The organism is Acholeplasma equifetale ATCC 29724, from assembly GCF_000687735.1.
GTDB lineage: Bacteria > Bacillota_I > Bacilli_A > Acholeplasmatales > Acholeplasmataceae > Acholeplasma > Acholeplasma equifetale.
Genome location: NZ_JHXL01000006.1, coordinates 1 through 57671 on the forward strand (window position 1 = coordinate 1; position 57671 = coordinate 57671).

Below are 57671 nucleotides of genomic sequence, written 5' to 3' on the forward strand. Positions count from 1 at the left end.
ATTTGTTTTAAACGGTAACTATGAAACTTCATTTGATCTTGACATATTAAACATTGAATATGATCTTTTTTTAATCTGATGTCAATAATCAATTTTCCATCTTTTCTATGAGTTTCAAGATGTTCAATTCTATTTTTGATTGATTCTAAGAATAATAGTTGTATAATATTATCATGCATGGGGCCTCCTTATAATTTACGTTACAGCTAACTACAATTATAAGACAGCTCCTTTATTTTTAAACAATAAAATCCACCTATAACATATATGGAGGTAGACCTCCCAATAAGTTATTGGGTATCGTAAACCTCCATATATGTTATATACCTAAAATAAAAAGTAGACTGTTCATTTAGAATAAAGTCTACTTTTTATTTTGTTATTCTTCATCATTATCATCTGAATCAATGATGATTGTTTTACTTTTAACTTTAATTGATTTCATTTTATCTGCTGGATTTGGCGCAGTTAAGATTTGGAATACAGGAATTGTTAAGAAGATAATCCATCCTGGATGCCATAAATCCCATGCTAATCCCATGATGAGATATGCAATGATGACAACCAATGGATAAGTTAATCTTAATTTTTTTAATCCAACGATAAATGGCATAATTGGAATTGCTAAAAATGCAATCCACCCTGGGTGCCATAAATTCCAACCAAAACCTAATGTTAAGAAAACAATTAAAGAAATCATTGGTGTTGCTGCAACAACTCTACGTTGCCAATTGTAGTTAAACATAGGTGTATTCTCCTTTATTGAAATTACTATATTATAATAACTCCATTTTGTGAATGATTTCATCTAATATCGATAAAATCATCCCATTTTTATAATACATCAAAAATGCATCACTATTTGAATCTACATAATCAATACGATATATAATTGTTAGAAACGTCAATAAATCATCAATTGATTGATCTTTAATACATACCTTATTAGCTTCACAAGTTAAAAATATTGGATATTTTTTTAAGTATGCTTTATCTAATAAAAATGATTCTTCTAAATATAAGCATAAATCTAAAATGATTTTTCTTATTGTAAAATCATCTTGAGAATTAATAAGTTTGTGATATGTTGACTTAAAAACATTTAAATGTTTTTTAATTGATGGTGTCATACATCCTCTGTGAAATAGAAAATATCAAGTTGTTGTCCACCACGTCGTTTTCTTTCATCAATTCTTTGCCATTTCGATGAACGTCCCTTACCAAGTGGTTGAATTAATCCTTCATCTTTTAAACGTTTTAATGTTCTATCAATTGTGATTTTTGCGACCGTTGGATGTGCTAATCGAATATCTTCTTTTGTAAATATTTCTTTTCCATTTCTAATTGTTGATTCAATACTATCACCTTTATTCAGTTTCTTTTCAAAACTATATGATCTTACAAAATCATTCATTTTTTCATAGGATGACCATAAAATATCAACAATTAATCTTTGTAATAAATCCACATTTGGATATCCCGTTGAGTAATAATAATTCGCTTGATTTAAAGCTTGTATATAACTGTCAAAGACGTTATAAAATGATTCAAAAAATGAAACATATTTAAATACTGCAAAATCTTTAACTAAAAATGCATACAATATGATATATGAAATAATGTCATTATAAAGTGTAAATGGTTCAAGATGAATATAATCAACATAGAAGTTTGCTATTAATTGAATGAGTTCATATTGCTTAGTTTTTTCTTGTTTTAAATAAAGTTTTACAAGTTCTTCTAACTCGTTTCTTCCGTTTATCTTATTTCCATTTGAAAATAATGTACCATCTTTTTTTTGATCGATAGTTTTAAATTTTGCAGATTCAACATCTTTACCCAAAAGTTTTGCCAAATCATCAAATTCGTTTGCTAATACTTCAAATTCTTTTGGGTAATTTTGAATATTATGTAATGCTTTTTTGATATTCAAAAACAAGGCTTCTTGTTTATTTTTAGGCACTAATTTTTTCCTTGATAAATGCTTAAGCCTTGGTTCTGTGAAATCAAATTTTAAAATCTTACCGAGATAAAAAGCATTTGTTTCAATAACCTTGTTTTTAAATATGTCTTTATCTCTTTGAAATAAATCATCATAATAAAACTCCTTACCTTTGGCTTCATAAACCTTAATAAGTAAGAGTAAATAATCAGATGATACTTGAAGTCTTGACATGTTAGATAAAGCTTTCATATAAACTCCTAACTAATTAATCGTGGAATGGAGATCCCCCGATAAACTCTAATAATAATGAATTAGAAGGTATTAATTTTTCATCAATATCTTTAAAGTATTTTAAGAATTTCATTAAACGATTTGCAGCTATAAAGTGTTTATCATTACGTGGTATTTGGCTTAGATGAGGCATTGCATATTTTTTAAGAACTAATAACTCATAAGTCAATTCAGAATTAAATACGTAGTTAGCACCTTCTTGGTGTGGATAAATCCATTTAAACTCTCCACGTCTTACACTTGGCCACATATCAAGTGTTTGTGTAACACTTGTATTACGATATCTTTGGTCACGGACCATACGACGTAATAATCTTAAATCTGTTAAAGAAATTGGGTTATGTTCATCAATATGGATTTGTGTTTGAGGTGCAATAAATATTTTGAATTTTTGATGACTTGGAATAAGTGATGTTAAGCGATCATTTAATGCGTGGATACCTTCAATTAAAATAGGTGATCCCTTTTCTAATTTCATTAAGTGCCCTTCAACACGTTTACCAGCCTTAAAATCAAATTTAGGTAAACGTACTTCTTTTCCTTGAACTAAATCGGCCATATCTCTATTAAAGCGATCAATATCTAACGCTTCAACATGTTCTAAATCTGGTTTCCCATCAGCATCAAGTGGAGCTTCGCTTTTTGGTTTATAGTAATCGTCCATTGAAATCATGCGAGGTTTAATACCATGTGCCATTAATTCGATACGTAAACGGTTGGTAAATGTAGTTTTACCACTTGATGATGGACCAGCAACTGCAATTAACTTAATATCGTCAATTTGGCTTGCAATCATTAATCCTAATTCTGCTAATTGGTCATTATGTCTTGTTTCACAAAGGTTAACGAAGTCAACTTGTTTATCGCGTGTTTCTGTGTGTTGGTTAATATTGGCAATTGTGTCACCACCAATAATCTTACCCCACTTATAAGCGCCTTTTAAGACTTTCCCAAATGTTTTTTGATCTGTAAATTCAGGTAATTTTCCACCAAGCTCTGCTCTTGGGAAGAAAATTAAGAATCCAGGTGTATAGAATTTTGTATCAAACAATGTTAAATAACCTGTACGAGGTAACATATATGAAAACATATAGTTGACATAATTACCTGCTTGATAAAGGTTTACATTATTCTCTTCTCTAAATTCTAATGTTTTAATTTTGTCGGTATAACCAAAATTTGTATAAATTTTAACCGCTTCTTCTTTAGAAACTGATAAACGATGAATTTCAATGTTTTCTTTGATAATGTTTTTTACTTCATTTAGAATACTTTCATATGTATCATATGTCATATCGCCTTCTTGAAGTGTAGCTAAAATTGAACGTGAAATAGAATATGAGAATCGTAATTTGATTTTTGGATCTATACGATATGCAGCCATAGCGAATACATAACGTAATGTTGCTTCATAAATACGCATACCATCATGCACTTCAGTTCCAAAAAATTCAACTTCTGCATTATCTGTTAATACATATGATAATTCACGAATTCTGCCATCTATAGCAGCAGATACAATATCTTTTAATCCTAATTTATCTTTAATTGATTCTAGTGTTGTTGGTCCTTCAAATTTATATTTTTGACCTTTTACAATAACTTCCATAACTTATCTCCTATAAAATATTATTCTTCGTCATCAAATAAATCGAGTCTTGATAAACGAATTTGTTGATTTGTTTTTGTAATAACTTGTTCTTCTTTAAGCTTAATTGGTTTAGTTTCTTTTTTTGGTGGTTCTTTCTTGATGATTTCTTCTTCAATATCTTCTTTCGCATCATCAATTGAGATATAAAATCCATCATCAAGCATTTTCTTACCAAATTTATTATTTGAATATTTAAGTTCTGAAACTAAAACCTTTAAACTTTCTTTACTTGATACTAATAATGTATTTACATCTTCTTTTGCTTGTGCTTTTGAAAAGCGTGAAGCAGAAACAATTAGATGTGGATTAGTTTTTAGTCGTTCGATAACTATAATACCTCGTCGATTTCGACCATATTTTGGTAACTCCATAACAGAGTCTTTAATGACATGTCCACGGTTCGTGAGCATGTAAAATTCATCTGAATCATATGCATAAAATGCGCTAACTAACTCATCCCCCTCATTTAGTGACATTGAATTGACACCACCTGCTTGTAGTCCGTAATTTGGTAATTCATCAGTATTAAATCTTAATGCATAACCTAATTTAGATAATGCAATGATATTTGGTTTTCTATTAATATCTACTGAAACTAATTCATCTGTCTTAGATAACTTCATTGCACGAAGTGGTCGATGGTATCTTGTAACATCTAAATCAATTAATTGAATTTGTTTCATTTGACCTTCTTTAGTTGCTAATAATAGTTGAATATCGCGATTAAAGTTATTAAAACTAAATACTTTAATAATGCGTTCGTTTTTATCAATAGGAACAATATTATTGATATAAATTCCTAAATCTTTCCATTTTTGATCTTCTATTTTAAAGACTGGTAAATAAATATAGTTACCTAAGTTTGTAAAAAGAATTAAAGTGTCTAAGTTATTTAATTCTTTTTCATAAACTAATGCATCATTTTCTTTTAATCCAACGTCTTTACTTGCATTAAAACTTCTTAAAGAGGCACGTTTAATATAACCATCTTTAGTTACACCAATCATGACATTTTCATCACTAATTAAATCTCTATGATCAATTTTAATGTTTTCAATTTCATCTTCAATAACTGTTTTTCTTGGTTTACCAATTTCTTTTAATACTTCTTGAAGTTCTTTTTTAATTGTACGCATTAAAATTCGTTCATTAGATAACATTTCATTTAGTTCATTAATGAGTTGATTTAAATCTTCTTGTTCTTTCATTAAGGCTTCAATATCAGTTGAAGATAATCTATATAATTGAAGCATAACAATAGCTTCAGCTTGTAATTCAGTGAATCCAAATCGATTCATAATATTTATTTTTGAATCAGCTTTGTTTTTAGATTGACGAATAATTTTTATAACTTCTTCAACAACTGAAGTCATCTTAATTAAACCTTCAACGATATGATTTCTCTTCATTGAACGTTCTAATTCATAGTTTGCTCTATTAGTTACAACTTCTTTTTGGTGTTCAATATAGGCCAATAATAATTCTTTTACACCACATAATACAGGTCGATTATTTAATATAGCCACCATATTATAGTTAAAAGTAATTTGTAAATCTGAATTTTTCAATAAATAATTGATATAAAATTGTGCATCAGCACCTTTTTTAAGATCGATTGCAATTCTTAATCCTTCTTGGTCAGTTTCATCACGAACTTCTATAATATCATCAATATTGTTATTTACGCGTAAATTATCGATGCTTCTTACTAAATCTGCTTTATTAACTTCGTATGGTATTTCTGTAACAACAATTCGATCTTGTGCCTTAGAAATTTCTTCAACTTCAATTTTAGAGCGAATAATTACACGACCAACACCCTTTTTCATGGCTTCTAAGATACCATCTTTACCTTGGACAATACCACCTGTTGGAAAATCTGGTCCTTTAATATATTGCATTAAGTCTTCTGCTTCTAAATTTGGATGATCAATAAGTGCAATCGTTGCTTCAATAACTTCTGCTAAGTTATGTGGTGGAATTTTTGTTGCATAACCAGCACTAATCCCCATAGCACCATTAACTAAAAGATTAGGAAATCTTGCAGGTAAAACAGTTGGTTCTTCTTCTTCGTCATCAAAGTTTGGTACAAAAGGTACTGTTCGTTTATCAATATCTTTTAATAAATATTCCGCTTCTTTTGATAATCTTGCTTCAGTATAACGCATCGCTGCAGCTTTATCACCATCAATTGATCCGTTATTTCCATGCATGTCAACTAAAGGTACAAGCATTTTAAAATCTTGGCTCATACGAACTAAAGCCTCATAAATAGATGAGTCACCGTGTGGATGGTATTTCCCCATAACATCACCAGCAATTCTGGCTGATTTTTTATATGGTTTATTACTTAATAGTCCCATTTCACCCATTGCATACAAAATACGACGTTGAACAGGCTTTAATCCATCTCTTGCGTCTGGTAATGCTCTATCTTGAATAATATATTTTGAATATCTTGCAAAACGAGAGGAGACAATATCTTCAAGTAATGTTTTTTGAATTCGTTCATTTACGAATTGATTGATTTTTTCTTTTACTGATTTCATTCTCTATGTTTCCCCTCTATATCAAAATCATCTCGAATTTCAAAATCAACATTACGTTCTATCCATTCTCTTCTTGGTAATACATCATCACCCATAAGTATGCTAATATATTTATCACTTTCACTAAAATCATCTATGCTTACTTGAATTAATGTGCGTGTTTCAGGATTCATGGTTGTTTCCCATAACTGGTTATAGTTCATTTCACCTAATCCTTTATAACGCTGAATATTAAATGAAGCATTTAAGTTTTCAATGATATCTTTTAATTCTTCATCGCTCCAAGCATAAATTATCTCATCTTTTCTGCCTTTTTTAGTTGTAATTTTATATAAAGGTGGTTGAGCGATAAATAATCTTCCATCTTCAATTAATGGTCTCATATATCTAAAGAAGAATGTGAGTAATAATACTTGAATATGTGCTCCATCATCGTCAGCATCGGTCATAATAATGACTTTAGCATAATTACATTTTTTAATGTCAAAGTCAGCACCAAAATCTGCACCAATTGTATGAATAATTGTTGAAATTTCTTCATTTTTTAAAATTGCTTCTGTGGTAGCTTTTTCCGTATTAATAACCTTACCACGTAGTGGTAGAATTGCCTGGAATCTTCTATTTCTTCCTTGTTTGGCTGATCCTCCTGCAGAATCACCTTCAACTAAGAATAATTCATTTATATTCTTATCTTTACCTTGAGCAGGTGTTAATTTACCACTTAACAATACTTCCTTTTTATTTTTCTTTTTTATATCTCTGGCTTCTTCTCTAGCTTTTCTTGCAGCTTCTCTAGCTTTTGAAGCTAAAACAGCCTTTTGAATAATTTTATTTGCTGTTTCTCTATTTTCTTCAAGATACGTATTAAATCTTTCATAAACAGTTGTTTCAGTTGCAATTCTTGCATCTGGGGTTCCAAGTTTAGATTTTGTTTGTCCTTCAAACTCTAAGATATTTTCAGGAATTCTTAACGAAATAATAGCAGTTAATCCTTCTCTTATATCTACACCATCTAAGTTATTATCTTTTTCTTTTAATATGCCATATTTTCTTGCATAATCATTGATAACTTTTGTTAGGCCTGATTTAAAGCCAACTTCATGGCTACCACCATCTTTAGTTCGAACGTTATTAACAAAACTGATAATATTTTCTTGATAACCATCTGTATATTGTAAAGCAACCTCGATTTCAATTTCATCTTTTTTTTGGGTCTTATAAATATAATTGATATCAACTACTTCTTGAAGTGCTTCTTTGCCATGGTTTAATTGCTTAACATAAGCTTTAATACCTTCATCATATTTAAATGTTTCTTTGATATTTTTTCTTTCATCGTGTAAAACAATTTTTAAACCACGAATTAAAAACGCTGATTCTTTTAAGCGTTCTTTGATTGTGTCATAATTATAAATCGTTGTAGAAAATATTTTAGGATCCGGTTTAAACCATACGGTAGTCCCTGTCTTTTTTGAATCTCCAATACGTTCTAGTGGAAAAATCTTTTTTCCACCATCTTCAAATCTTTGTCTAAAGATACCGCCATCTTTGTAAACAGTAACTTCTAATAAAGTAGATAATGCATTAACAACAGATGAACCAACACCGTGTAAACCACCAGCTACTTTATATCCACCTTCAGTACCAAATTTACCCCCTGCATGTAATACAGTAAAAATGACTTGTGTCGTAGGTACACCCGATGGATGCATTTTATAAGGCATGCCTCGACCATTATCAATGACTTCAATTGAATTATCTTTTTTAATTGTGACTTGAATTTCATCACCAAAACCAGCTAGTACTTCATCCATTGCGTTATCAACAATTTCCCAAACCAAGTGATGAAGACCACGACCATCGGTAGAACCAATATACATACCAGGTCTTTTTCGTACTGCTTCAAGTCCTTCTAGTATTTGTATTGAGGATTCGTCATATTTTTTTTCTGCCATAATTTACCTCAGCATTCATATAATGTATGTTTATTATACATGAAAAAAGATAATCATTCAAATAGAATTGATTATCTTTAATACTTAATTTTTACTCTGTAAATGGATTATTATCTGGATCGGTATAAACATTTTGTCCACGATTTAATGCATTAATTTTAATTAAATCTTCATCGCTTAATTCAATGTTTAGTGCATTAAAATTTTCAATTAATCGTTCTTCATGAACAGTCTTTGGGATCATAACTATCCCACGCTTTAAGCCCCATGCAATAATAATTTGAGAAATTGTTGCATCATACTTTTTGGCTATTTCGGTTAATGCCTCACTTGTTGGTGCTTCAAACACTCTTCCTTTTGCAAAAGGTCCATAGGAAGTCATATTGATATTTAATTTTTTTAAATGATTAAGCAGTGGTTCTTGACTTAATAATGGATGACATTCAACCTGATTCATCGCTGGTTTAATTTTAGCATATTTAACTAAATAATCGATATGATGAATTCTAAAATTAGAAACACCAATCGCCTTAATCAATCCTTTTTCATAAAACTTTTCTAAAACTTGCCATGCTTTAAGGTTAATTTCAGGATCTGGACTTGGCCAATGAATTAACATTAAATCAATATAACCTAGATTAATTTTTTCTAGACTATCTAAAATATCTTTTTCAATTTTTGATTGATCGCCGTGATATAGTTTATATATTTTAGATGTTACAAAAATTTCACTTCTATCAATCTTTGAATCTCTAATCGCACGACCAATATCAGATTCATTATGATACATTTTTGCTGTATCAAACATACGATAACCAACCTTCAAAGCCGCTAAGACTGTTTCATATGCACTTTCACCGGCTTCAACTTTATATGTTCCCAAACCAAATTGTGGCATACGAACACCGTTATTTAAAGTTATAAATCTCATATAGATACCTCCTTTAATCGTTTTATTTTATCAGCATCTAAATCATCAATTAATGCAAATAACATCCTGCGAGCTTGTTCTAAATCAAACTTATCTGCAAGTGCTGCTGTTGAATGTATATAACGCGCTGGTAGACCAATAGTTGTTGAAGGTATTCCTTGATGCATATCTAATGCTTTTGCTGCATCAGTTCCTCCCATTGAGAAATATGGTTGGTAAGTAATATGATTTTTCTCTGCAACTTCAACAAAATAATGTCTTAGGTTTGCAAGCATAATATTGTTTGGATCAAAAACTCTTAATAAGAATCCATTACCAAGTTTTACATCACTATCTTTTTCATTTATATCATTTACAGGTGAACAATCAAGTGCGATAAATAAATCCGGCTCAAACATATTTACACTTGTTTCGGCCCCTCTTAATCCAACTTCTTCTTGAACGGTTGATCCAATAACTAAATTAAAATCAAATGATTTTTGACTGGCATACTCTATGGCTTCTAATGCTAATCCACAACCAAAACGGTTGTCAATTGCCTTTGCAATCCAACGATTACCATTAAATGTTTCAATGTATGGTGTATCAAATAACACCATATCACCAACCGCTACGCCATAATTTAAAGTTTCTTCTTTTGATTTTGAACCAATATCAACTAAAAGATGTGCAATATCAATTTGATTTCTTGTTTTTAAATGTGGCGGAATAGATCCGATGACACCAGGAATTTTATGTCCATTTTTTGTATAAACATATACAATTTGAGAAATAAAAACATCTCCTGATAGGCCCCCAATTGGAATTACTCTTAATGCTCCATTTGGTTCAATGCTTTTAACCATAAGACCGACTTCATCCATATGACCAGCAATCATAACAGTTAATGCATTTGGATTTTTTGATTTTTTATATGCAAAAATGCTTCCTAATTTGTCTTTTTTTATTTCAAAATCAGAAAACTTTTTCATATTTTCTTCCATGTACTCACGTACTAATTTTTCATGTGAAGAAATAGCTGGTATTAAACTTAAATTTTTATAATGATTCATATTCTGTCATCTCCGCGCTAAATTCAAATATTGGTCCCGCTATTCTTTTTTTCACTTCATATTCAGTCATATATTTCGATGGTGCTAAATCCAAGTTAATGTAATTAATTGAAAAATTAGATTGATTGAAATAATCAAGTGAATCTAAGAAAAAATCACGATGGTCAGTTCTTACTATAATTTTACCATGTGGTTTTAATAACTTTTTATATAATATGAGTTTGTCATTATAGGTTAATCTACGTTTATGGTGTCTTGCTTTTGGCCAAGGATCAGAAAAATTAAGTTGTATTGTATCTACTTTTGACTCACCTAAATAATCGAGTAAATACATTGCATCATCCATAATCATTATTAGATTATCAATATTTAGCTCTTGCTTTTTTTGTGCTAATCGATAGATGACATCTTTATTACGTTCAACACCAATAAATATGTCATTTGGATGATCCATAGCCATTGATGAAATAAATTGTCCTTTGCCAGAACCAATTTCTAAAAAAACTTTTTTTTCTTGATTTAAATTTATAAGTTTTCTGTCCATTATGATTCCTAACGATAAAAGGTTAGGAATTGTCGCATTTTTAATTCGTTTCTGTCTCATATGCTTCCTTCTTGTTAAATTGTCTAGCAACCCATATGCCTAGTGGTAATATTATTAATCCAATTAGCCACATATACCAATGTTCACTAAAATTAAAAATATTTATGGGAGATATTTCATCACTTGATAATTCTTGATGAAGTGAAACAATAATATTAATTGGCGATGCTAACATAATACCTAATACAAATTGATAAAATGTGTTTGGATAATGTTTTAAAATTAAGTTAAGTAGTTTTCCAATTATAATAAATGTTAAAAGTACACCTAATCCAACAAACACTAAATTAATGGATTGATTAAAAAACGTTTGATAATTACCATCAACAAAATTTGTAAGAAGTGCTTTTGGTAAATTTAATAACGGTGTATAAAAACCGAGCATCATCAAAATCATAGTTCCAGATAAACCTGGAATTATTAAGGATATTGCTAATAAAATACCTACAATGGTCCAAATAAAATAATTCATTGTGTTAGAATCAGCTACTGAAGTCGGGTTTATAAATGCAACAGAAACCAAAATTATTGTAGTTACTAAAGTCACTATAATGCTTTTAACTGTAATCTTTGATTCTCTTGCAAGTAAATAAATATCAGGAACACCACCTAAAATAAGCCCGATAAATAATAATGTCGATGGAATAGGAACAAAACTAAATATGAATAACACAATAATAAACCCAATCAAAATACCCAATCCTATGCCTAATAAATATTCCCAAATGGATAGAATTGCTCGGATTGGTTTTTTTGTTAAAAGGTCTAATGCTTCAATTAATTTAGCGTATATATTGAAAGCGGCGGCAATCATGCCACCACTAACACCTGGTAATATCGAACCAATTCCTACTAATGTTCCTTGTAGAATTTTTTTAATCATCAACAACTTGTCCTAATCCTTCATTAATAATGAATTGAGTAATACCTTCAATAGCTTCTTTAGCATCAGGTCCTTCAGCATGGACTTCAATGATTTCACCACGATAAATACCTAAACTCATGACACCCATAATACTTTTTAAGTTCACTGAACTTCCAAATGCAGTTAAGTTTAACTCAGATTTATATCCCATTGCCTCATTAACAAGTCGTGTAGCAGGTCTTGCGTGCAGACCATATTCAGCAATAACTTTAAACTTTTGCTTCATGAATTTACCCCATTTCTAATTTTATCAAGACTATCTTTAAGTACTTTTGGATTTTCTTTGACTAATAACTTAATTTCTTTTCCTGTCATAAATCCGGATATATTCATACTTTTAAGTGTTTCTTGAGAAACCAATTTTGGATCAAATAAAGTTATTTTTAAACGTTTATTATCGAGTTTGGTTGATAAAATGTTTTCTACACCACCAAGTGCAGTTACTATTTTATTAACATCAAATAATTCTTTATTACTTTTAGACTTTTTTTGTTTAGCATAGTAGATACTTAAGTAAATACAGCCAATTAGAGCTACAACTAAACATGCTATAAGTACCCATGTCCATACTGCAATTTTTTCCATTGAATCTCACATCCTTAAATTTATTATATGTTGTTTTATATAAAAATACAATCTATATATTTTAATGCTATGTTATAATGATTTTAATAATATCAAGGAAGGTAATTGAAATGGATTATATCATCGAACTTATCAAATATATTCTCCTAGGAATTATCCAAGGCATTGCTGAAGTTTTCCCAGTATCCTCTTCGGGACATTTGTTATTATTCAATCATTTATTAATGCCTGGAAAAGACTTAGATACAGAACTAAATCTATTATTAACTTTAACCAATATGGGTTCATTTTTAGCCATTTTTATCTTTTTCTTTAAAGAAGTGAAAATATTAATTATTGACTTTTTCTTATTTATCTTTAAATCTAATGAGCGTAAAAACCCTTCTAGATTTAATAATTTCAATTATGTTGTTAAATTATTAATTGCTGTTATTCCAGTTGGAATAACAGGATTAATTGCTAACCATTTCTTACAAAAAACACTATTAGTAACGGGTATTTCTTTACTAGCAACTTCAATATTATTATTAATTGCTTTCACATTAAGAAATAAAAGTTTAGTTCAAGAAATTAGTTATAAAAATGCACTTATTATTGGTTTATTCCAAGGAATTTCACCTGTCCCAGGTTTATCACGATCAGGTATTACCATTGTTGGTGGTTCTACTCAAAAACTAGATATGAAAGAACTACTTAAATTTTCATTTTTATGTTACCTAATAATTAGTGTTCCTGTATCATTATTAGGTATATATGATGCTATAAAAACTCCAGGATATATTGATATATTAGGTGTTAGTTTAGCATTTTTATTTAGTTTTATTTTCTCATTAATTACAATACGTTTTTTATACAAAATTGTAACTTATAAAAATTTAATATGGTTCTCAATATATACTTTCATTATTGGAACCATATCAATTATTTTATATTTAATTTAATTATTTTAAGAACATACTATCGCCAAATGAGAAAAATCTATATTTCTCATTTATAGCTTCTTTATATATTTCTAATACTTTCTTTCTATCATAAAAAGCTGATACTAGCATAATCAATGTTGATTTTGGTAAATGAAAGTTTGTTATTAAACTATTTACAACTTTAAATTGATATCCTGGATAAATAAATATGTTTGTATCGAATCTTCCTTCATGAAATAGGCCATCAAAATTAGATTCTAATGTGCGAATCGTTGTAGTACCTACTGCAACGATATTTTTTTTATCTTTAACAGCTTTATTTAAGGCTTCACAAGCCACTTTACTAATTTCATATGTTTCTGAATGCATATGATGTTTAAATATGTCATCAACTGCAACCGGTCTAAATGTACCAAGTCCTACATGAAGTGTTATTTCAATAATTTCTATACCTTTGGCTTTAATTTTATCTAATAATTCTTTTGTAAAATGTAGTCCTGCAGTTGGTGCTGCTGCAGAACCTGGAATTTCCGCATAAACGGTTTGATAACGAGACTTATCTTTTAACTGTTCATGGATATAAGGGGGAAGTGGCATCGTACCTAACTTATCAAGCACTTCTAAAAAAATACCTTCATAGTATGCTCTAAAAATACGTATACCTTCATCTTTAACATCAATACATTCTAACGTTAATAATCCATCACCAAAGTTAATTTTCGTACCAACTTTAACTCTTTTAGCAGGTTTGGTTAATGCTTCCCATACACCATAATCAATTTCTTTTAGTAACAATACTTCAATTAAAGCTTTTGTATCTTCTTTAATTCCCATTAATCTTGCTGGAATGACTTTTGTATTATTCATGACTAAAACATCATTTTCGTTTAAATAATCAATAATATCATAAAAATGTAGGTGCTTTTTCTCACCTGATTTTCTATCAATATAAAACAATCTTGAATGATCACGTTTTTCGATTGGATGTTGAGCTATTAATTCTTTAGGTAAATCAAAATCAAATAAATCTATTTTCACAAGTCTAAAAGTCCTTTATAATATTTTTTTCCAAGTAATTCAAATGCTAATTCGGTAGCGACTCTACCACGTGGTGTACGTTTAATGTAACCTTCTTGAAGTAAATACGGCTCAAAAACATCCTCGATTGTACCTGGTTCTTCTCCAATTGTTGATGCAATAGACTCTAATCCAACTGGTCCCCCATTAAATCGCTCAATGATACCACGAAGATATAAATAATCAGAATCGTCTAAACCACGTTCATCAATACCTAATTTGCCTAATGCAAGTTTAGTAATTTCTAAAGTAATTTTTCCATCATTCATGATATCTGCAAAGTCTCTTACACGACGGAAAAGACGATTAGCTATACGAGGCGTTCCACGGCTACGTTTTGCTAATTCCATTACAGCATCTTCTTCAATCTCATGTTCATAAACTTTCGCAGTGCGTCTAACGATTTGAGCTATTTCATCCACTCTGTAATAACTTAATCTAAATGTTACACCAAAACGTTCTCTTAATGGATGAGAAAGATCCCCAAATCTTGTTGTAGCTCCAACTAATGTAAATGGAGGTAACTCAATGCGTAAACTTCTTGAATCACGTTCTTTATCTAAAATAATATCAATTACGTAGTCTTCCATTGCTGAATATAATACTTCTTCAACAAATCTAGGTAGACGATGAATTTCATCAATAAATAAAACATCTCCTGCATTTAATGTTGTAAGTATAGCTGCTAAATCACCCGTTTTTTCAATTGCGGGACCGGATGTTATTTTTATTTGAGTTCCAAGTTCGTTAGCGATAATTTGAGCTAAAGTTGTTTTACCTAAACCTGGTGCACCATAAAGTAAAATATGATCAAGTGATTCTTGTCTTTTAAGTGTTGCTTTAATATAGACATCTAACATTTCTTTAATATTATCTTGACCAATATATTGATTTAATTTTTGAGGTCTTAATAGTAATTCATCCTCTTCTTTAATATCTAGTTCTCTAATTATAGATTTTTGCATGCTCCCACCCTACTATTTAAGTAAATATGCCAATGCTTCTTTTAACGCTTGGTCAGCACTTTGATCGACATTAATATGTTTCATTACACGCTTAATATCTGCCTTATTATATCCTAAAGATACCAATGCAGCTTCGACATCTTTTCCAGCATCAGAAATAAGTTTAATTTCAACTTCATCATCAATAAGTTTCCCTTTTAAATCTAGAATAATTTGTTGAGCACTTTTTGTACCAACACCAGGAAATTTTGTTAAATATTTTACATCGCCAAGTTCAATTGCTTGTACAATACGATCTGTATCATCGAATGCCACAATACCTAATGCACTTTTAGGTCCAATTCCAGATACACTTATTAATTTTAAGAAAAGATTTAAGATTTTTTCAGACTTAAAACCATATAATGAAAAAACATCTTCTCTTACATGTAAATATGTATAAAAAATCGCTTCATCGTCAAGTTTATACTCATATGGATTCGGACTAATAATTAAGTAACCAATACCATTATTTTCTACAATAACATGGCTTGGATATACTTTTTTTACAACACCTTTGATATAACCGTACATAAAATCACCTTTTATATTATCATTCTTAATTATTATATCATTTTTTATGTACTTTATTATGTTATAATAAACATGAAAGGGGTTTTCGAATTGTTCGACTTCATCGAAGATGCCTTAAATAGGCTCAAAGAGTTAAGTTCAATTGACTCAAAACATCAAGAAATTATTGCACCATTAGAGACTCTTCTATTAAATTTAAATGAAGAGTTTTTGTCATTTGAAAAATCCCATAATGAAATAATTAAACACCTAAATTCTGAAGAACTTAAAGAACAAAAAATTATTGGAAGCAAAATTCAAACTCTTATTCAAGAAAACTTACAAAAGAAACAAAATTTAGTATCAAAACTTGAAAATTATGAAAAAGATTATCAAGAAGAATTATCTCAATTAACGAATCAAACTCAAAAAGACATAGATCTTTTGCAACAAGAATTAGATGAGTATACCGAAGAGTTAAATCGTTCAAATGATGAAAGCGAAAAAACTAAAGATAAAGAATTAGCTTCTATAGAAGTTTTAATTTCAAAAGTTAGAAAAGATCATGCTCAAGCAATTACAAGATTAGAAAAAGTATTTAATGATCGTGTCAAAGAAATTGAAGAAACATTTAAACATGAAGAACAACGCATCCAAAACGAATCAATTGAATATGAAGAAAAAATTAAAGATCGTATTGAACAAATACATGTAGCTAAAAATGCCTATCGTGAACAAAGCGATGAAAAATATCTATCAATAAAAAATGAACAACAGGTTGCTTCTGTTGCTTTTAACCGTAAAGTTGACCAAATAAATAAAATTACACAAGAAAAAATTAAAACATTAGACGAAAAACTTAAAAATGATATTACACCATTTGAAGAACAATTAAAGATTGTAGAAAATACTTATATAAATCAAAAAGAACTATTAGAAGCTGAATTTGAATCACTTAAAAACTCACATAAGGTACTACATCAACAAATTATTAATAATTTTAATGAAAAGAAAGATCTTTTAATTAAAAAGATATCTGACGAAAATTCAATTCTTAACTCAAAATTAAGTTTATATAAAGAAACCATTCAACAAGAACGTCAAGAACGTTTAAAAGAACTAAATGATGCTGTGAAAAACGCTTCTTCTGCTGATGAAGAAAAACAACTTAAAAAATCTTATAAACGTTTTGTTAACGATCAAGATAATGAATTAAAACGTCAAATTTCTCGTACTGAACGTCAATTGCATGAAAATCAAAAAAATCATTATTTAAAACTTTACGAAGCTGAAGTAAAATACTTAGAACAAATTAAACAATGGACAATTGAAGATAAATTTATCTTTATTAATCATCGTTTAAAAACTTTTGATCTCAATTTACAATATGAATTTAACAAAAAATCACTAGAAACAGAAATTAAGAAATTAAAACTAAAACATGATCATGATGTTGAACTTACAAAACTAGAGACAACAGAATCTATTAAACCATTAGAAATCGATTTATCTATCGCTGGTGCTATCGCAGAAAGAGATATCAATTTATTGTCAAATGAGACAAGTTATCATTTATCTCATTATGAGTTTAAAGAATATCAACTACAATATGATTTGGAACTCTTTAAACTTGCACAACAAGAACGTTATGAGAAAGCTAAATTACATTTAGAATATGAAAAAAATAAACTCTCAATGATAACACAGCTATCAATTGAAAAAGAAAATACCATTCGAGATAAAGAATTAAGAACATTAAATTTGAGAAAAGATTTAATAATGAAATCTTATGAGCTTCAAAATTTAATTTTTGATTTAGATTACACGTTGAAAAAATCAGAAATTGAAGCTAAAATAGACTATATAATAAAACGACGACAAGAACGCAAATCACATCTACAATATATACTTACACTGAATAATGAGCTTACTCAAATGACCATTGATTTTGATAACCTTCAGCAAAATTTTGAAATCAATCAATTAAACTATATCCTAAAAGAAAACGCACATACAAAAGACTTAAATATTGTTCATTCAAGAATTCATTTTTTATTCAATCAAATTTATGTAATTTACAATATTTATCATCGATTCATGGTTGAAATGATTAGATTATATCAGTTACCAGCTGATGCTAATACAATCAAGATTTATATCCAATTATATTCAGAAATATTTAAAAATTTAAGTCGAATTCAAGAAAAAGCTAAAGATAACTTCATGTTAGACATGATTGAATTCCATGAGTCAAAGATTAATGATTTAACTAGTCAAAAAATGACTCAACATCAAAAAATGTTGAAACATGAATTTGATTTAAAAGTTGCTGATTTAGATACTGAAAAAGAAAAAATCCAATTAAAAATATCAGATATTCAAAAAAACATCGACGAATTAGGTAAAGAAGTTGACCTTATTCAATCTGAAATTAATAAATTAGAACTTCAAAGTCAACACACTCAAAATAAAAAAGAAGCTAAAATTTATCAAACTCAAATTGATCATTTAACTCGTAAAATTAATACAATTGAAAATGAAATGAGTGCTTTAGAAGAGGAAATTGAAAAAAATCAAAAACCAATTTCTAAGCTAAATCTTACAGAATCTCAATTAAAGAAAAAATTAGATCAAAGTATCAAAACACACCATATTGAACAATCACGTGATGCAAAAGCATATATTAAACAAGTTCAATTTTATAAACAAGTGATGAAAAGTTTAAGTCATCTCATTGATACTTATGAAATTAAGATATTATCTATTACAGATAAATTAAACCAGCCAATTTACTTAACCAATCAAATTATTAAAGAATATGAGAAAAACTTCTATAAGTTAGGTGATTATTTTGAAAAGAATAGTCATCTCTTATATCAAGAACTTCTAAAAGGAAGTATGAATCTTTTTAATCAACTTTCTTTAGAACAAAAAGATCAACTCTCATTTATAACTAAAGATTTAAATCAACATAAAGAACGCTTTGAAAGAGAATCAACACGTATCAAAAATCAAATTAGAATTCATAATGAACGTCATTTAGAACATATCAATGAAATCAATGATGATGAGGTTTACTTTATCGATTTAAAACAAAATCAAATTAAAAAAGATAAACATATTCAAATTGAAACTTTACGACAACAAATAAAAAATCTTGAACAGCAACTTCTTTTATCTGATGATAAACTCAAAAATGAATTGGCACTCATTGATGCAAACTTAGAAAGTGTTATTTTAGAGTTATCCAATGATTATACCCGAAATCTTACACGATTAAATGATTCAATGAATAAACAACGTCAAAAACTTAAAGACAATTTTGATGCTAAAAATAAGTTTTTAAAATCCTTAGAACAATCTACATCATTAAAAAATTCAAATCTGTCTTTACGTTTCCAACAAACTGAAAATAAATTTAAACATCAGTTAAAAGAAAATTTAGATTTGATTAAACAACAAAAGGATAAAAACTCATTAATGCTTCAAAAACGTCATGAAACAGTTATTCAATCTCTTAAATCATTAAAAGTTCAACAAGAACGAATTCTTTCTAATGAAAAAACATTAAGTCAACAAATTGGACGAAAGGTTGAGCGTCAAGAAGAAAATAGATTCAAAAAGAATATTAAAGACTTAAAACGCAGTCATCAATATAAACTTAAGCAATTGAACTTATCCTAAAAAAAGATGCTGATTTGATTTCAGCATCTTTTTTATTCTATATATTCAAATTCATAAGAGAAAATGCGCACTGTATCACCAGGTTTAACCCCTGCTTCTTTTAATGCATCATCAATACCTAAACCTCTAAGTTGACGAGAAAAACGTTTAATTGCTGAATCACTGTTAAAATCAGTTCTATTAAAGAGTTGGAATAATTTATCTCCACTTAACTCTAACACACCATCATCAGCTTTTGTAATAATGAATGTAGATTCTTTTTCCTCTTTAAACTGATAAAGTTTAGCTTGATGTTTAGGTTCTTTTCTAGGTATACTTTTTAATAAATCTGCAATCGCGTATTTTAAAGGTTCTAAACCTTCTTTTTGAATTGCTGATATCGGATATACCTTGATATCCCCTAATTGCTTCTTAAATGATTTAAGTTTTTCATCTGCATTTTCAATATCCATTTTATTAGCTACAACAATTTGTGGCTTTTTAAGTAATTCTTCATCATACATCATTAATTCACGATTAATTGTTTGATAATCGTTAAACGGATCTTCACTATCCATAGATACGATATGAAGTAATACTCGACAGCGTTCAATATGTCTTAAAAACTGAATACCTAATCCAACACCTAAATGTGCATTTTCAATTAATCCTGGTAAATCAGCTATAACAAATTCACCTTCGTCAAAACGTACCATACCTAAATAAGGTGATAAAGTTGTAAAAGGATAGTCTGCTGTTTTAACTTTTGTATTCGAAACTGCATTAATAAATGTTGATTTACCAACAGATGGAAACCCTAATAATCCAACATCTGCTAATACTTGTAATTCAACTTTAACTTTAAAACTTTCACCTAAGTCGCCTTGTTCAGCAAAGTCAGGTGCTTTATTTTTATTTGATTGAAAGGCACGGTTACCACGTCCACCTTTTCCGCCTTTAGCAACAAGTAATGTTTGATTATGATATAAAATTTCACCTATTAATGTTCCATCTTCTTTATAACAAATTGTTCCTAAAGGTACACGGACGTAAGTATCTTGTCCATTACGACCATTTTGATTTTTAGGTCGACCGTTTTCACCATCTTCTGCTTTAATATGACGATTGTATCTTAATTTTAATAATGTATTATCTCCTTCATCGCCAATGAAATAAATGTGTCCTCCACGACCACCATTTCCTCCTGAAGGACCACCAAATTCAACATACGCTTCTCTGCGATATGCAACTTTTCCATGTCCTCCACGACCAGCTTTAACTTCTACTAATACTTCATCTACAAAAACACTCATGTATATGATTCTCCTTTAACTAAGAAAAAAGGGCAAAACGAGTCACCCTTTTCAAATTACGCTTCGTATACAGATACTTGTGTACGGTCTTTACCTTTACGTTCGTATTTAACAATACCAGACACTTTTGCAAATAAAGTATCATCGCCTCCACGACCTACGTTAACACCTGGATGAATTTTAGTTCCTCTTTGGCGATAAATAATTGATCCTGCAGTTGCAAATTGTCCATCAGATAATTTTTGACCTAAACGTTTTGAATGAGAGTCTCTACCGTTCTTAGTTGAACCGACTCCTTTTTTAGACGCGAATAACTGAATATTTAACTTTAACATAGTTATCCCTCCTTTTGGTTTTTAATGTGAGATTGGTACTGAGTTGTTAACTCATTTAATGTGTATTCTAAATTTTTTAGAAGTCCTTCGATTGTTTCGTTTGTATGCAATACATTCAATTCGAAGTATCCCTCTTCCATCGTTGTTTCTATAAGCTTTTTAAACCCAAGAAACTCTATAGCATTAGCGGTCATTATAAACGCTGTTGAAACTGCTGCACAAACAATATCTTGCCCATACTGACCAAATAATGCATGACCTTTGCCGACAACTTTTCTTATTTTATTGTCAACTCTTTGGATATTATATGTAATCATATATTAACCAATAATTTGTTTAACAACTAATTTTGTATATGGTTGTCTGTGGCCTTGTTTTCTGCGATAATTCTTTCTTCTTTTGTATTTGAAGACGATGATTTTCTTTTGTTTACCTTGCTTTACAACTTCAGCAACAACCTTAGCACCTTCAACAAAAGGATGACCTACTTGATTTGAAGTAGCTAATACTTCAGTAAACTCATAAACTTGGCCTGGTTCAACATTTAATTTTTCTACGAAGATTTCTTGACCTTCTTGAACTCTTAATTGTTTTCCACCAGTTTTGATAACTGCGAACATGCTTGTTTCCTCCTTTAAGATAATTTTCGAAGACTCACTATTAAGGTAGCTTATCGCATTTAACACCTTTTCTACGTGGTACAACGCAAGTAACATTTTATAGTTTTTTTATGTATTTGTCAAGATAATTATTTCATTTATATATATAAATATATATTTAACAAACTATACGACAATTAATTATCTAATTCTTCTTCATTTTTTGTTTTTGGTTTAAAAATATTCATAATTGTTTTAGGAAATATAGATAAACCATCTGCTATAACTAAAGGTAAATGTTTAGCAGCTTCAACTAAAGCACCAAAACGAATTTTTTCTTTTGTAACCTCATATGAGTCATCAAATAAATATTTTCTTGTCACAATACCAATTCTAAGTGTTAATAACGCATTACTCATGCCTTCAACAACACTACTCATAATTGGCTTTATTAGCGGAATATCCGCTAACATATTCATTGTTGATTGAGGCAAAATATCACTAATATTTAAGTTGTCTAATCCTTCTGCAATAAGCGCTGTTGTAAAGACGTTGATTACTAATTTCGCTAAATTTTTGTAACTTGGTCTAAATCCACATAATACAACTAATTCTTTAATCATTCTGATGTTAACAACGATGACCGTAATAAAATCTAATCGACCATTTTGTGAAATAGCTGTAGAAACCATTACTGTTTTTGCATGATTTCTAATTACTTGATTCATTTTCTTTTTTACATGTTTATTATATGTTGTATTCAAAGCATTTCTTAAGTTAATCGGATCACGATATGCATCTTTTAACATAGTTTCAAATGTTTCTGGAAGACCTTGATCAAGAAGTCTATCGGCTGCTTTTTTTAACACTTTGTATTCTTTTTTAGGATTATTATCAAGAGTTGTATCAATTGAAAATGTAGGTGAAAATAAAATAATCATTATTGGTCGAATAATTAAAAGATAAACCAATAAAAAGACTAAAATATAGAAAACATAAGGTGCATGAGGGTGAATTGCTGTTAAATGTTCACCAACTTGTAATACAGCAGAAACAATCATTAAAATGATGATAATCAATGCACCAATTGCTGCTAAATACCAAAAACTTTTTGTTGAGTCTTTTTTCTTCATCGTTTTACACATCCTTTTGTTGATATTATATCAAACTTTGAAAGTCTTTTGATGCTTATATGAAAAAAATTGATTTCTTCCTATAATTAAGTGATCAATAAATCGAATATTCATTAGTTTTGATGCCTCAATTATTTTTTCTGTGAACTCATTATCTTGAATGGAAGGTTTGGGATCACCTGATGGGTGGTTATGTGCAATCATCATCGCATATGCGTTTAGTTTAATAATTGGTCTAAAGACTTCTTTAATCGATAAAGATATCATATTTAATGTGCCAATGTAGATTCTATCTTTTCTTATAATTTCACCTTTAATATTAATTGATATAACGATTAAATTTTCTTGTTTCTCATATTCAATATCTTCTCTTATAAATTGATACAAATCGTACGCATTATCAATAGAAATTTTTTTTGTGTGTTCAGCTCTAATTCTTTTCCCAAGTTCAATTGATGCTAATATGATAGATGCTTTTGCATAGGATATCCCTTCTAATTCAATTAATTCTTCAATTGTTAACTCATTTAATTCTGATAGTCGGGATAATTTTTCATACAAACAATCAGCTACTTCATAAACACTTTTTTCTTTTGTTCCTGTTTGTATGATGACCGCTAGTAATTCTTCGTTAGTTAAACTTTTAATGCCAAAGTGTTTAATTTTATCTCTTGGTGTCATTTTCTTCATAAAAAAAATCCTTTCTAACTAATTATAGTTAAAAAGGATTAGATTGTCTTTTATACATGAAATATTTTAACAAGTTCTTCTATTGTTGTCTTTCTTGCAAATATAAACATTGCAGAAAGTAAAATTAAGCCACTTATACCAGCCATTAGAGCTGTCCAATCATACGTTTTAATCATCCAATCTGTTATGAATGGTATTAAAGTATACAATAGATCAATAAGAATTAAAATAAATAATTTTCGAACATGCATAAAATATTTTTTAGGCATGGATGCTACAACAATTGGTAAGGCAATTGTTGTAAGCGTAAGAATAAACGGTATCACAAATGTTAATGCCCAGCCCGAATATGTTGTAAAAACATCAATTAAGACTAAGATGATGCTAATTGTAACTACCTGTTTAATCACCTTGGTGGAATAGTCGTGCTTAGATAATAAAATTGTTGAAATAAATAACCAAATATATAAAAGTGCACCAATTACAATTAAACTCCACATTTCCGGATGTTCTTTATAAGTTAAAAAGTTAATGAATCCAACGATTAAACTGGTTGCGATTGAAATTAATCCAAAAAGTTTCAATGCAAAATATCTTTTTTTTCTAACATGCACAAGTTTTGGATATCCAACTTTAACAATATCCATTTTTTTATCATCATAAGGTACTAAACTTTTGCCACATACAACACAGGTAAGTTGATTATCATCATGAATGAGGTTACAATGCTTACAAATCATTTTACATAACCTCCCAATCATTATTTTCAATTTCTGCAACGATACCTTCTTCTCTTAATAACGACATAAACGCAGATTCAAAATCTCGTTCAATCATTTTAGATATAAATGTTAAACACAAGGTATCATTATAGCTAATTACACTTGCAGCTTTTGGTGTATCATTTGATGGTCCAATTGTAAATTGATAATGTGAAATATGTTCTTGCATATCTCTTGGTAAATCAACTTTACCTAAATTTGAAATATCAAATGAGTTTAAAGCTTCTCCGATAAGACCATATACTGACTTCATTGCAATCGCTTTAATCGGTAATGGTACCATACGTAATAATGGATTTTGCTCTAGCTTAACATTGGCGATCACTTTATTAACCATTAAATCTAAATTGAGTTCTTCTTTCATTCGTTTCTTTACAAATTCAATAATTGCAGCTAAATCTTTAGTATCTTGATTTAAATCATAATCAATTCTTACAAAACTAGCAAAATTTCTTAAAGTAATTGATGGATAATATTGTCTTAAATTGACAGGAATTAAGACACGATATAAGTGTTTATAAGTTTTATTTCTCCCACTTAATTTTTGAGCTAATATGATAAGTGCTACAAAATATTCGGTAACGGACGCATCATAAAACTTAGCACGTTTTCTTAACTCTTGCGTATGCATATAAAGATGCATCACAGCATGATAGTGATTAGCATAAAATGTTCCTTTAAGGTGATAAGCTTTTGGTTCTTTACCTAATTTAAATACTTTTTGCTTATGATATAGTTTTTGAAATTCATCTTCAACTTCTTGATAGTTACTTGCTGCATCCGCTTGAATAACTAAACCTTCAGGATTAATATCATAACCTTTAAGAATTAAATATTCATAGGCTAAAGAATTAATAAATTCTAAAGCACCCTTACCATCTGTTAATGCATGGAAAAATTCAACACTTAATCTGTTTTTATAGTAAAGTGTTCTAAATAAAAAATCATTATTTAATTCGCGGTAAAGATATGCATTAATATACCCTGTTTCTTTTTTTAAAATAGGTTGTTTTAAATTTTCTTCTAAATAATACCAAAATAATCCCTTACGAATTCTTACGTTCAAATGTTTAAAGCGTTTAGTTGTTTTTGTTAATGCTTTTTGCATAACTAAAGGATCGATTGCTTCTTTAAAAACAATCGATAATCTAAACATGTAACTACGAGATTCATTTGATACAACTGGAAATATTTTTGCAGCGTTATCTAAGTCATAAAATCGTTTGAGTTTTTTTGCCAAAATCAATCACTTCTTTATAATTTTTCGTAAATAAGTTTTGCTAATTGTAAATAAAGTTTACCATTCATATCATCTAAACTGTAAATATATGAATTTTTATCCATTGGTTGATTGATAGGAATTTCCATGAGCAATGGTGCTTTAAGTTGTTCACTAACTAATTTTCCGCCACCTTCACCAAAAATATATTCTTTCTTTTGAGCAGCTTCATTATAGTAATAACTCATATTTTCGACAACACCAATCACTTCATGACCTATTTCGTATGCACCTAATCCTGCTTTTAAAGCAACATGGCTTGCATTAGGATGAGGCGTTGTTACTAATAACATTTTTGCGTCAGGTATAAATTCTTTAATATCAAGTTGAACATCACCTGTTCCAGGTGGTAAATCGACTATAATAATTTCGATATCTGGATCCCAACATACATTTTCAAAGAAAATTGTAAGTAATTTTCCTAGCATTGGACCTCGCCACATTAATGGTTGGTTTAACGGCATAAAGAATTCAGGACTTAATACTTGAATTTCTCCAAATTGAGCTGGAATTATCTCATCTTCATCGGTTGTATCAAGTGGTTCTATTGGCATTTTAAAAATGCTTGGTAAACTTGATCCATAAATATCAGCATCAATGATACCTACATGATAACCCAAACGCTGAAATGCAACTGCTAAATTTGCACTTACACTTGATTTACCAACACCACCCTTGCCAGATATTACACCCAAATATTTAAGCTTCTTTTCAGTTTCTAATTGATATTTTGAATCAAAAAACTCAATATGAACACCTTTAAATCCATATTTAATTTTAACTAATCGAGCAATATTCAATTTTATATCTGATTCATCTTTTTTTCTATTTTTAAGTTGAACCTCAATAAATACGACATCATCTTTATATTCAAGTTTTAATAAACTATTTGCTTCTTTAAAAGTAATATTTAATGATGGATCAATGAGTGACTCTAGTTCTAGTCTTAAAGGTTCTAAATTAATCTCCATTTTTTTCCTCGTAAGATTTTTGATTTTGTTTTAATGCTTTAGCTGTTTTATAAGTATTTTTTATACGTTTGAAAAGATTTGATTGGTCGTAAGATAAAATACTTGCACGATATAGTGGTCCTAAAACAACAATTAAAACAGCGATTGTAATGACTAATATAACCATACCAATAATGACATCTGTCATAGTAATTGCTCCAATTGCGTAAACAATTGGTAATACTAATGGTGAAAAGAATGGAATATATGAGAATACTAATAAAACTGCTTTACTTTCAAATGCTCCTGCAAATAAAGATCCCATATATGCAATCATTAATAATAACATAACAGGTGTTTGAACTTGTTGATAATCTTCTTGGTTTACTGCTAATGATGCAATAAATGCTCCAATAATTGCATAAATTGTTGCACCTAAGATACTGCATACAAATACTAATCCTAAAGTTGGTCCAACAACTGGAGCTAATTCACCTAATACAGTTCCCCATGATGCGCCACCTGTTTGCTGACCTGCAATTAAGTTATTGAGTAATACCCCTAATATTCCAAATGAGAAATAAATCGCTAACTGTACAAATTGGAAAATAATTATAGATAAGATTTTTGCTATAAAGTGTGTCTGTGGTTTAACTGATGCAATCACAATCTCAATAGCTTTAGTTGATTTTTCTTCTAAAATATCTGTACCAATTGCTTGAACTGCAAATGTAATTAAAATAAATACAGGAATAATTAACATTGGTGTTAATCCCGCTATTAACCCTTCCATTGCATTATTATCTGCATAAGGATTTACAACATACTCTGGAAAAATATCAGAAACAAAATTAGGATCTACATTACCGTGATCTGTTAAATATTTAATACGTTGGAAATGGATAATTTCTTGTTCAAACTTGGATAGTAAAATAGAGTCTATACCCACATTAAATACTTTGACACGTACAATAAAATTATCCTCAATTTTAATTGGGTTTTGTGCTTCATATGGCTCTAAATAAATATAAACAATACCAGAAACATCTCCTGGATTTTCATAAAATGATTCATTGGGAATATCTTCTAATGATGTTTTTACAGTGATATTTACATCAACGGTATATTTTGTTCTTAATTCATTAATCGCTTTATCTTTTAAAGTTGATGTAAAGACAGTATATTGTGTTGTATCCACAATTATAATATTACCTTCAATTTTACTGCCTTCATCATTGCCAAATGAAGAAAGGATTGTAGGTAATAGCGTAACTGCTAAAATTAAAACGCCTATAATAGCTGTAGAAATAACAAACGCTTTTGTCATTAATCGTTTTTTTAATCCGTATTTCACCATATACTTAAGCTTCTTCATATTTCTTACCTACTTTCGCAATAAATATTTCAGATAATGTTGCTTGTTCAACATCAAATTTACGAATATTTTTTAATGTTTTGACATAATCAAAAACATCATTTGAAACATCTTCTGATGCAATTTTAACTATCCATTCATTAGATTGAATAATTACATCTTCTACACCATTGATTTTCATTAAAGCATCTTTATCTAAATCATCTGCAATGACTTTAATATTATGCTTTTTAAAATCTTTTTTAATATCTTTAATGTATCCAGATATAACAGTCTTACCTTTTTCTAATACAACTAATCTTTCACAAAAACTTTCTACATGGTCAATTTGATGACTTGAGAAAATAATTGTTGCACCTTTTGCTTGAAACTCACGAATTACTTCAACAAATAATTCAATATTAATAACATCTAATCCACTAAATGGTTCATCTAAAACCAAAAGTGATGGATTATTAATTAAAGCCGAAATAAACTGAATTTTTTGTTGATTTCCTTTAGATAATTCTTTAATTTTCTTGTTTTTATAATCTTTAATGTTAAAGCGTTCAAGCCAATAATCAAGTCTTTTAAGTATATCTTCAACAGATACATTTTTAAGTTGTCCAAAATAAAACATTAAGTCTTTAACTGTCATCTTAGTTAATAAACTTCGCTCTTCAATCATATATCCGATTTGATCAACCGTTTCGTATGAAACAAAGCTTCCATTATAACGGACATAACCTTTGGATGGATATAATAATCCCATAATCGTTCTAAATGTTGTTGTTTTACCCGCACCATTTGTACCAAGTAAACCAAAAATTTCACCTGGTTTAACTTCAAATGATAGATCATCAACGGCAACAAAGTCTCCATATTTTAGTGTAACACCTTTGACTTCTAACATATTGCACCCCTCTTTTGATTTTTTAGACATTTATATCTTATCATGAAATGGTATTTTTTTTATTTATTTATAAAGAAAATTGATTGGTTACTACCAATCAATTAACTCTACTTTTCTTATTTTGGTCTTGTTTTAAGATTTCCACAAATTCATCAATTGTAACAGTGACTTGATCTTTTTCACCATATTTTCTATATGTTACTTTATTACCTTTAACTTCTTCATCTCCAATGACTAATTGATAAGGTACTTTTTGAATTTGAGCTTCACGAATCTTATAACCTAATTTTTCATTTCTGAAATCTGATTCAACACGAACACCTGCTTTATTAAGCATTTCATGTAAAGTTTTAACAAACTCTAAATGATGTTCTAATGAAACAGGAATTAATTTAACTTGAACTGGTGCTAACCAATAAGGGAATGCACCTTTATACTCTTCAATTAAATATGCAACAAAACGTTCCATTGTTGACACTACACCACGGTGAATAACAACAGGACGTTTATCATTTTTACCATCTTCACCAACATAAGTTAAGTCAAAGCGTTCAGGTAATAAGAAGTCAAGTTGAACAGTTGATAATGTTTCTTCCATACCCATTGCAGTCTTAACTTGAATATCCACCTTAGGTCCATAGAATGCAGCTTCACCTAATGCTTCTTTGTAAGGAATATTTAAATCATCCATAACCTTTTTAATTGTTGATTCTGCTTTATTCCACATATCATCATCATCGAAATATTTTTCTTTATTTTCAGGATCACGATATGATAAACGGAATGAGTAGTCTTTAATATTAAAATCTTTGTAAACTTCAACAATTAAGTTTATAACACGTTTAAATTCATCTTCAATTTGGTCAGGTCTAACAAAAATATGAGCATCATTTAATGTCATTTCACGAACACGTTGTAAACCAGATAATGCTCCTGATTTTTCATATCGATGCATCATACCAAGTTCTGCAATACGAATAGGTAAATCGCGATATGAGTGAAGTTCTTTTTTATAAATCATCATATGGTGAGGACAGTTCATTGGACGTAAAACTAACATTTCACCATCACCTAAATCCATTGGCGGATACATATTTTCATGATAATGATCCCAATGCCCTGATGTCTTATAAAACTCAACGTTAGCCATAATAGGTGTATAAACATGTAAATAACCTAATTCAATTTCTTTATCAACAATATAACGCTCAATCACACGACGAATTGTTGCACCTTTTGGAAGCCAGAATGGTAATCCTGAACCAACTTCTTTAGATACCATAAAGATATCTAATTCTTTACCAATCTTACGATGGTCACGCTGTTTGCGTTCTTCTAAAAGATTTAAGTATTCATTTAAAGATTCTTCTGAAAAATGAGATGTACCATAAATACGAATTAATTGTTTATTCTTGGCGTTTCCTCTCCAATAAGCACCAGCTAAATTAAGTAATTTAAAATGTTTAATATATCTTGTTGAAGGAACATGTCCACCACGACAAAGATCGATAAATTCGCCTTGAGTATATGTTGTAATTGTATCGCCTTTGTGCTCTTCAATTAATTCTAACTTATATGGATTATTTTTAAAGATTTCTTTAGCTTGCTCATAAGAAACTTCTTTACGCACAATTTTAAAATCTTCTTTAGATAATTTTTTCATTAATTTTTCAACTTTGGATAAATCTTCATCAGTGAATGTTTCATCCATAAAATCCACATCATAATAGAATCCTTCATCAATTGCAGGTCCAATACCAAATCTTGCATGTGGATAAAGAATTTGTATGGCTTGTGCAAATAAATGTGCTGTTGAGTGATTTAAAACTTCAAACCCTTCTTTTGTATTTTCTAAGATAAGTTCTAATTCACCATCAACATCTAAATTACGACTTAATTCAATGAGTTCACCATTGAATTTTGCAGCAATTACACCTTTTAAGTCAATATTGTTAGATTTTGCAAAGTCAAAAACATTATGATTTGCCTCTAATTGATAATTTTGATTTTGATATACGATTTTAATCATATAAATCCTCCTTAATAAGAAAAAAATCCTTACATGTTGAAACAACATCTAAGGACGTAATTAATCGCGGTACCACCTTAGTTCATAGTTTAAAAACTATGCACTTATTTTATCCTTAACGCGGATTTGACGAGCTTATTGGGTTAAGCTAGCTCCGAGGTGGTAATTCATATCATTTTTTGTAAGCTTTCACCATACCTTACATCGCTTGGGTCGACATGAATCATGTCCTCTTCATTGCTTATTCATTAATATTATAATCATTTTCATGAAAATATCAATCAATTTTGTATCTTTTACTAAATTTATGTGCAAATGATAATTCTTTTATTCGTCGAATGATTCTTAAACTGAGTTCCATATCTTCATCTTTATCTAATTTGAATCGTTCTGCTAAATCAACATATGAACTATTTGATGAAAAATGAACTGTTTTTTTAGCATTCATTCGATAATGTAAAATTGGCAATAAGATTTCATCTCTAAACCATACGCTCATATTTTCGCCACCAATATCATCAAGGATTAATACATCACAGCGTTTAAGATGATTTATCTTTTTTTCTAAATCATTTGTACCAATTGATGCTTTCATTGAACGAATTAAATCCGGCATGAAGCAATATAAAACATTCAAACCTTCCTTGGTTAATTTTTTAGCAAGCCCCGCTAAAAAGAAACTTTTTCCTGTTCCATAAGGACCATATAAATAAAAACCTTTGTGATACTTTTTAGGATCCTTTAAAATTTTTTCCACATATTCAAACGCTTCAACATGTGCTTGATCTGACACAACAAAATCATTTAAATTAGCATTTTCAATATATGTATCACTTTCAAAAATTTCTAAATTCTTTTTTATATGTCTATTAAGTTCTTCTTCTAGTTTTTCCTTTGTTGGTTCATAAACGATTTGAAGATATGGTTCAGTCACTAATTTGGGTTGATATCCAGGTACTGAAGAATTTTCTTTTTGAAGAATATATTGATATGCAATTAAAATATCATCGTCTGATAACTTTAAATTTTTTGTTTCTGGATCAGATTGAACAATTTTTTTAATTTCATTGATCATATTTTTTCTCCTCATCGATTAATTCTTGTAAATATGCTTCAACCCAATCTTTATTTTCAACCTTAGTTTTTTTAGAAGATTTTTTATTATTTGTAGGACCAATTTCTCGATCTTTTAATATTTCATTAAATGCATGTTCTGTTGTACGAATGCCATTTTGAGCCCAAGTTTCTAATACTTTTTCTAAATAGACAATATTCGGTAATTCCCCTTGTTTAGCTTTTAAAATATGCATAAGTAATACATTAATGACACCAACTTCAACTTGATTTCTCTCCATTAGCATCATCACTGTTTCTGTAGCTATACCTTGATAATCATTTTTAGCATAACTTTCTACAATAACCATTGGTGATGTATTTTTTAACACGTGAATCCAGTTTTCATTACCATTCATTTGTTTAGTTTCTAAAACTGTTAAATGTTTATCTTTCTTTTCTTGATAGTAATTTTTAGCTTTCGTTTGTAAAAGTTGTAAGTCAATCTCACCATTTGGTTCAACAGTTTTTAAATAAATATCAGCAATTTCATCTAATGACAATTGATATACAAATACTAATTTTTGAATTAAATCTTTTGTTTTTTCAAACATTAAAACAGGTTTTTTGACACGATCAGGTAATTTTTCAATAAATGCTTCATAATTGATTTGATCTTTGATTTTAGCACCTGAATTTGTCTTTTTACCTAAATACATATGCGCATCAACAAAATCGTTCATTCCAACAAAATTAAATACATCATCAAAGTTTTTAGTTACTTGATTAAAGTTTGATAAATCAAACTTTTCAACTTTAAATTTACCTGTTAACTCACGATACATTTTAGGACCTAATTCTGTTTGTAAGAATTGTCCTAACACAGTATCTTTTAGAAAGCCTCTTGGTGTTAATGGGCTTTTAAGTTGGTATACAAAGTGATTTTGATCTTGATATGTATTTAATAAATTTAAAGCTTCTAATTTATCCTTAGCTTCTTCAAGTTTATCTAACTTTGTATTCAAAATATCAGATAAAAATTGATGTGTAATGACTTCAGAACGATACGTTTTATGATCTAATAAATGATAAAACGTATGATATAAAGAAAAAGCCAAAACACCCATTAGAGGTTGATATAACAACCCTAACACTTTCCATTCATCATTAGATAAAGATGATTGTGTAATGATTTGAAAAGTTTGATTTGGCTTCATGTTTGTTTTCCCCTTCATTTTAATGATAATAAATAATTTAATGTTGCTTCATATAATTTTTCTTTTGAATCTTCATTACTAATTGTATATGTTGCACGCTCTTTTTTTTCTTTTAATGGTAATTGAAGACGGATTCGTTTAATTGCTTCTTTTCTTGTTAAATGATTGCGTTTCATTAAACGATCAATTTGAATAGATTCATTTGTATAAATTAACAAACTTTGATCATATTTTTGATAGTTTGTTTCAAATAATAGTGGAATATCTAATACAACAATATGCTCATGATATTTTTGATAAGACTTTTCAATTTTTTCAAAAACTAATGGATGAATGATAGATTCTAGTTTTTTTAATTTTCTTTTATTATTAAAAACTTCATTTTTTAGTTTTTCTTTATTAAGTTTATCTTCTTCTAGCACTTTAAAAATTTTGTCAATTTTTTTTAAAAAGTCATGATCTTGGTATAAATTATGAACAATTTGATCTGCATCAATTACTTTAATATTCAATTTTTTTAAGTAGTTAGAAACTGTTGATTTTCCAGTTGCAATACCACCTGTTAGTCCTATGATATACGATTTTTGACATGATGGACAAAAGTATGTTCCTCTACCTTTATGTTGAATTTTAATAATTTTTTCACCACATCGAGGACAATTTTGGTTTTCCTTACCGTGTACATTTAAATATTGTTGAAATTTCCCTCGATGTCCAAGTGATTCAAATGTATCAATGGTTGAACCACCCATCTTAATTGCTAGATTTAATACTTTAATTGAATTTTCTAAAATTTCTTTCGCCTCATTAATTGAAATTAAAAAACCTCTTTTATCTGGATGAATTTTTGATAAATACAAAATTTCATTTGCATAAATATTACCAATTCCAGCAATAACACTTTGATCAAGTAATAATTCTTTAATGCTTAAGTGAGACTTCTTAATTTTAGAATAAAATTCTTGAAAGTCAATCTTGTCCGGATCTTTTGCAAGTTTTTTTGAAAGATTTAAAAATGTATCTTTTTCATCAATCGGAATTAGTTCAAATCTTCCAAATTTTCTTGTGTCATGATATGAAAGTTCATGTCCACTTTTAAGTTGAAATACTACATGTGTATGTTTTGGATCAATTTTTTCATCCATGAAGTATTTACCTTCCATACGAAGGTGTGATATTAAACAGTAATCATCTAAAATAAATTTTAAATATTTCCCCTGACGTTCCACTGTATGAATTTTTTGATTGATTAATTTTGCTTCAAAATCTTTGTTATTACTTACAATTGGACGATAAAAGACAGTTACATTGGTAATTGTATCACCTTTTAAGACTGTTTCTAAATTACGTCTGATAACTTCTACCTCTGGTAATTCAGGCATCTTTTACCCTCCTTTATTTTAAATCATACCAAGTCTTTCCAACATCACAGCTTGATTCTAATTTAACTTTCATTTTATAAGCATTTTGCATGATACTTGGTACGATTTTTTTCATTTCATCGACTTCTTCATTTGGAACTTCTAATATCAATTCGTCATGCACTTGAAGAATGAGTTTTGATTGTTTATGATTTTGAATTAAATATTGATGTAACTTAATCATTGCTAACTTAATAATATCTGCAGCAGAACCTTGAATTGGAGCATTTAATGCTGTACGTTTACCAAATTCTCTAATATTAAAGACACTGCTTGAAATTTCTGGTATATATCTTCGACGTTTTAAAATTGTTTCAACATAACCATTTACTTTAGCAAACTCAACAATATTTTTCATATATTCTTTAATTTCCGGATATACTTCTAAATATCGTTCAATAAATTGTTCAGCTTCTTTTCTCGATACATTAATGTCTTGTGCTAAACTAAATGCACCTATGCCATAAATAATTCCGAAATTAACTGCTTTTGCACGTCTTCTTTGTTCAGAATCTACTTGATCAACATGAAACACTTTTTGTGCTGTTGATTTATGAATATCAAGGTTATCATCAAATGCTTGTTGTAAGTTTTTAACATTTGCAACTTCAGCTAAAACTCTTAGTTCAATTTGTGAGTAATCTGCACCAACAAAATTATGATTCTCTTTAGCAACAAATATTTTACGAATTTCTCTACCTTCTTCTGTTCGAATTGGTATATTTTGTAAGTTAGGTTCTAAACTTGACAATCTACCTGTAACCGTTAATGCTTGATTATATATTGTATGGATTTTACCATCATCAAATATTGAATCTTTTATGCCCACTAAATATGTTGAATGCAATTTTGTTAATTGTCGATATTCTAAAATATATGGAATAATATCATGTTTTCCTACTAAACTATTTAAAACTTCTACATCGGTTGAAAACCCTGTTTTTGTTTTCTTACCGTTTGGTAATCCAAGTGTATCAAACAATATGTCACCTAATTGCTTTGGTGAATCAACATTAAATTCTACACCAGCTAACTCAATAATCTTTGTTCTTAAATTTTCAATACGTTTTATAATGGATTCTGTTTGTCTTAAAATTTCATCTTTATCCACATAAATGCCTTCAATTTCCATTGATGATAAAACTTCTGATAAAGGTAATTCAACATCATTTAAAAGATGCGTTTGTTCTCTTTCTTTTAAGATATTCAATGTTTCATCTTTTAATTGGAAAATTGTGAATGCTTTTTTAACAATATGACTTTGATATAAAGTTTTATCCTCCGGTAATCCTTTTTTTGCACCTTTACCATAAATTTCTTCATCATATTGTAAATCATGAACATTAAAAAGTTGTGCAACAACAGTGAAATCTTCTTTACCAATCGATGATTTAATAATATATGCTGCAAGTAAAAAGTCATATACAACATGGTTAATTTTTAAACCATGTTTATTTAAATAAACGATAATTGCTTTATAGTTATGAACATATTTTTCATCATTATTTGATAAATATGTTTTAAATGCATCAGAATTAAGTAAAACATCTCTATCGATAAAATAATGATTCATACCATTGGATAAACCGATACCCCAAAGTTCAGCTTTATGATAATTAAAGTCAGAAAATTCAAAATACAAACTAAAAGGGCCTTTAATTTTTTCTTTAATATCTGTTTCATTTTCTAACACTTCAAATTGAAAGTCAGTTGTATCTTTAGTCGTTTTATCAACCCTTTTTCTAAATTGAATAGCTAATTGTTTTAATTCTAATCGTTGTAAAAATGAAATTAAGGCTTCTTCATCAATTGTTTTAAGTTCAGTATCTTTAATTTCAAATGGTAATTCCATATTTGTATGAATCGTTGATAAAGATCGTGATAATAACGCTTTTTCATAATTTTCTTGAATATTTTCACCTAATTTACCCTTAATTTCAAATCTTTTTTCAATAATATTATCTAATGATCCATACTCATTAAGTAACTTTACAGCTGTTTTTTCACCTACCCCTGGTATTCCTGGAATATTATCACTTTGATCCCCCATTAAAGCTTTTAAATCAATAAATTGTTCTAATTTGATACCATAATGAGTTTCAAATGAATCTGGTGTGAAGTGATCAACTTCTTTCATACCTTTTTTAAGTAAATGTACTGTAATGTTTTTATCAACAAGTTGAAGCAAGTCTCTATCAGATGAATAAATATCAACATAATAGCCTTCACTTTGAGCTTTTTTAGCCAATGAACCAATAATATCATCCGCTTCATAACCTGCTTGGCTAAATTCTTTAATACCTAATAATTCAATGAGTTCGTGAACTAATGCAAGCTGACTGGCAAGTTCTTCAGGCATTTCTTTTCTTCCTGCTTTATAATCTTTGAAAGCATCATGTCGATGGGTTTTTTCTTTCGTGTCAAAAGCAATCAAAATATGATTATCTGATTGTTCTAAAATTTTACCAATTAAATTAGCAAATGCAAAAACTGCATTGGTATATTGTCCGTCTTTTGTCTGCAAAATATTAGCCCCTGGATATGCAGTTGCATAATATGCTCTAAAGAGTATTGAGTTGCCATCAACTAATGTAATTTTTTTCATAAGTTCCCCCTCATGTATATGTTATTTTAACATATATATATAGAATTTTTTTCCACAATATTTGTGGATAAAAAAAGTAATTTCTTAAGAAAGAAACTACCCTTTAAAATCTGAAATTTCCCTTACCTTTTCCTTTACCTTTTTTAGGTTTGACTTGTGGTTGTAAGGCGTTTGGATTTCTACTTATTTTTTCAAAATCTTTTTCATCCATCTTACTCATTTGTTTCATCAGTTTCTTTTGTTGTTCAAGCATTTCTCTTAAACGATTCACATCAGCAACTTGAACGCCAGCACCTTTAGCAATACGATCTCGTCTTCTAGCTGATTTATCAATGAGTTCTGGATATTTTCTTTCATCTTCTGTCATTGATTGAATAATAACATTAATTTTATCAAATTGTTTTTCATCAACTTGAGAAATAGCATCTTTCATCTTTCCTAAACCTGGAATAAATCCTAAAAGTTTAGTAATTGAACCCATACGTTTAATCATTTTAAATTGTTTTTGTAAATCTAAATAGTTATATGAGTCACTCATCATTTTTTCCATGAGTGATTTTGCTTCATCTTCATCAATATTAGATGTAACTTCTTCAATCAATGTTAAAACATCACCCATACCTAAAATACGTGATGCCATACGATCCGGATGGAAAACCTCAATTGTATCCATCTTTTCACCGCTTGATGCAAATTTAATTGGAATATTGGCAACTTCTCTTACAGATAGCGCTGCACCACCACGGGTATCTCCATCTAATTTTGTTAGAATAACACCTGTTGCACCAATTTGATCATGAAAGGATTTAGCAACATTAGCAGCTTCTTGACCCATCATCGCATCAACTGTTAATAAAATGTCATTTGGTTCAAGAATATCTTTAACATCTTTTAATTCCTGCATCATATCTTCATCAATTGTTAAACGACCAGCAGTATCAACTATGATGACATCGTATTTGTTTTCTTTTGCGTAATTTAACCCATTTTTAACGATCTTACGAGCATCTTTAACATCTTCCTTGTAAACATCAATTGCTAGCTGTTTACCGATTGTTTCTAACTGATTAATCGCTGCTGGACGATAAATATCGGCTGCAACAAATAAAATCTTCTTTTTATAGTTTTTACGAATCCATAAACCAAGTTTACCGATTGCTGTTGTTTTACCACTACCTTGAAGACCGATAGTCATAATTTTAGTTAAACCACTACTTGCAAAGTTTAATCCTACAGTTTCTTCACCCATGATTCGCTTTAATTCTTCATGAACAATTTTTACAACTTGTTGTCCCGGATTTAAACCTTTTAAAATGGTTTCTCCTAATGCTTTTTCTTTAACATTTTTAGTAAATTCTTTAACAATTTTAAAATTGACGTCTGCTTCTAATAAAGCTAAACGTACTTCACGCATCATTTCTTCAATATCATTTTCATTTAAACGCCCTCTGCCTGTTGCACGGCGCACAAACATTTGAAGACGATCAGATAATGAGTTTTTCATAATTCATCCAACTTTCTTAATTCTTCGAGATAAGTTAAATCTTTTGTTTCTTCTATTTTTTTAATGATTTCTTGTCTTTTTTGATATTGTTTATATAAATTTAGTTTAGATTCAAACTCAAGTAAATGTTTTTCAACATTTTTAAGTTGATCATGAACTGCATTTCGTGAAACATTTAATTCATCTGCAATTTCTTGAAGACTTAAATCCTCAAAATAATACATCTCAAAATAACTTCTTTGCTTATCTGTTAAAAGATTGCCATAGAAGCTAAACAAAATATTTAAATATGCATTTTTTTCAATTTGTTCCATCAAAAAAATCCTTTAAATAAATTATAAATATATTGTTCAATATCAAATGGTACTAAATCATCAATTTTTTCACCTAATCCAACCATTTTAATCGGTAAATTATATAAATGTCGAATTGCTAAAACAATACCACCTTTAGCAGTTCCATCTAATTTAGTGAGTACAATACCTGTAAGTTGAGTTGTTTCATTAAATATATGTGCTTGATTCATACCATTTTGACCAGTAGTTGCATCAATTACTAATAAAGTTTCTTGAGGGCTATCTGGAAAGTGTTTTTCAATAACCCGACGCATTTTAGCTAACTCATTCATCAAGTTTGTTTTATTTTGAAGTCGTCCTGCTGTATCAACTAAAACTAAATCATATTTTTTATTTTTTGCTTCAATTAAACCATCATGAATAACACTTGATGGATCTACACCAGCATCTTTTGCATAAAAATCAACATTTGCTCTTCTAGCCCATTCTTGAAGTTGTTCAATCGCACCAGCTCTAAATGTATCCCCAGCAATTACTAAAACTTTTTTACCTTGATCTTTATACATTCTAGCCAGTTTACCAATCGTTGTAGTTTTACCAACACCATTCACACCAACAAATAAATAAACATTTGTTTTGTTTTCATCAAAACGAAGTGTTGTATCTAGTAAATCACCTTTTAAATATACTTCAAAAAGTTTATCAACAATTAATTCAGATAAATCTTTTGGATCAGTAAATTTTTGATTTTTAACTTCTTCTCTTAGTGCGTTTGTGAAATATAAAACAGTATCAACACCTATATCAGCTGAAATTAATAAATCTTCAATTGCATCAAATAAATCTTCATCAATCTTATCTGATTCATCTAATAATTTTTTTAAGTTATCAAATGACGTTTTACTTTTATGTAAACCCATTTGATATTTTTCATTTTTAGGCTTTAATCCAAATAACTTCCTAAAAAACCCCATGAAGTCAACTCCTTATCTACTTCATTTATTATAACATATTCGGTTATCTAAATAAAAAAATATCTAACAGTTTTAATTGTTAGATATTTAAACCCTATTTATTTTTTTAAAGATTCAATAAATTCAAATAATCGATCATAATTTGGATGTTGACTCATCTCATCTAGATATTCAACATATAAAACTTTTCGATGTTTATCAAGTACAAAAATACTTCTTGCTAGTAATCTTAATTCTTGGATTAAAACACCATATTTCATTGCAAAATCTAAATCTTTGTGATCGCTTAAAGTCACAATATTTAATCCTGCTGCACCACACCATCTTTTTTGTGCGAATGGTAAATCATTTGATATTGTTATAACATCGACATGTTTATAACTCGCTAGACGTTCATTAATTTGTCTCGTTTGCAAATCACAAACTGATGTATCTAAACTTGGTACAACAGATATAACCAAATAGTCATTCTTAAATGAACTTAATTTTGTTTCACCTAAATTTTGATTAACCAATACTGCATCCTTTGCGATATCACCTACATGTAGCACTTCACCTAAAACAGTAATCGGATTACCTTTCATTGTTTTCATTGAAATCACCTCTTACTATTATTATAAGGTTTTACTACTTAACTTAGACTCTTTTTGCACGAATCATATCGTATGGGTAAACTTTAAATGGTACTTTTACCTTTAATAGCTGTTTTGCTTTAAATGCTCTTTCAATATTCTCTCCATTTTCATCCATCATAACTTCATTAACAAATTTTTTTCCATCATGTGTTGGAGAAAATACTTCTAACTCTTCGTTTAAATAATAAACATTTCTTGTTTCAATAGTTGCAAACTGTGTTTCAGTGTCATAATCAACAACTAATCCAACAAAGTTTTGCATCACTTTTTCGCTACGTTTTAAGAATAACTGTTCTTCTTTCGTAGGTAGTCCATAGAAAAATCCTTTTGCTGTTTCTCTATTTTCTGCATGTTGCATTGCTAATTCATATTTTGTAAAATCTTCTATTTTTCCAGTTTGTAAATACTCATCAATAATTTTTCTATATGTATTTACAACTGTTGCGATGTAGTGCAATGACTTCATACGACCTTCAATTTTTAAACTATTAACACCTATTTCAATGAGTCTTGGAATCTCATGAATCGCATTTAAGTCTTTTGATGACATTGAAAATGGTTGATCAACTATTTTTTCTTTATCTTCATTTAAATCAAAAAACCAACGACATGTGTGTGCACAACCTCCACGGTTCGCATCACGATTTGTTAAGTGGTTTGATAATGAGCAACGACCACTATATCCCGCACACATGCCTCCATGAATAAATACTTCGATTTCAATGTCAGTTTTTTTTCTGATATTTTCAATTTCATCTAACGTTAAATCTCGTGCTAATACGACACGTTCAGCACCTTTATTTTTCCAATAATTAATTGTTGGTATATTCATAATAGATTGCTGAGTAGAAATATGAACTTCTAAATTCGTATAATCTAGCGCAGTTTGGATAATGACTGGACTTGCAGCAATAATAGCATCAACACCACATGATTCTAAATCTTTTAAATATGGTAATAAACCTTCCATATCTTCTTCATGTGGAATGACATTTGTTGTAACATATACCTTTTTTCCATGCTCATGAGCAAAGATACATGCTTCTTTAATATCATCAATTGTGAAATTTGATGCATTAGCTCTTAATGAAAATGATTTTCCACCAATAAATACTGCATCTGCACCATATAAAATTGCAATCTTTAATTTTTCTAAATCACCAGCAGGTGCTAATAACTCAATCATCGATATCACCTTTTATCACAGTCTTTTTAAAGAGTAATCCATCATGCCATTCTTCATTGTAAGTTTGTTTGATTTTATCTATTTGTTCATCATTTAACTTTTGACCACGATAAAGTGGAGCAATACTCATTATATATTCATCATCTTTAAATAATGAATCGATTACCAAATAATCAACAACTTTTTCTAATTCATCTAAATATGGATAACTTGCAAGTACATAACCTCTAAATACATGTGTACCACTGTCATCTTCTAATACTTTGAAAAATTCATTAGGACGTTTTGGTTCTTTTAAATTTAATTCATAGTTATCCTTAACCTCAATATCTTTGGATACTAATGATTTAAAACTTGAAAGAATTGGACGTTTTGAATAAAACATTGACATATGTCCATGTCCAGTATAAAAGAGTTTTAATTTTTTATTTAAACCAATTGTAATGATATCTTTTAAAGTAATATCTTTTGAAACAAAAGCTCCATTAAAATCTGGTTCTAAAAAATTAAAGTCAAATGTGTTTGTAAGTAAGGTTTCAGGGTGATAAATCACTTCCACTTTTTGATTGACATTTTTAATGATAAAACGTGTTCCAATATCAGCAACAAAAATACCGTCAATCTTATCAAAAGGTAAGTCTTTAATAAACTCTTCTAAATGACTTAATTCAAAATCAGTAAATAATCGATTAAATGATAAAAATACTTCTTTATTAAGTTTTTTTATTTGATCGATAACTTCTAAATAGTTCAAAGTAAAATCATACGTAATATTTTTTGAATATTTTGTAAACGTTAAGATAAATCCATCAAGATGTTCACTTAATTTATTGATATTTTGAACATCATGAATCATTGATAATAATTTCATCCAATCACCTTCTAATCCACTATGATTTTATAGATTTATAGTATTAATGTCAATGTTATTAAACAATATTAAAGATAATTGTATATTTACAGAAAATAAAAAAATGAGACCCCGAAGCGAAGGGCTCCGGGGTCAATTAAAGGGGATTTGTGTACTTTGTACACTAATAGGGGATAAGTAGCACCCATTGGATTGGATGCGACCTTATTATAATACTATGGTCTTTTTATTGTAAAGACTTTTACTTAAGTATGTTTTTTATCACATTTTTCCTTGAATAGGTTCTATATATTTACATTTTGGATAAGATGAACAACCTAAAAATTCACCATATTTAGATTTTCTTATAACTAATTTTGATCCACAAATAGGACAGATTTTATCTGTTTCTTTAGCTTTAATTTTTGTCATTTCATTTTGAGCTTTTTGGTATTGAACAATAAAATCTTTATAAAATTCATTTAGGACTTCAATTCGTGTCATTTTACCTTCAGCTATAATGTCTAAATCATGTTCCATCTTTGATGTATACTCAACATTCATAATTGATGTAAAGAATTTAGAAAGTTCTTCTACTGTGAGCATACCTTGTTCAGTTGGTATAAATCTTTTTTTATCCATGACAACATAATCACGACTTTTAAGTGTTTGAATAATTGTCGCATATGTAGAAGGACGACCAATACCTTTTGATTCTAATTCTTTAATAAGTGTAGCTTCACTATATCTAGCTGGTGGTTGTGTTTCTTTTCTTAATGCTTCAACAAATTCAGCATGATATTGTTCACCAATTTTGAATTCTGGAATAAGTTTATCTTTTGGTTGATCACTACTTACTTTGTAGAATCCATCAAATTTTAAAACCATACCTTCTAATTCATATACATGCTCATTAGTCTTTAAAACTATTGAAGTTTGTTTAAAGACAGCTTGACGCATTAACGAACCTAACGCACGTTCATAAATCTTTTTATATACCTTGAATTCTTCTTTAGTTAAATATTTTTCAACTTTTTCAGGTGTATTGTATATATTTGTTGGTCGAATAGCTTCATGCGCATCTTGGCTATTTTCTTTTACGTTTGCTTGATAACGACCAACATATTCTTCACCGAAATTATTTTTGATAAATGCTTGACCACTATAAATAAATTCTTGACTTAAACGGGTTGAGTCAGTTCTCATATAAGTAATCAAACCCGTACGTTCACCTTCAATTTCAACACCTTCATACAACTTTTGAGCAATACTCATAACCTTTTGGCTTGTAAGTCCTAATGAATTAATGGCTTCTTGTTGTAGTGTTGAGGTAATTAGTGGTAGTTTTGGCTGACGATATATGTCTTTTTCATTAATTTCAGTAACTGTAAATGGATTTGTTGAAGTTCCAACAATATAATCTGCTTCTTCGCGTTTAATTTTTTTATCTTTTGGAATTCGATAATCCGCTTTAAAATCACTAAAGTGTGCATGTATTGTATAGTACTCTTCAGGTATAAATGCTTGAATTTCTTTTTCAAGGTCACAAATTAATTTTAATGCAACGCTTTGAACTCTTCCTGCAGATTTTGATTTAATTTTATTTCTTAATAAATGAGATAATTTAAAACCAATAATTCGATCTAAAATACGTCTTGTTTCTTGAGAATTGACTAAGTTTTGATCAATAGAACGTGGTTCTTTAATCGCTTCATTAATAGCACTTTTAGTAATCTCTCTAAAGACAATACGATTTTTTAAATTAAGATCTAAATTTAAAACTTGAGCTAAATGCCAAGCGATTGCTTCTCCTTCGCGGTCAGGGTCGGTTGCAAGTAACACTTCTTTGCCTTTTGTTTTTTGTATTAATTCTTGAACAAGTTTATTTTTTCCTTTTATAATTTGATACTTTGGTTCAAATCCATGTTCAATATCAACACCTAAACCTTCTTTACCTGATATAGTTAAGTCCCTAATATGTCCAACACTGCTTAAGACCATTACTTCATGCTTAAAATAACTTTCTATTGTCTTAGATTTTGCTGGTGATTCAACAATAATCACGCGTTTTGACATATATTTAAACTCCTCCCAGAATCTTTATATCTAATACAATATAACGACTCATTCTATATTGTCAAGTGTGTTTTTAAGTCGTTTTTATCTTCTATATAATATATAGAAAAAAATCAAATTACGGTAAACTATGTAAGTTTATTTATGTAATTTGAAAGTTTTTCTATGTATAGGTGATAATCCATATTGGTTAATTGCTTCTAAATGTTTCTTTGTCCCATAACCTTGATTATGTAAAAAATCATACTCTGGGTAAAGTTCATGATAGTTTTTCATTAATTCATCTCTTTTTGTCTTAGCAAGTATGCTTGCAGCAGCAATTGTAAATGAGACTGCATCACCTTTCACAATCGACTCATGAGGTATTGGATCAATATTCATATAATCTGTTAATACAAAATCAGGTTTTATATCTAATTTTGAAATAGCATCTTTCATAGCAAGTCTTGAAGCTTCCAAAATATTAATTTCATCAATTACTTCATGAGAAACAATACTAATTGAATATGCTATAGCATTTTCTAAAATAATATTTTTAAGTTTTTCTCGCATCTTTTTAGATAATTTTTTTGAATCATTGATACGTTCATCATAAAAGTTAGGTTTTAAAATCACTGCAGCAGCAACAACAGGCCCTGCTAAAGGGCCTCTACCTGCTTCATCAACACCTGCAATTAATTTATATCCTAATGCTTGATATTTTTCTTCATATATTAAGTTTTTCATTATCAAAAGACAGTGCTCCTAATGCTTTACTTCTTACATCATTTAATAATATGTGCATGACACGATCGTAATCAACAAATCCACCTTTTTCAAGTGCACCTCTTTTTTTACCAATCGCATCATAAATTTCTTCTAAAGATAAATTATCAATGTTTTCAATACTATATTTTTCTACTAATCGCTCTTTATAGTGCTTTACTAAATAACTAATTAAATAGTTACATACTTCGTGAAGTGGTAATGTTTCATCTTTAATCGCACCAGTTACAGCTAAATTTAACCCTACTTCAGGATCATCAAATTTAGGCCATAAAACACCTGGTGTATCAAGTAACTCAAAATCATCTTTAATTTTAATCCATTGTTGAGATTTTGTAACACCTGGTTTATTTCCAACTACTGCAACTTTCTTATTTGCAAGTTTATTAATTAATGTTGATTTACCAACATTAGGTATCCCAACAATCATCGCACGAATCGAACCAAACTTAGCACCTTTAGCTTCCATTTTTTGGATTTTTTCACTTAATATTTCTTTTGTACGAGTATAAATACGATTAATATTAAAACCTGTTTCACTACTTATTTCTAATGTATAAAACCCTAAATTTTCATAGTATTTTATCCATTGATTCAAACTTTTTCTATCTGTTAAATCCATTTTATTGAACAATAAAAGCGTTGGTTTTTCACCAACGAGCTTTAATATTTCTGGATTCATTGAACTATAAGGTATACGGGCATCAACTAAAATTATCATAATATCAATAAGTTTAAGTCTTTCTTTCATTTCACGAAAAGACTTAAACATATGCCCTGGAAACCATTGTACTTGTTTCAATTAAATCAAGCCTGCTTTCTTAAGTATCTCAGTTAATTCATCCATAGTTACCAATACTTCTCTAGCCTTGGTACCTTGTTGAGGTGATACAATACCTAACTCTTCTAAATGAGTCACATTTTTTTGAGCTCTATTAAATCCAACTTCAAAGTTTTTTGTAATATTGTTAATTGAACATTGATTTTCTTCAACAACAAATCGAGCAATATCAACAAAGATTTCATCATATTCTCGTTCTTTAGCTTCAAACTTAACTTTTAATTCGTCATGTTTAATTTTATATTCAGGTTCTCTTTGTTGTTTGATAAAATCAATTACACTATCAATTTCATCATTTGAAATATACGCACCTTGAAGACGAACCGGACGTTCTGCTTCTTTTAATAACATATCGCCTCGACCTAATAATTGTTCAGCGCCTGCACCATCTAAAATTGTTGTTGAGTCTGTAAATGATGCTACTCTAAACGCAATACGTGTTGGAATGTTTGATTTAATCGTACCACGAATAACATCAACTGTTGGACGTTGGGTTGCAACTAAAAGATGGATACCTGCTGCACGTGCCTTTTGTGTAATACGTTGAATTGCATCTTCCACATCGTGTGCAGCAACCATCATAAGGTCAGCTAATTCATCAATTACAATCACAATATAAGGCATTTTTTCTTCTTGGATTAAACCTCGGCGAATATTTTCATTATATGATGTAATATTTCTACTTCGAGTGTCAGCAAATTTACGATATCTTTCTTCCATTTGATCAACAACCCAATTAAGAGCTGTTGCAGCCATTTTTGGATCTGTAATTACAGGAGTTAATAAATGTGGCAAATCATTATAGGGGGTTAATTCAACCATTTTAGGGTCAATTAATACCAACTTTAAATCCTCAGGTTTATTCTTTAATAATAAAGAAACTAAAATCGTATTAACACACACACTTTTACCAGAACTTGTCGCACCAGCAATCAATCCATGTGGCATTTTAGCAATGTCGACATAAATGTTTGTACCATCAATGTCCATACCCAAGGCTACCTTTAACGGATTTTCATGGTCTTCTAAAAATTCTTTTGTATCAACAACATTACCAAATGAAACAATTTCAGCTTCATCGTTTGGTACTTCAATACCTACATAAGGTTTTCCTGGAATTGGTGCTTCAATACGTAGTGATTTAGCAGATAAATTCATCATGATATTATCTTGTATAGCGGTAATTCTTTTAACTGGAACACCTGGCTCTAAAGATATTTCATGTCGTGTAACAGTTGGACCCTTTTTACTATGTGCTACTTCACCTTCAACGGCATGATCAATTAATGTTTGATTAATAATTTGAACTTGACGTTTTAACCATTCTGGTTGTTCATCAAGATTACGATTGGTTTTTCTTAATAAAGAAATTGGTGGTAATTGATAATCACGATTTCGACTAAAAGTATGAGATTGTGTATACTCTCGTACTTTTGGTTTTTCTTCGTATTTATATTCTTCTTCAATTGAATGATTCTCTTTATCAATGATATTTTCAAATCCAAATTTTGTTTTTACTGTTGGTCTTTGGTGTGTTTCAATCGTTAAATCATCTTGATATTCTATATCCATTTCTGCATTACGCGCTCGCATCCAAGGTGGTAAATTTGTTTCACTTGATTCGATATCTTGTTTCAAGGATTCCAATGGTTTTTCATGTGCTTGGTTTGTATGCTCATAAAAACGAGATGGTTTTTCTTCAAACTTTTTAGGTTCTTCAATGACCTTTTCTTCTTTTTCTTGATTCTTATACGAATCAACACCAAAAACTTGTTTACGCGTTTCTTTATTAATGACGCTTGATTTAAATTCATAATATTTTGAGCCGTGTTCTTGTTTGGCTTTTTCATCATCTAATATTGGTTTATCACGAAATGCGTCATATTTTTTTACTTTATCTCCAATTACACGAACAACAAATGGTACAGAGATTTCATCTTTAACATCGGCACCAAATAAAGGAGAAACAAATCTCTCTTTAACGTATTTATGTGACTCTCTTAAACCCTCAATCTTCGGAATTTGAGGTATTACAAATTGGTCGTCATAAAATGTATTTGTTTTTTGTTTTTGTTTTTTCATGACTTATCCTCCTTTAATTCAGATTCAATCTCATTATATAAATCTTCAATACCACTATCAATTTCAACATCTTGATTAAATACTTTTTTAGAATAAACTTTATAAGTTTCTTCACCAGTTAAAGATATAACAACTAATCCTAACTTTTCTAAAATAATTCCCATTACATTATTAACTATTAATCTTCTAAACCAATAAACAGGATTTACCACATTTAAAACCATCATCGTGTTTTTATACCATTTTGTCAACTTATATTGGTTAGCCTTTTTAACAATTAAATTATTATCAATTTTTAATTTAGCATCATTCAATGTCATAATACGACGTAAAGTCATACCTTTAAACATTTTTAAAATTGGTTTTTCTAACAATTCATCAAATCGCTTAGAAACATAACTTAATAATAAAATTGCTTCATCGATAGTTAACTCTAAGTATGGGTATTTACTGTTTGGATAAAATTTTTGTGCTATATCTTTACTTAAATCTAAACTTACATTTAGTAAATGTCTTCCAAATCCAACTTCATCTCTTAATTTTTTATTTTTAAACTGTGTGTGAGCATCATCAATCAACCATTCAATCTCTTTTTGATCAATATCAGCTTCATCAACTTTTTTAATCTTTTTACTTTTATTAAGTGATGCTATAACAGCCACTAAATACCATAAAGCTAAAATGATAAAACCAAAGATTACACCTGAAAAGAATGTAATAATTCCTGATATATCAATTGTTAAAGATCCAATAGTAATTTCCATCATATACGTAAAATCAATCCTTTTACATATTATACTATATATTATACATGATATTAATTTTGAAAAACTTGTCCTTTCATATAAAATATGAGATAATGGCGAATGAATGTATGATAAAGGGGTATCGTTATGGCACAATATTTGATTTTTGTAGATTTAGATGGAACACTGTTAGATGCTTCATCTAAAATCTCTGAATTTACTAAAAACACTTTACATAAAATTGAATCATTAGGGCATAAAGTTGTTATTTCAACCGGTAGACCTTATCATTCATGTAAAGATTATTACGAAGAAATTAATCCTAATAATCCACTTATTATCGATAACGGTGGTACAATTCGAATACCTAGCGATAATGGTCATAAAATTATAGTTGATGGTATACCTTCAAAATTAAATCATGAATTATTTAAATTTAGTCAACCTTATTTAGTATCTGCTTTTTACTCATATAAAGATTATGTTTTTTCTTATCAATATTTAGAACGTTTACATAAAATTTTCTTAGGTAGTGAAAAACTTGATCCAAATAAATTAATACATTGCAACTTCTTAGATTATGATAACGAACCTGCGGGTTTAATTTATCTTATTGAAAACCAATTTATCGATCAATTTGAAAAATTCTTAAAAGATCATCGTAATGAACTTAGATACTTTTTTTGGGGTAAAGATCAAAAACACGCAGTTTATGAAATCGCAAACGCTTCAACAACAAAACTTTCTGGCGTCAAATACGTTAAACAACTACTAAATTTCCCAAAAGAAAATATTATAGCATTTGGTGATAGTTTTAATGATATTGAAATGATTTCTGGAGTCCATCATGGGGTTGCAATGAAAAATGGTTGTGATGAAGTGAAAAGTGTTGCAAAAGATATTACTGAATTTACAAATGAAGAAGACGGCGTTGCAAAATATTTATTAAAATACTTAAATCTAAAATAAAAGCACCATTTGGTGCTTTTTTATTCTTCTATCTTTAAAATGGATTGAACTAAAGTTTCATTAAAACCTTTTGAAATTAAATTTCTATATAATTTCTCATTTTTTTTATGACCTTGTTCTTTTTTATATTGAGTTAATAATTTTGTATATATTTTATTAAGTGCTTTTGTTTCATCGTATGAATCAATGATTTCATCAATAAGTATTTCATCAAATTGATAATACATTAATTTCTCTTTGAGTTGAAGTTTTGAATAATTTTTATTTTTCAAACTACGAATTAATGCATCATCATTGATATATTTTTCTCTTTTTAATCTTTTAATGATTACATCAATATCATCAATGCCTAAATCATAAAGATATGATTTAATTTGATTTTCTGATTTACCAAATGATGCAAATCGAATTACTTTTTTATAAATCTCTTCAAGTTTTTTTTCAGTTTCAATTACATCAAAATCATTAAACTCTTTTCCTTTGATTAAATGATACTTAACAATGATATCTTCACTAACAATGATTTTACTGTCATCTTCAAAAGTAACTTTATATTGATTTTTATATTTTTCAATACTTTTAATAATCATGTTAACTCATCTCGATGAAATCCTTCACCTAAGACTTCTTTTGTATGAAGAATGAGCGTAAACGCCTTAGGATCAACTTCTAATACTAAATCTTTAATATGATAAAGTTCTTGACGTATTACTGTTGTAATAATCATTTCTTTATCTTTACCTGTGTATCCACCAACCACTTTGGCTTTTGTTACACCACGTTCTGTACGTCTAAATATTTCATCTTTCACGCGTTCACCGTGATCTGTGATAATAAGTATAGCATAAGCACTTCTTCCGAAAATTGCCACTTTTTCAAGTAGAATTGTTGTAATTACAATTGATATAATTGCAAATATTCCAACCTCAAAATTAAATACCATACCTATTAATACCAATAAACCATCCGTTAAATACATCGCAACTGTAAATGGTACTTTTAAATATTTATTAATCATTTTTTGATAAACATCAATACCACCAGTTGTCGCATTATGTCTTAAGACAAGACCCATACCAATACCAATTAGTGCTCCAGATGCTAACGCACTGATTAATAATTGATTGTGTGGAGATACCATATCACTATTAATGAACAAATCACTAGGTATTTCTAAAATTTCGAATAAAGTTGTTAACAATGGTGCCAATAATGCTGCATAAAAAGTTCTTATAAAGAATGTTTTACCAAAAACTAATAAACCAACAATTAACGATACAATATTTAAAATTAAATAAATTGTACCTACACTTAAAGGAATGACAGGTTCTAATAAAATAGATAGCCCCATCATACCACCTATAACCATTTGTATAGGCTGTAAAAAGAAGTAAAACCCAATATGAAGTAAGAAAACGCCAATTGTAATAAATAGATAATCTTTGAAAATATTACTCTTCATGACCCATTCCTTTCAAATATGCATTAATGAATTCATCAATGTAACCATCCATGACTTCATTGACATTTGATGATTCATAATCGGTTCTATGATCTTTAACAAGTTGATATGGTTGGAAGACATAAGAACGAATTTGGGAACCCCAACCAATTTCTGATTTTACCCCTTTAATTTCATTAATTTTAGCACGTTTAGCTTCAAGTTCTAATTGCATTAATTTTGATTTTAAAATGGTCATCGCAGCTTCTTTATTTTTGATTTGACTACGTTCATTTTGCATACTAATAACAATGCCTGTTGGGATATGTGTTAAGCGAACAGCACTATATGTCGTATTAACACTTTGTCCACCAGCACCTGATGAGTTAAATGTATCAATACGAATATCTTCATCTTTAATTTCTATTTCAATATCATCACTAAATTCTGGTGACACATCACATGAAACAAACGATGTATGTCGGCGCTTATTTGAGTCAAATGGTGATATACGAACAAGTCTATGAACACCACGTTCAGCTTTTAAATAACCATATGCATATTCACCACTTATTCTTAATGTGACTGATTTAACACCAGCTTCTTCACCTGGTAAGTAGTTTAACATTTCAACTTTGAATCCTTTTCTTTGTGCGTATCTTTGATACATACGTAATAACATACCACACCAATCCATGGACTCAGTACCACCCGCACCAGGGTGAAGTTCTAAAATTGCATTTCGATCATCATATTCTTCATTTAATAATACTTCAATTTCAAAATTTTCAATTTTTTCTTTTAAATCTTCAATTTCTTCTTCTAAAATTAACCAACTATCTGTTCCTTCTTTTGCTTCTTCAAACCACATTTCAATATCTTGATATTGATTTTTAAGTGATTTAAAAAAGTTTAGCTGTCTTTTAAGTTGATTTTCTTCTTTTGTAACTGCTTTTGCTTGATTTGGATTGCTCCAAAAATTTGGATTTTGCATTAAATCATTTAATTCTGAAATACGTGCTTCCATTTTAGAAACATTCAATGCTTTTTCTAAATCATTGATTGATGTTTCAAACATTTCTAATACTTTATTAACTTCGTAGCGTTCCATAAATTACCTTCTCATCCATGGTAATTGATTACGATGAACTTTAACCTTTTTAGGTTTGTTTGGTTTTTGTGAATCACCTTGATTTGTTGATGTATTTTTTACAACAGCTTCTCTTTCAACGTTCACTTGAATTCGACCTAAACATGCATAACGAGCAACATCTCTTGAGATGTTATATAGCATTTCATCAAATAATCTCTTACCCTCTTTTTGATAAATGATTAGTGGGTTTTGTTGACCATAACTTTGAAGTCTGACACCTTGACGTAATTCTTGCATTGTATCAATATGTCTCATCCAATATGTATCAATCACACGTAACATAATCACTTTTAAAAATTCATTATATATTTCAATTGGCACATCATTTTTCTTTGAATGAAGTGCTTCTTTAGCTTTTTGTTTAACATATTCAACAACACCATTTTCATCTAAAGTTTCAAGATGTTGTTTATCTAATGTACCTTTAGGTAATAAGAATGATTCAAAATGTTGAATAATTGAATCATCTTTAATGTTAAATTTACCACGTCCAACAGGTTCAATAAACTCATCAATTTCGCTTTCAACAACTTGATTGATGAATAACTCAACTTTATCTTCAACAGATTCTGTCGTTAAAACCATGGTTCTTTGTTCATAAATGATTTCTCTTTGTAATCTTAAGACATCATCATACTTTAAGACAGATTTACGAATTTCAGAGTTAATACCTTCAGAACGTTTTTGAGCGCCTGTAATAATACTTGAAATCATACGTGATGTTACTGGTTGTCCTGTTACTTGAGCTTTTTCTAAAGTTCCAATAATTGTTTTAAAACGTTCTCCACCACGTCTAATCATTAACTCATCTTCTGCAGATAAATAGAAACGTGAAAAACCAGGGTCTCCTTGACGACCGCTTCGACCTCTTAACTGGTTATCAATACGACGTGCTTCGTGCTTTTCAGATCCTAATACAGCTAAGCCACCAAGTTCAGCGACACCTTCACCTAATTTGATATCTGTACCACGTCCAGCCATGTTGGTTGCAATTGTAACTGCGTATTTTTGACCAGCTTTTGCAACAATTTCAGCTTCACGTTCATGATTTTTAGCATTTAATACTTCGTGTTGAATACGACGTTTACGAAGTAACATTGAAATTTCTTCAGATGTTTCTACAGCAATCGTACCTATTAATATTGGTTGACCTAAATTATGACGTCGTTCAACTTCATCAACTAATGCATTAAGTTTTTGTTCTTTTGTTACAAAGAAATAATCAGGTGCATCCTCACGAATTACCGGTTTGTTTGTTGGTATTTCAATAACTTGCATATTATAAATTTCAATAAATTCAGGTTCTTCAGTTTTTGCTGTACCTGTCATACCAGATAATTTTTTATACATTCTAAAGAAATTTTGGTATGTAATTGTTGCAACAGTAACAGTTTCTTTTTTTACTTCTACACCTTCTTTAGCTTCTAAAGCTTGATGTAATCCTTCAGAGAATTGACGACCTCTTAAAATACGACCTGTAAATTGGTCAATAATTAAAACTTCACCATCTTGAACTAAATATTCTTTGTCACGATGCATTGTGTAATTTGCTTTTAAAGCATTGTTAATATGGTGTAATAACGATACATGTTTTAAATCATAAAGATTATCAATGCCAAATAAATTTTCTGCTTTATTAATACCTGATTCGGTGAGTTCAACAGTATTTGATTCAACATCTAATTCATAGTCTTCATCACTTAATGATTTAGCAAAACGATCCGCTTGTTGATAAAGATTTTGAGTTTGTTTAGCAGGACCAGAAATAATTAATGGTGTTCTTGCTTCATCAATTAAAATAGAGTCAACCTCATCAATGATAGCATATGGATAACCACGTTGTGCTACCATATCTTGATGATATAAAACCATGTGATCTCTTAAATAATCAAAACCTAATTCAGAGTTCGTTGAATACATAATATCACATGCGTATGCTGCCTTTTTTTCTTCACGTGTTAAATCTCTTAAGTTTAATCCAACTGTTAATCCTAAGAAGCGGAATAAATCACCAATGATACCTTCTGCTTCGCGTCGTGCAAGATATTCGTTGACTGTTACAATATGAACACCTTGACCATTTAACGCGTTTAAATAAGCAGGCATAACTGCTGTTAGGGTTTTACCTTCACCTGTTTTCATTTCAGCGATATTACCATTATGAATCGCAATACCACCAAGTAATTGTACAAAGAATGGTGTCATCCCAGTAACACGTGTTGATGCCTCACGAACGGTTGCGAACGCCTCGACTAAAATGTCATCTAAAGTCTCACCATTTTTTAATCTTGTTTTAAAGATTTCTGTTTGAGCTTTTAGTTCTTCATCGCTCAATTTTTGATATTGCTCTTTTAATGCTTCAATCTTTAAAGCGATTTTTTTATATTTTTTTAATGCTTTTTTTGTAGAATCAAATAATCCCATAATACACTTCCTCTATTTTGAAATTTGGCTAATATAATCTTTGATGATAATCTTGTTATGAGGCATTAACTCATCCCAAGGTATATCATGGATTGAAAACCATTTACAATCCATAACTTCACTTTTATCAATTGCAATATTTCCATCAAATGTTTCAATAATATAAACATGTTCAACGATGTAAACAATATCCTTATTTGGATATTGATACATAAAATCACGACCACTATAGTTCTTGAAAAAACGATATGTTTTCGGTACTAATCCAATTTCTTCTTTGACTTCTCTTACCAAGCATTCATCAATTGTTTCACCTAACTCCATTGCTCCACCATGTATTGCCCAAAACCCATTGTCTTTTCTTTTTTGTAAAAGAATCTTTCCGTCTTGGTAAATAATAGCAGCTGCAGTTGGCATAAATATTGGATCATGACCTATTTTTTTTCTAATATTTTTTATGTAGTCCATATTATAAATCACTACTCATATATTTAGATCGATTTAAACCAAATACTTCAATAATCTCCTTCATGATAATAATATCAGGAAGATAAAATTTAATACCTTCATCAGTAAGTGGTTGACTTATTTTTGGTTCTAAAGTATTTACACTGTCATTAACTGCAATATGTAACTCATTATTACGCCATAATAATGAGATATGGCCTCTAAAGCCTTGTTCAAGAGCCATAATATTTTCAATCATTTTAGGTGTAATAATGTAAAACGCATGTGCCTTATCGGTAGATTGAACCGAAAACTTTTTATTAAATTCGATACTTTCTGTTTCTACTTTTTCTAATCCATTTAACGATGTCATGTAATTTGATAACCCTTTTTCAACAACTCTCAATGAATCTTTAAATTGTCGTTCGAACTTAAAGATAAACCATCGACCTTTAAAATATGTTACATATCGAACGTGTGTACGTCCTTTTGAATCACGATATACTTGTCGTTCTTCTAAATTAATATCAGATACTTGAAACTTAACCTTTTTATAAGATGCTGAAATATAGTCTTCTAAATGATAGCGATCAGGTTTTTTAACAAGTTGTGTGCTTAATATCTTATCAATTGGTATACCGATTGATGGCTCATATATTAATTCATCATAATATGATTCAAGTAATGTTCGAATAACTCTTTCTTTAAAACTTTTTTTAAAAGGTTTTGCTTTACTTTCACCAATTGATACAACAATTACAGCAACTATAAATAAAATAATGCCGAACAGAAAAAGTACTGATAAATACTCAAAACCTAAAACACTAATTATTAAAAATAATATACCAATACCACCAATAATAAACCCTGCTTTTTGGTATTTTTTCATTTCATCATATATGGCTTGTCGTTCTTTTTCTAAACTTTCAAGTTTTTCTATCATCGCTATAACCTCTTCTTATTAAAAAAGCAGAAACAATACGAAAAATGCTTCTGCTTATACATTTAAATTTTGTTGTCAGAAATTAAATTCTACGTCTTGTCTCTTTGCACTTTCAGCTTCGAAGAAATCGCGTTTTGAGAATCCCTTCCAGTTAGCAACAATGCTTGATGGCCATGTCACAACTTTTTGATTGTATACTGAAACATTAGAGTTGTATACTCTTCTTGCAGCTTGAAGGTTTTCTTCAACTTCTACAGAAGCATCTTGTAGCTTAGCAAAATTTTGTGATGCTTTTAAATCTGGATATTGTTCAACAACAACGTTTAAAGCATTTAAACCTTGTGTAAGTTCATTTGCAAATTCTTCTTTTTCATGAATTGAAGCATTTTTATTAAAGTTTCTCATTGCGATAACTTTTTCTAATGTTTCTTTTTCATGTTTTGCATATCCTTTTGTTGCATCAACCATTTTTTTCAATAAATCATATCGTTTTGTTAATGCAATATCAATACTTGATTCTGATTCATCAATTTTAACAATCATTCTATTAAATGCATTTGTTGTGGAAATTACCCATGCAATAATGATAATTGCAACAACTGCTATGACACCAAGTGTTATATATACCCATTCCATTTTTAAGCACCTCGCTGAGTTTTATAGTAAACCTTGTCTTTATTATTTTATAATAAATGACTAAAAATATCAATGAAATATAATAAATACGCTTTGATTAAACTGAATTTTATTTATTTAAAGCATTTTTGAAGACATCAAGGCTATCAACGTCTTCCCATTTGAATTCATTTCCATCTTTACCAAAGTGTCCATTATGAACGGTACCTTTATATATTGGTTTTTTCAATTGTAATTTTTCAATAATTGCTTTAGGTGTTAGTTTAAAGTTTTTAACAATAATTTCTTCTATTTTTTTATCTTCAATTAATCCTGTATTAAACGTATTAACATAAATACTTACAGGTTCTGCAACTCCGATT

53 protein-coding genes and 1 other annotated feature (1 of these 54 running past the window's edge) are annotated in these 57671 nt (G+C 29.1%); of the genes, 3 read left to right on the forward strand and 50 right to left on the reverse strand.

The features are described from left to right. Positions 1–379 precede the first annotated feature (379 nt). The 12 genes from T434_RS0103845 to T434_RS07825 form a co-directional block, all read right to left on the reverse strand. Positions 380–745 (reverse strand): hypothetical protein, encoded by a 366-nt coding sequence (locus T434_RS0103845; RefSeq protein WP_026399979.1) that lies wholly within the window; start codon positions 743–745, stop codon positions 380–382. A 31-nt stretch (positions 746–776) separates the two neighbouring features. After that, positions 777–1130: a hypothetical protein gene (locus T434_RS0103850; RefSeq protein ID WP_026399980.1), complete on the reverse strand. Its 354-nt coding sequence runs from the start codon at positions 1128–1130 to the stop codon at positions 777–779. Next, positions 1127–2194 carry a hypothetical protein gene (locus tag T434_RS0103855; RefSeq protein ID WP_162150702.1) on the reverse strand — a complete coding sequence of 356 codons (1068 nt, stop codon included), beginning with the start codon at positions 2192–2194 and terminating at the stop codon, positions 1127–1129. Before T434_RS0103855 ends, T434_RS0103850 begins: the two co-directional genes overlap by 4 nt. Before the next feature lie 16 nt (positions 2195–2210). Then, positions 2211–3845, reverse strand: a complete 1635-nt coding sequence (locus T434_RS06880; protein ID WP_051614372.1) for a nucleoside kinase — start codon at positions 3843–3845, stop codon at positions 2211–2213. A gap of 20 nt (positions 3846–3865) precedes the next feature. Next, positions 3866–6436, reverse strand: coding sequence for a DNA topoisomerase IV subunit A (parC, locus tag T434_RS0103865; protein WP_026399982.1), 2571 nt, complete (start codon positions 6434–6436; stop codon positions 3866–3868). Further along, positions 6433–8391 (reverse strand): DNA topoisomerase IV subunit B, encoded by a 1959-nt coding sequence (gene parE / locus T434_RS0103870; protein WP_162150703.1) that lies wholly within the window; start codon positions 8389–8391, stop codon positions 6433–6435. Before parE ends, parC begins: the two co-directional genes overlap by 4 nt. A 91-nt stretch (positions 8392–8482) precedes the next feature. Continuing rightward, positions 8483–9322, reverse strand: a complete 840-nt coding sequence (locus T434_RS0103875) for an aldo/keto reductase (RefSeq protein ID WP_026399984.1) — start codon at positions 9320–9322, stop codon at positions 8483–8485. Beyond that, the gene (locus T434_RS0103880) at positions 9319–10374 is read right to left on the reverse strand and encodes a M42 family metallopeptidase (protein ID WP_162150704.1); all 1056 of its coding nucleotides are present in this window, start codon (positions 10372–10374) and stop codon (positions 9319–9321) included. Before T434_RS0103880 ends, T434_RS0103875 begins: the two co-directional genes overlap by 4 nt. Beyond that, positions 10361–10978 carry a tRNA (guanosine(46)-N7)-methyltransferase TrmB gene (trmB, locus tag T434_RS06885; protein ID WP_051614375.1) on the reverse strand — a complete coding sequence of 206 codons (618 nt, stop codon included), beginning with the start codon at positions 10976–10978 and terminating at the stop codon, positions 10361–10363. The genes T434_RS0103880 and trmB overlap by 14 nt, the downstream gene beginning before the upstream one ends. Next, positions 10959–11861, reverse strand: coding sequence for an undecaprenyl phosphate translocase family protein (locus T434_RS0103890; RefSeq protein ID WP_026399986.1), 903 nt, complete (start codon positions 11859–11861; stop codon positions 10959–10961). Before T434_RS0103890 ends, trmB begins: the two co-directional genes overlap by 20 nt. Continuing rightward, positions 11854–12129 carry an HPr family phosphocarrier protein gene (locus T434_RS0103895; protein ID WP_026399987.1) on the reverse strand — a complete coding sequence of 92 codons (276 nt, stop codon included), beginning with the start codon at positions 12127–12129 and terminating at the stop codon, positions 11854–11856. The genes T434_RS0103890 and T434_RS0103895 overlap by 8 nt, the downstream gene beginning before the upstream one ends. Then, complete coding sequence (locus tag T434_RS07825) at positions 12126–12488, reverse strand: PTS sugar transporter subunit IIB (RefSeq protein WP_162150705.1); 363 nt, start codon at positions 12486–12488, stop codon at positions 12126–12128. Before T434_RS07825 ends, T434_RS0103895 begins: the two co-directional genes overlap by 4 nt. Positions 12489–12598: 110 nt before the next feature. On the opposite strand from T434_RS07825, the gene T434_RS0103900 reads away from it, so the two are divergent. Further along, complete coding sequence (locus T434_RS0103900) at positions 12599–13429, forward strand: undecaprenyl-diphosphate phosphatase (protein ID WP_026399988.1); 831 nt, start codon at positions 12599–12601, stop codon at positions 13427–13429. On the opposite strand, the gene queA is transcribed toward T434_RS0103900, so the two are convergent. Genes queA through ruvA form a run of 3 tightly spaced genes read right to left on the reverse strand, consistent with a single transcriptional unit; the run spans position 13430 to position 16026 of the window. Beyond that, a complete protein-coding gene (queA, locus tag T434_RS0103905; protein ID WP_026399989.1) occupies positions 13430–14449 on the reverse strand; it encodes a tRNA preQ1(34) S-adenosylmethionine ribosyltransferase-isomerase QueA in 1020 nt (339 codons plus the stop codon). Beyond that, a complete protein-coding gene (gene ruvB, locus T434_RS0103910; protein ID WP_162150706.1) occupies positions 14446–15453 on the reverse strand; it encodes a Holliday junction branch migration DNA helicase RuvB in 1008 nt (335 codons plus the stop codon). The genes queA and ruvB overlap by 4 nt, the downstream gene beginning before the upstream one ends. A gap of 12 nt (positions 15454–15465) precedes the next feature. Next, on the reverse strand, positions 15466–16026 hold the full coding sequence (gene ruvA, locus T434_RS0103915) for a Holliday junction branch migration protein RuvA (protein ID WP_026399991.1): 561 nt from the start codon (positions 16024–16026) through the stop codon (positions 15466–15468). 90 nt (positions 16027–16116) lie between these two features. On the opposite strand from ruvA, the gene T434_RS0103920 reads away from it, so the two are divergent. Next, positions 16117–19689: a hypothetical protein gene (locus T434_RS0103920; protein ID WP_026399992.1), complete on the forward strand. Its 3573-nt coding sequence runs from the start codon at positions 16117–16119 to the stop codon at positions 19687–19689. A gap of 32 nt (positions 19690–19721) precedes the next feature. On the opposite strand, the gene obgE is transcribed toward T434_RS0103920, so the two are convergent. The 27 genes from obgE to T434_RS0104050 form a co-directional block, all read right to left on the reverse strand. After that, positions 19722–20981: a GTPase ObgE gene (obgE, locus tag T434_RS0103925; protein WP_035358319.1), complete on the reverse strand. Its 1260-nt coding sequence runs from the start codon at positions 20979–20981 to the stop codon at positions 19722–19724. Positions 20982–21037: 56 nt separating this feature from the next. Next, positions 21038–21316 (reverse strand): 50S ribosomal protein L27, encoded by a 279-nt coding sequence (gene rpmA, locus T434_RS0103930; RefSeq protein ID WP_026399994.1) that lies wholly within the window; start codon positions 21314–21316, stop codon positions 21038–21040. Positions 21317–21318: 2 nt separating this feature from the next. After that, positions 21319–21633: a ribosomal-processing cysteine protease Prp gene (locus tag T434_RS0103935; RefSeq protein ID WP_026399995.1), complete on the reverse strand. Its 315-nt coding sequence runs from the start codon at positions 21631–21633 to the stop codon at positions 21319–21321. Positions 21634–21636: 3 nt separating this feature from the next. Continuing rightward, positions 21637–21936 (reverse strand): 50S ribosomal protein L21, encoded by a 300-nt coding sequence (gene rplU, locus T434_RS0103940; protein ID WP_026399996.1) that lies wholly within the window; start codon positions 21934–21936, stop codon positions 21637–21639. A gap of 176 nt (positions 21937–22112) precedes the next feature. Next, complete coding sequence (locus T434_RS07910) at positions 22113–23048, reverse strand: YcjF family protein (protein ID WP_162150707.1); 936 nt, start codon at positions 23046–23048, stop codon at positions 22113–22115. 30 nt (positions 23049–23078) lie between these two features. Then, complete coding sequence (radC, locus tag T434_RS07915) at positions 23079–23738, reverse strand: RadC family protein (RefSeq protein ID WP_162150708.1); 660 nt, start codon at positions 23736–23738, stop codon at positions 23079–23081. 50 nt (positions 23739–23788) lie between these two features. Continuing rightward, the gene (locus T434_RS0103950; RefSeq protein WP_026399997.1) at positions 23789–24478 is read right to left on the reverse strand and encodes a DUF6320 domain-containing protein; all 690 of its coding nucleotides are present in this window, start codon (positions 24476–24478) and stop codon (positions 23789–23791) included. A 1-nt stretch (position 24479) separates the two neighbouring features. After that, complete coding sequence (locus T434_RS0103955; protein ID WP_026399998.1) at positions 24480–25760, reverse strand: hypothetical protein; 1281 nt, start codon at positions 25758–25760, stop codon at positions 24480–24482. A gap of 14 nt (positions 25761–25774) precedes the next feature. After that, positions 25775–26770: a P-loop NTPase gene (locus T434_RS0103960; protein WP_026399999.1), complete on the reverse strand. Its 996-nt coding sequence runs from the start codon at positions 26768–26770 to the stop codon at positions 25775–25777. Then, complete coding sequence (locus T434_RS0103965; protein ID WP_026400000.1) at positions 26760–28124, reverse strand: ABC transporter permease; 1365 nt, start codon at positions 28122–28124, stop codon at positions 26760–26762. Before T434_RS0103965 ends, T434_RS0103960 begins: the two co-directional genes overlap by 11 nt. Continuing rightward, on the reverse strand, positions 28111–29016 hold the full coding sequence (locus T434_RS0103970; protein WP_026400001.1) for an ABC transporter ATP-binding protein: 906 nt from the start codon (positions 29014–29016) through the stop codon (positions 28111–28113). Before T434_RS0103970 ends, T434_RS0103965 begins: the two co-directional genes overlap by 14 nt. A 97-nt stretch (positions 29017–29113) precedes the next feature. Next, positions 29114–31045, reverse strand: a complete 1932-nt coding sequence (thrS, locus tag T434_RS06895) for a threonine--tRNA ligase (protein WP_162150709.1) — start codon at positions 31043–31045, stop codon at positions 29114–29116. A 47-nt stretch (positions 31046–31092) separates the two neighbouring features. Continuing rightward, positions 31093–31292 (reverse strand) — a binding site (T-box leader). Between the two features lie 30 nt (positions 31293–31322). After that, complete coding sequence (locus tag T434_RS0103980; RefSeq protein ID WP_162150710.1) at positions 31323–32120, reverse strand: ATP-binding protein; 798 nt, start codon at positions 32118–32120, stop codon at positions 31323–31325. Continuing rightward, positions 32110–33315 carry a DnaD domain protein gene (locus T434_RS0103985; RefSeq protein ID WP_162150711.1) on the reverse strand — a complete coding sequence of 402 codons (1206 nt, stop codon included), beginning with the start codon at positions 33313–33315 and terminating at the stop codon, positions 32110–32112. The genes T434_RS0103980 and T434_RS0103985 overlap by 11 nt, the downstream gene beginning before the upstream one ends. Positions 33316–33329: 14 nt before the next feature. Then, a complete protein-coding gene (mutM, locus tag T434_RS07485; RefSeq protein WP_162150712.1) occupies positions 33330–34697 on the reverse strand; it encodes a DNA-formamidopyrimidine glycosylase in 1368 nt (455 codons plus the stop codon). Positions 34698–34710: 13 nt separating this feature from the next. After that, positions 34711–37341, reverse strand: a complete 2631-nt coding sequence (gene polA, locus T434_RS0103995) for a DNA polymerase I (protein WP_026400004.1) — start codon at positions 37339–37341, stop codon at positions 34711–34713. Positions 37342–37444: 103 nt separating this feature from the next. Next, positions 37445–38848: a signal recognition particle protein gene (gene ffh, locus T434_RS0104000; RefSeq protein WP_425393898.1), complete on the reverse strand. Its 1404-nt coding sequence runs from the start codon at positions 38846–38848 to the stop codon at positions 37445–37447. Further along, positions 38842–39159 carry a YlxM family DNA-binding protein gene (gene ylxM, locus T434_RS06905; RefSeq protein ID WP_162150713.1) on the reverse strand — a complete coding sequence of 106 codons (318 nt, stop codon included), beginning with the start codon at positions 39157–39159 and terminating at the stop codon, positions 38842–38844. The genes ffh and ylxM overlap by 7 nt, the downstream gene beginning before the upstream one ends. Continuing rightward, on the reverse strand, positions 39159–40115 hold the full coding sequence (gene ftsY / locus T434_RS06910) for a signal recognition particle-docking protein FtsY (protein ID WP_162150714.1): 957 nt from the start codon (positions 40113–40115) through the stop codon (positions 39159–39161). The genes ylxM and ftsY overlap by 1 nt, the downstream gene beginning before the upstream one ends. A 98-nt stretch (positions 40116–40213) precedes the next feature. Beyond that, the gene (gene tpx, locus T434_RS0104015; RefSeq protein ID WP_035358324.1) at positions 40214–40708 is read right to left on the reverse strand and encodes a thiol peroxidase; all 495 of its coding nucleotides are present in this window, start codon (positions 40706–40708) and stop codon (positions 40214–40216) included. Between the two features lie 43 nt (positions 40709–40751). Beyond that, positions 40752–41936: a peptidase U32 family protein gene (locus T434_RS06915; protein WP_156934093.1), complete on the reverse strand. Its 1185-nt coding sequence runs from the start codon at positions 41934–41936 to the stop codon at positions 40752–40754. Next, entirely contained in the window at positions 41929–42807 is an 879-nt protein-coding gene (locus tag T434_RS07685) for a peptidase U32 family protein (RefSeq protein WP_162150715.1), read from the reverse strand. Before T434_RS07685 ends, T434_RS06915 begins: the two co-directional genes overlap by 8 nt. A gap of 261 nt (positions 42808–43068) precedes the next feature. Next, on the reverse strand, positions 43069–44862 hold the full coding sequence (gene topA, locus T434_RS06920; RefSeq protein ID WP_162150716.1) for a type I DNA topoisomerase: 1794 nt from the start codon (positions 44860–44862) through the stop codon (positions 43069–43071). Between the two features lie 138 nt (positions 44863–45000). Then, on the reverse strand, positions 45001–45588 hold the full coding sequence (locus T434_RS06925) for a ribonuclease HII (protein ID WP_156934094.1): 588 nt from the start codon (positions 45586–45588) through the stop codon (positions 45001–45003). Continuing rightward, the gene (ylqF, locus tag T434_RS0104040; RefSeq protein ID WP_245588321.1) at positions 45569–46399 is read right to left on the reverse strand and encodes a ribosome biogenesis GTPase YlqF; all 831 of its coding nucleotides are present in this window, start codon (positions 46397–46399) and stop codon (positions 45569–45571) included. The genes T434_RS06925 and ylqF overlap by 20 nt, the downstream gene beginning before the upstream one ends. A 30-nt stretch (positions 46400–46429) precedes the next feature. Then, positions 46430–48550, reverse strand: a complete 2121-nt coding sequence (locus T434_RS0104045; protein ID WP_051614386.1) for a DNA translocase FtsK — start codon at positions 48548–48550, stop codon at positions 46430–46432. Beyond that, on the reverse strand, positions 48547–49317 hold the full coding sequence (locus T434_RS0104050; RefSeq protein ID WP_162150718.1) for a hypothetical protein: 771 nt from the start codon (positions 49315–49317) through the stop codon (positions 48547–48549). The genes T434_RS0104045 and T434_RS0104050 overlap by 4 nt, the downstream gene beginning before the upstream one ends. 126 nt (positions 49318–49443) lie before the next feature. Between T434_RS0104050 and T434_RS0104055 the strand changes: the two genes are divergently transcribed. Further along, positions 49444–50265, forward strand: coding sequence for a Cof-type HAD-IIB family hydrolase (locus T434_RS0104055; RefSeq protein WP_026400011.1), 822 nt, complete (start codon positions 49444–49446; stop codon positions 50263–50265). A gap of 20 nt (positions 50266–50285) precedes the next feature. Here T434_RS0104055 and T434_RS0104060 read toward each other — a convergent pair whose 3' ends face one another. The 8 genes from T434_RS0104060 to metK all read right to left on the reverse strand — a co-directional run. Further along, positions 50286–50855 carry a regulatory protein RecX gene (locus tag T434_RS0104060; protein ID WP_026400012.1) on the reverse strand — a complete coding sequence of 190 codons (570 nt, stop codon included), beginning with the start codon at positions 50853–50855 and terminating at the stop codon, positions 50286–50288. Beyond that, the gene (locus tag T434_RS0104065) at positions 50852–51727 is read right to left on the reverse strand and encodes a YitT family protein (RefSeq protein WP_162150719.1); all 876 of its coding nucleotides are present in this window, start codon (positions 51725–51727) and stop codon (positions 50852–50854) included. Before T434_RS0104065 ends, T434_RS0104060 begins: the two co-directional genes overlap by 4 nt. Next, positions 51717–52817, reverse strand: coding sequence for a peptide chain release factor 2 (gene prfB, locus T434_RS0104070; protein ID WP_026400014.1), 1101 nt, complete (start codon positions 52815–52817; stop codon positions 51717–51719). Before prfB ends, T434_RS0104065 begins: the two co-directional genes overlap by 11 nt. Positions 52818–52820: 3 nt before the next feature. Then, complete coding sequence (gene secA / locus T434_RS0104075) at positions 52821–55283, reverse strand: preprotein translocase subunit SecA (protein WP_084301081.1); 2463 nt, start codon at positions 55281–55283, stop codon at positions 52821–52823. 12 nt (positions 55284–55295) lie between these two features. Then, a complete protein-coding gene (locus T434_RS0104080) occupies positions 55296–55751 on the reverse strand; it encodes an NUDIX hydrolase (protein ID WP_026400016.1) in 456 nt (151 codons plus the stop codon). Between the two features lies 1 nt (position 55752). After that, entirely contained in the window at positions 55753–56673 is a 921-nt protein-coding gene (locus T434_RS0104085; protein WP_026400017.1) for a DUF3137 domain-containing protein, read from the reverse strand. Between the two features lie 75 nt (positions 56674–56748). Beyond that, complete coding sequence (locus T434_RS0104090) at positions 56749–57309, reverse strand: LemA family protein (RefSeq protein WP_162150720.1); 561 nt, start codon at positions 57307–57309, stop codon at positions 56749–56751. A gap of 109 nt (positions 57310–57418) precedes the next feature. After that, positions 57419–57671, reverse strand: partial view of a methionine adenosyltransferase gene (gene metK / locus T434_RS0104095; protein WP_026400019.1) — the end only. It continues 914 nt past the right edge of the window; 253 of the gene's 1167 nt are visible here — the last part of the coding sequence; its start codon lies beyond the right edge, outside the window; its stop codon occupies positions 57419–57421.

Coding starts and splice junctions, on each gene's coding strand:
- T434_RS0103880 (WP_162150704.1), bottom strand. CDS start 10,374: ATGAATCATTATAAAAATTTAAGTTTAATACCAGCTATTTCTTCACAT.
- T434_RS07910 (WP_162150707.1), bottom strand. CDS start 23,048: ATGAAGAAAAAAGACTCAACAAAAAGTTTTTGGTATTTAGCAGCAATT.
- T434_RS0104055 (WP_026400011.1), top strand. CDS start 49,444: ATGGCACAATATTTGATTTTTGTAGATTTAGATGGAACACTGTTAGAT.
- T434_RS0103965 (WP_026400000.1), bottom strand. CDS start 28,124: ATGAAGAAGCTTAAGTATATGGTGAAATACGGATTAAAAAAACGATTA.
- T434_RS0103980 (WP_162150710.1), bottom strand. CDS start 32,120: ATGATCAATGAAATTAAAAAAATTGTTCAATCTGATCCAGAAACAAAA.
- T434_RS0103935 (WP_026399995.1), bottom strand. CDS start 21,633: ATGATTACATATAATATCCAAAGAGTTGACAATAAAATAAGAAAAGTT.
- parC (WP_026399982.1), bottom strand. CDS start 6,436: ATGAAATCAGTAAAAGAAAAAATCAATCAATTCGTAAATGAACGAATT.
- rpmA (WP_026399994.1), bottom strand. CDS start 21,316: ATGTTAAAGTTAAATATTCAGTTATTCGCGTCTAAAAAAGGAGTCGGT.
- T434_RS0103845 (WP_026399979.1), bottom strand. CDS start 745: ATGTTTAACTACAATTGGCAACGTAGAGTTGTTGCAGCAACACCAATG.
- T434_RS0103875 (WP_026399984.1), bottom strand. CDS start 9,322: ATGAGATTTATAACTTTAAATAACGGTGTTCGTATGCCACAATTTGGT.
- prfB (WP_026400014.1), bottom strand. CDS start 52,817: ATGGAACGCTACGAAGTTAATAAAGTATTAGAAATGTTTGAAACATCA.
- T434_RS0103850 (WP_026399980.1), bottom strand. CDS start 1,130: ATGACACCATCAATTAAAAAACATTTAAATGTTTTTAAGTCAACATAT.
- T434_RS0104085 (WP_026400017.1), bottom strand. CDS start 56,673: ATGATAGAAAAACTTGAAAGTTTAGAAAAAGAACGACAAGCCATATAT.
- ruvA (WP_026399991.1), bottom strand. CDS start 16,026: ATGTACGGTTATATCAAAGGTGTTGTAAAAAAAGTATATCCAAGCCAT.
- T434_RS07825 (WP_162150705.1), bottom strand. CDS start 12,488: ATGGAAAAAATTGCAGTATGGACATGGGTACTTATAGCATGTTTAGTT.
- ylqF (WP_245588321.1), bottom strand. CDS start 46,399: ATGTTTAAGTCTTTTCGTGAAATGAAAGAAAGACTTAAACTTATTGAT.
- tpx (WP_035358324.1), bottom strand. CDS start 40,708: ATGAAAACAATGAAAGGTAATCCGATTACTGTTTTAGGTGAAGTGCTA.
- T434_RS0103960 (WP_026399999.1), bottom strand. CDS start 26,770: ATGGAGATTAATTTAGAACCTTTAAGACTAGAACTAGAGTCACTCATT.
- T434_RS0104045 (WP_051614386.1), bottom strand. CDS start 48,550: ATGAAAAAACAAAAACAAAAAACAAATACATTTTATGACGACCAATTT.
- ftsY (WP_162150714.1), bottom strand. CDS start 40,115: ATGGGGTTTTTTAGGAAGTTATTTGGATTAAAGCCTAAAAATGAAAAA.
- T434_RS0103890 (WP_026399986.1), bottom strand. CDS start 11,861: ATGATTAAAAAAATTCTACAAGGAACATTAGTAGGAATTGGTTCGATA.
- T434_RS0103970 (WP_026400001.1), bottom strand. CDS start 29,016: ATGTTAGAAGTCAAAGGTGTTACACTAAAATATGGAGACTTTGTTGCC.
- mutM (WP_162150712.1), bottom strand. CDS start 34,697: ATGCCTGAATTACCAGAGGTAGAAGTTATCAGACGTAATTTAGAAACA.
- polA (WP_026400004.1), bottom strand. CDS start 37,341: ATGAAAAAAATTACATTAGTTGATGGCAACTCAATACTCTTTAGAGCA.
- T434_RS0103895 (WP_026399987.1), bottom strand. CDS start 12,129: ATGAAGCAAAAGTTTAAAGTTATTGCTGAATATGGTCTGCACGCAAGA.
- T434_RS0103900 (WP_026399988.1), top strand. CDS start 12,599: ATGGATTATATCATCGAACTTATCAAATATATTCTCCTAGGAATTATC.
- ruvB (WP_162150706.1), bottom strand. CDS start 15,453: ATGCAAAAATCTATAATTAGAGAACTAGATATTAAAGAAGAGGATGAA.
- obgE (WP_035358319.1), bottom strand. CDS start 20,981: ATGAGTGTTTTTGTAGATGAAGTATTAGTAGAAGTTAAAGCTGGTCGT.
- T434_RS0103855 (WP_162150702.1), bottom strand. CDS start 2,194: ATGAAAGCTTTATCTAACATGTCAAGACTTCAAGTATCATCTGATTAT.
- T434_RS0104080 (WP_026400016.1), bottom strand. CDS start 55,751: ATGGACTACATAAAAAATATTAGAAAAAAAATAGGTCATGATCCAATA.
- T434_RS06915 (WP_156934093.1), bottom strand. CDS start 41,936: ATGATTGAGTTATTAGCACCTGCTGGTGATTTAGAAAAATTAAAGATT.
- T434_RS07685 (WP_162150715.1), bottom strand. CDS start 42,807: ATGAAATTATTATCAATGATTCATGATGTTCAAAATATCAATAAATTA.
- T434_RS0103950 (WP_026399997.1), bottom strand. CDS start 24,478: ATGATTTGTAAGCATTGTAACCTCATTCATGATGATAATCAACTTACC.
- T434_RS06880 (WP_051614372.1), bottom strand. CDS start 3,845: ATGGAAGTTATTGTAAAAGGTCAAAAATATAAATTTGAAGGACCAACA.
- radC (WP_162150708.1), bottom strand. CDS start 23,738: ATGAAGAAAATGACACCAAGAGATAAAATTAAACACTTTGGCATTAAA.
- parE (WP_162150703.1), bottom strand. CDS start 8,391: ATGGCAGAAAAAAAATATGACGAATCCTCAATACAAATACTAGAAGGA.
- topA (WP_162150716.1), bottom strand. CDS start 44,862: ATGTCAAAACGCGTGATTATTGTTGAATCACCAGCAAAATCTAAGACA.
- T434_RS0103985 (WP_162150711.1), bottom strand. CDS start 33,315: ATGAAGCCAAATCAAACTTTTCAAATCATTACACAATCATCTTTATCT.
- T434_RS0104065 (WP_162150719.1), bottom strand. CDS start 51,727: ATGAAGAGTAATATTTTCAAAGATTATCTATTTATTACAATTGGCGTT.
- T434_RS06925 (WP_156934094.1), bottom strand. CDS start 45,588: ATGAAAAACTTAATATATGAAGAAAAATATCAAGCATTAGGATATAAA.
- T434_RS0104060 (WP_026400012.1), bottom strand. CDS start 50,855: ATGATTATTAAAAGTATTGAAAAATATAAAAATCAATATAAAGTTACT.
- T434_RS0104050 (WP_162150718.1), bottom strand. CDS start 49,317: ATGATGGAAATTACTATTGGATCTTTAACAATTGATATATCAGGAATT.
- rplU (WP_026399996.1), bottom strand. CDS start 21,936: ATGTTCGCAGTTATCAAAACTGGTGGAAAACAATTAAGAGTTCAAGAA.
- trmB (WP_051614375.1), bottom strand. CDS start 10,978: ATGAGACAGAAACGAATTAAAAATGCGACAATTCCTAACCTTTTATCG.
- ylxM (WP_162150713.1), bottom strand. CDS start 39,159: ATGGAACAAATTGAAAAAAATGCATATTTAAATATTTTGTTTAGCTTC.
- thrS (WP_162150709.1), bottom strand. CDS start 31,045: ATGATTAAAATCGTATATCAAAATCAAAATTATCAATTAGAGGCAAAT.
- T434_RS0104090 (WP_162150720.1), bottom strand. CDS start 57,309: ATGGAATGGGTATATATAACACTTGGTGTCATAGCAGTTGTTGCAATT.
- secA (WP_084301081.1), bottom strand. CDS start 55,283: ATGGGATTATTTGATTCTACAAAAAAAGCATTAAAAAAATATAAAAAA.